General features: G+C 71.5%; 54 protein-coding genes and 1 pseudogene (1 of these 55 only partly in view). 25 read left to right on the forward strand and 30 right to left on the reverse strand.

All coding sequences use genetic code 11. The features are described from left to right. Window positions 1–417, reverse strand: the 5' end (the start) of a protein-coding gene (locus tag ACIBX3_RS19870; protein WP_397118911.1) for an MDR family MFS transporter. 1,158 nt of this gene lie to the left of the window's left edge; the window shows 417 of its 1,575 coding nt (coding positions 1–417); its start codon is at window positions 415–417; the stop codon falls past the left edge of the window. 101 nt (window positions 418–518) lie between these two features. Between ACIBX3_RS19870 and ACIBX3_RS19875 the strand changes: the two genes are divergently transcribed. Both ACIBX3_RS19875 and ACIBX3_RS19880 read left to right on the forward strand, forming a co-directional pair. Further along, window positions 519–1,064 carry a TetR/AcrR family transcriptional regulator gene (locus ACIBX3_RS19875; RefSeq protein WP_397118913.1) on the forward strand — a complete coding sequence of 182 codons (546 nt, stop codon included), beginning with the start codon at window positions 519–521 and terminating at the stop codon, window positions 1,062–1,064. An 89-nt stretch (window positions 1,065–1,153) separates the two neighbouring features. Continuing rightward, the gene (locus ACIBX3_RS19880) at window positions 1,154–1,585 is read left to right on the forward strand and encodes an ATP-binding protein (RefSeq protein ID WP_397118915.1); all 432 of its coding nucleotides are present in this window, start codon (window positions 1,154–1,156) and stop codon (window positions 1,583–1,585) included. A 3-nt stretch (window positions 1,586–1,588) separates the two neighbouring features. On the opposite strand, the gene ACIBX3_RS19885 is transcribed toward ACIBX3_RS19880, so the two are convergent. The 7 genes from ACIBX3_RS19885 to ACIBX3_RS19915 form a co-directional block, all read right to left on the reverse strand. Beyond that, window positions 1,589–1,951 (reverse strand): hypothetical protein, encoded by a 363-nt coding sequence (locus tag ACIBX3_RS19885; protein ID WP_397118917.1) that lies wholly within the window; start codon window positions 1,949–1,951, stop codon window positions 1,589–1,591. A 58-nt stretch (window positions 1,952–2,009) separates the two neighbouring features. Then, window positions 2,010–2,987, reverse strand: a complete 978-nt coding sequence (locus ACIBX3_RS19890; RefSeq protein WP_397118919.1) for a Ppx/GppA family phosphatase — start codon at window positions 2,985–2,987, stop codon at window positions 2,010–2,012. Window positions 2,988–3,077: 90 nt separating this feature from the next. Then, a complete protein-coding gene (locus ACIBX3_RS19895; protein ID WP_397118921.1) occupies window positions 3,078–4,391 on the reverse strand; it encodes an AAA family ATPase in 1,314 nt (437 codons plus the stop codon). After that, window positions 4,388–5,815, reverse strand: a complete 1,428-nt coding sequence (locus ACIBX3_RS19900) for a hypothetical protein (protein ID WP_397118923.1) — start codon at window positions 5,813–5,815, stop codon at window positions 4,388–4,390. The genes ACIBX3_RS19895 and ACIBX3_RS19900 overlap by 4 nt, the downstream gene beginning before the upstream one ends. Then, the gene (locus ACIBX3_RS19905) at window positions 5,812–7,056 is read right to left on the reverse strand and encodes a hypothetical protein (RefSeq protein ID WP_397118925.1); all 1,245 of its coding nucleotides are present in this window, start codon (window positions 7,054–7,056) and stop codon (window positions 5,812–5,814) included. The genes ACIBX3_RS19900 and ACIBX3_RS19905 overlap by 4 nt, the downstream gene beginning before the upstream one ends. Then, on the reverse strand, window positions 7,053–7,829 hold the full coding sequence (locus ACIBX3_RS19910; protein ID WP_397118927.1) for a hypothetical protein: 777 nt from the start codon (window positions 7,827–7,829) through the stop codon (window positions 7,053–7,055). Before ACIBX3_RS19910 ends, ACIBX3_RS19905 begins: the two co-directional genes overlap by 4 nt. An 84-nt stretch (window positions 7,830–7,913) precedes the next feature. Further along, window positions 7,914–8,594: a class I SAM-dependent methyltransferase gene (locus tag ACIBX3_RS19915; protein ID WP_397118929.1), complete on the reverse strand. Its 681-nt coding sequence runs from the start codon at window positions 8,592–8,594 to the stop codon at window positions 7,914–7,916. A 158-nt stretch (window positions 8,595–8,752) separates the two neighbouring features. On the opposite strand from ACIBX3_RS19915, the gene ACIBX3_RS19920 reads away from it, so the two are divergent. Together ACIBX3_RS19920 and ACIBX3_RS19925 are read left to right on the forward strand one after the other, a co-directional pair. Further along, window positions 8,753–9,193: a hypothetical protein gene (locus ACIBX3_RS19920; RefSeq protein ID WP_397118931.1), complete on the forward strand. Its 441-nt coding sequence runs from the start codon at window positions 8,753–8,755 to the stop codon at window positions 9,191–9,193. Then, complete coding sequence (locus tag ACIBX3_RS19925) at window positions 9,190–9,846, forward strand: TetR family transcriptional regulator (RefSeq protein ID WP_397118933.1); 657 nt, start codon at window positions 9,190–9,192, stop codon at window positions 9,844–9,846. Before ACIBX3_RS19920 ends, ACIBX3_RS19925 begins: the two co-directional genes overlap by 4 nt. Here ACIBX3_RS19925 and ACIBX3_RS19930 read toward each other — a convergent pair. From ACIBX3_RS19930 to ACIBX3_RS19950, 5 genes are read right to left on the reverse strand one after another with little or no spacing between them, the layout of a single operon-like run. After that, window positions 9,752–10,573 (reverse strand): ABC transporter permease, encoded by an 822-nt coding sequence (locus ACIBX3_RS19930; RefSeq protein ID WP_397118935.1) that lies wholly within the window; start codon window positions 10,571–10,573, stop codon window positions 9,752–9,754. The two genes, ACIBX3_RS19925 and ACIBX3_RS19930, sit on opposite strands and share 95 nt — an antisense overlap. Then, window positions 10,570–11,289 (reverse strand): ABC transporter ATP-binding protein, encoded by a 720-nt coding sequence (locus ACIBX3_RS19935; protein WP_397118937.1) that lies wholly within the window; start codon window positions 11,287–11,289, stop codon window positions 10,570–10,572. The genes ACIBX3_RS19930 and ACIBX3_RS19935 overlap by 4 nt, the downstream gene beginning before the upstream one ends. Before the next feature lie 3 nt (window positions 11,290–11,292). Next, window positions 11,293–12,267, reverse strand: a complete 975-nt coding sequence (locus ACIBX3_RS19940) for a phosphotransferase family protein (protein ID WP_397118939.1) — start codon at window positions 12,265–12,267, stop codon at window positions 11,293–11,295. Beyond that, window positions 12,264–13,454 (reverse strand): acyl-CoA dehydrogenase family protein, encoded by a 1,191-nt coding sequence (locus tag ACIBX3_RS19945; protein WP_397118941.1) that lies wholly within the window; start codon window positions 13,452–13,454, stop codon window positions 12,264–12,266. Before ACIBX3_RS19945 ends, ACIBX3_RS19940 begins: the two co-directional genes overlap by 4 nt. Before the next feature lie 40 nt (window positions 13,455–13,494). Then, entirely contained in the window at window positions 13,495–14,277 is a 783-nt protein-coding gene (locus ACIBX3_RS19950) for a CPBP family intramembrane glutamic endopeptidase (protein ID WP_397118943.1), read from the reverse strand. Window positions 14,278–14,460: 183 nt separating this feature from the next. On the opposite strand from ACIBX3_RS19950, the gene ACIBX3_RS19955 reads away from it, so the two are divergent. Further along, window positions 14,461–14,817 carry a DUF6285 domain-containing protein gene (locus ACIBX3_RS19955; protein WP_397118945.1) on the forward strand — a complete coding sequence of 119 codons (357 nt, stop codon included), beginning with the start codon at window positions 14,461–14,463 and terminating at the stop codon, window positions 14,815–14,817. A gap of 83 nt (window positions 14,818–14,900) precedes the next feature. Here the strand turns inward: ACIBX3_RS19955 and ACIBX3_RS19960 are convergent, their stop codons facing one another. Next, window positions 14,901–16,070, reverse strand: coding sequence for an MFS transporter (locus ACIBX3_RS19960; RefSeq protein WP_397118947.1), 1,170 nt, complete (start codon window positions 16,068–16,070; stop codon window positions 14,901–14,903). A gap of 93 nt (window positions 16,071–16,163) precedes the next feature. Here ACIBX3_RS19960 and ACIBX3_RS19965 point away from each other — a divergent pair, with 93 nt between their 5' ends. Next, a complete protein-coding gene (locus ACIBX3_RS19965; RefSeq protein WP_397118949.1) occupies window positions 16,164–18,959 on the forward strand; it encodes an AAA family ATPase in 2,796 nt (931 codons plus the stop codon). Window positions 18,960–19,076: 117 nt separating this feature from the next. Here ACIBX3_RS19965 and mctP read toward each other — a convergent pair whose 3' ends face one another. The 3 genes from mctP to ACIBX3_RS19980 form a co-directional block, all read right to left on the reverse strand. Then, complete coding sequence (gene mctP / locus ACIBX3_RS19970; protein WP_397118951.1) at window positions 19,077–20,690, reverse strand: monocarboxylate uptake permease MctP; 1,614 nt, start codon at window positions 20,688–20,690, stop codon at window positions 19,077–19,079. Next, window positions 20,687–20,896: a DUF3311 domain-containing protein gene (locus tag ACIBX3_RS19975; protein WP_397118952.1), complete on the reverse strand. Its 210-nt coding sequence runs from the start codon at window positions 20,894–20,896 to the stop codon at window positions 20,687–20,689. The genes mctP and ACIBX3_RS19975 overlap by 4 nt, the downstream gene beginning before the upstream one ends. Before the next feature lie 223 nt (window positions 20,897–21,119). Further along, window positions 21,120–21,671, reverse strand: a complete 552-nt coding sequence (locus ACIBX3_RS19980; RefSeq protein ID WP_397118954.1) for a VOC family protein — start codon at window positions 21,669–21,671, stop codon at window positions 21,120–21,122. A 78-nt stretch (window positions 21,672–21,749) separates the two neighbouring features. On the opposite strand from ACIBX3_RS19980, the gene ACIBX3_RS19985 reads away from it, so the two are divergent. Then, window positions 21,750–22,643, forward strand: a complete 894-nt coding sequence (locus ACIBX3_RS19985) for an SDR family oxidoreductase (protein WP_397118956.1) — start codon at window positions 21,750–21,752, stop codon at window positions 22,641–22,643. On the opposite strand, the gene ACIBX3_RS19990 is transcribed toward ACIBX3_RS19985, so the two are convergent. The 6 genes from ACIBX3_RS19990 to ACIBX3_RS20015 form a co-directional block, all read right to left on the reverse strand. Then, complete coding sequence (locus tag ACIBX3_RS19990; protein ID WP_397118958.1) at window positions 22,634–23,584, reverse strand: helix-turn-helix transcriptional regulator; 951 nt, start codon at window positions 23,582–23,584, stop codon at window positions 22,634–22,636. The two genes, ACIBX3_RS19985 and ACIBX3_RS19990, sit on opposite strands and share 10 nt — an antisense overlap. Next, window positions 23,566–25,140 (reverse strand): CocE/NonD family hydrolase, encoded by a 1,575-nt coding sequence (locus ACIBX3_RS19995; protein ID WP_397118959.1) that lies wholly within the window; start codon window positions 25,138–25,140, stop codon window positions 23,566–23,568. The genes ACIBX3_RS19990 and ACIBX3_RS19995 overlap by 19 nt, the downstream gene beginning before the upstream one ends. Before the next feature lie 83 nt (window positions 25,141–25,223). Next, on the reverse strand, window positions 25,224–26,129 hold the full coding sequence (locus tag ACIBX3_RS20000; protein ID WP_397118961.1) for a DUF4394 domain-containing protein: 906 nt from the start codon (window positions 26,127–26,129) through the stop codon (window positions 25,224–25,226). A gap of 105 nt (window positions 26,130–26,234) precedes the next feature. Further along, a complete protein-coding gene (locus tag ACIBX3_RS20005; protein WP_397118963.1) occupies window positions 26,235–29,729 on the reverse strand; it encodes a S8 family serine peptidase in 3,495 nt (1,164 codons plus the stop codon). 109 nt (window positions 29,730–29,838) lie between these two features. Then, window positions 29,839–30,441: a TetR/AcrR family transcriptional regulator gene (locus tag ACIBX3_RS20010; protein WP_397118965.1), complete on the reverse strand. Its 603-nt coding sequence runs from the start codon at window positions 30,439–30,441 to the stop codon at window positions 29,839–29,841. A gap of 84 nt (window positions 30,442–30,525) precedes the next feature. After that, window positions 30,526–31,728: a cytochrome P450 gene (locus tag ACIBX3_RS20015; protein WP_397118966.1), complete on the reverse strand. Its 1,203-nt coding sequence runs from the start codon at window positions 31,726–31,728 to the stop codon at window positions 30,526–30,528. 261 nt (window positions 31,729–31,989) lie between these two features. Between ACIBX3_RS20015 and ACIBX3_RS20020 the strand changes: the two genes are divergently transcribed. From ACIBX3_RS20020 to ACIBX3_RS20035, 4 genes and pseudogenes are all read left to right on the forward strand, one after another. Next, window positions 31,990–34,119 carry an anthranilate synthase component I gene (locus tag ACIBX3_RS20020; protein ID WP_397118968.1) on the forward strand — a complete coding sequence of 710 codons (2,130 nt, stop codon included), beginning with the start codon at window positions 31,990–31,992 and terminating at the stop codon, window positions 34,117–34,119. A 41-nt stretch (window positions 34,120–34,160) separates the two neighbouring features. After that, window positions 34,161–35,333 carry an amidohydrolase family protein gene (locus ACIBX3_RS20025; RefSeq protein ID WP_397118970.1) on the forward strand — a complete coding sequence of 391 codons (1,173 nt, stop codon included), beginning with the start codon at window positions 34,161–34,163 and terminating at the stop codon, window positions 35,331–35,333. Window positions 35,334–35,389: 56 nt separating this feature from the next. Then, window positions 35,390–35,821 (forward strand): annotated as a pseudogene (locus tag ACIBX3_RS20030) (ATP-binding cassette domain-containing protein); the annotation flags it as partial. A 76-nt stretch (window positions 35,822–35,897) separates the two neighbouring features. Beyond that, window positions 35,898–36,023 (forward strand): hypothetical protein, encoded by a 126-nt coding sequence (locus ACIBX3_RS20035; RefSeq protein ID WP_397118972.1) that lies wholly within the window; start codon window positions 35,898–35,900, stop codon window positions 36,021–36,023. 28 nt (window positions 36,024–36,051) lie between these two features. Here the strand turns inward: ACIBX3_RS20035 and ACIBX3_RS20040 are convergent, their stop codons facing one another. Both ACIBX3_RS20040 and ACIBX3_RS20045 read right to left on the reverse strand, forming a co-directional pair. Next, window positions 36,052–36,510, reverse strand: a complete 459-nt coding sequence (locus tag ACIBX3_RS20040) for a MarR family winged helix-turn-helix transcriptional regulator (RefSeq protein ID WP_397118973.1) — start codon at window positions 36,508–36,510, stop codon at window positions 36,052–36,054. 13 nt (window positions 36,511–36,523) lie between these two features. Beyond that, a complete protein-coding gene (locus ACIBX3_RS20045; protein WP_397118975.1) occupies window positions 36,524–36,874 on the reverse strand; it encodes a DoxX family protein in 351 nt (116 codons plus the stop codon). A 249-nt stretch (window positions 36,875–37,123) separates the two neighbouring features. Between ACIBX3_RS20045 and thyX the strand changes: the two genes are divergently transcribed. Next, complete coding sequence (gene thyX, locus ACIBX3_RS20050) at window positions 37,124–37,852, forward strand: FAD-dependent thymidylate synthase (protein ID WP_397118977.1); 729 nt, start codon at window positions 37,124–37,126, stop codon at window positions 37,850–37,852. Between the two features lie 76 nt (window positions 37,853–37,928). On the opposite strand, the gene ACIBX3_RS20055 is transcribed toward thyX, so the two are convergent. After that, complete coding sequence (locus ACIBX3_RS20055; protein WP_397118979.1) at window positions 37,929–38,237, reverse strand: hypothetical protein; 309 nt, start codon at window positions 38,235–38,237, stop codon at window positions 37,929–37,931. A gap of 2 nt (window positions 38,238–38,239) precedes the next feature. Beyond that, on the reverse strand, window positions 38,240–39,319 hold the full coding sequence (locus tag ACIBX3_RS20060) for a WD40/YVTN/BNR-like repeat-containing protein (protein WP_397118981.1): 1,080 nt from the start codon (window positions 39,317–39,319) through the stop codon (window positions 38,240–38,242). 198 nt (window positions 39,320–39,517) lie between these two features. Here ACIBX3_RS20060 and ACIBX3_RS20065 point away from each other — a divergent pair, with 198 nt between their 5' ends. After that, window positions 39,518–40,309, forward strand: coding sequence for a helix-turn-helix domain-containing protein (locus ACIBX3_RS20065; protein ID WP_397118983.1), 792 nt, complete (start codon window positions 39,518–39,520; stop codon window positions 40,307–40,309). Here the strand turns inward: ACIBX3_RS20065 and ACIBX3_RS20070 are convergent, their stop codons facing one another. Together ACIBX3_RS20070 and ACIBX3_RS20075 are read right to left on the reverse strand one after the other, a co-directional pair. Then, window positions 40,310–41,707, reverse strand: coding sequence for a sialidase family protein (locus tag ACIBX3_RS20070; RefSeq protein WP_397118985.1), 1,398 nt, complete (start codon window positions 41,705–41,707; stop codon window positions 40,310–40,312). A gap of 558 nt (window positions 41,708–42,265) precedes the next feature. Further along, window positions 42,266–43,384 (reverse strand): globin domain-containing protein, encoded by a 1,119-nt coding sequence (locus ACIBX3_RS20075; RefSeq protein ID WP_397118987.1) that lies wholly within the window; start codon window positions 43,382–43,384, stop codon window positions 42,266–42,268. A gap of 374 nt (window positions 43,385–43,758) precedes the next feature. On the opposite strand from ACIBX3_RS20075, the gene ACIBX3_RS20080 reads away from it, so the two are divergent. From ACIBX3_RS20080 to ACIBX3_RS20100, 5 genes are all read left to right on the forward strand, one after another. After that, on the forward strand, window positions 43,759–44,055 hold the full coding sequence (locus ACIBX3_RS20080) for a hypothetical protein (RefSeq protein WP_397118989.1): 297 nt from the start codon (window positions 43,759–43,761) through the stop codon (window positions 44,053–44,055). Window positions 44,056–44,264: 209 nt separating this feature from the next. Further along, window positions 44,265–44,951, forward strand: coding sequence for a gamma-glutamyl-gamma-aminobutyrate hydrolase family protein (locus ACIBX3_RS20085; RefSeq protein WP_397118991.1), 687 nt, complete (start codon window positions 44,265–44,267; stop codon window positions 44,949–44,951). A gap of 9 nt (window positions 44,952–44,960) precedes the next feature. After that, the gene (locus ACIBX3_RS20090) at window positions 44,961–45,878 is read left to right on the forward strand and encodes an alpha/beta hydrolase (RefSeq protein ID WP_397118993.1); all 918 of its coding nucleotides are present in this window, start codon (window positions 44,961–44,963) and stop codon (window positions 45,876–45,878) included. After that, window positions 45,875–46,654 (forward strand): enoyl-CoA hydratase/isomerase family protein, encoded by a 780-nt coding sequence (locus ACIBX3_RS20095; RefSeq protein ID WP_397118995.1) that lies wholly within the window; start codon window positions 45,875–45,877, stop codon window positions 46,652–46,654. Before ACIBX3_RS20090 ends, ACIBX3_RS20095 begins: the two co-directional genes overlap by 4 nt. Window positions 46,655–46,687: 33 nt before the next feature. Beyond that, complete coding sequence (locus ACIBX3_RS20100) at window positions 46,688–47,242, forward strand: hemerythrin domain-containing protein (RefSeq protein WP_397118997.1); 555 nt, start codon at window positions 46,688–46,690, stop codon at window positions 47,240–47,242. Between the two features lie 81 nt (window positions 47,243–47,323). Here the strand turns inward: ACIBX3_RS20100 and ACIBX3_RS20105 are convergent, their stop codons facing one another. Further along, window positions 47,324–47,914 carry a class I SAM-dependent methyltransferase gene (locus ACIBX3_RS20105; RefSeq protein ID WP_397118999.1) on the reverse strand — a complete coding sequence of 197 codons (591 nt, stop codon included), beginning with the start codon at window positions 47,912–47,914 and terminating at the stop codon, window positions 47,324–47,326. A 176-nt stretch (window positions 47,915–48,090) separates the two neighbouring features. Here ACIBX3_RS20105 and ACIBX3_RS20110 point away from each other — a divergent pair, with 176 nt between their 5' ends. From ACIBX3_RS20110 to ACIBX3_RS20140, 7 genes are all read left to right on the forward strand, one after another. Continuing rightward, window positions 48,091–49,635, forward strand: coding sequence for a histidine kinase (locus tag ACIBX3_RS20110; protein ID WP_397119001.1), 1,545 nt, complete (start codon window positions 48,091–48,093; stop codon window positions 49,633–49,635). Then, window positions 49,632–50,306: a response regulator gene (locus tag ACIBX3_RS20115; RefSeq protein ID WP_397119003.1), complete on the forward strand. Its 675-nt coding sequence runs from the start codon at window positions 49,632–49,634 to the stop codon at window positions 50,304–50,306. The genes ACIBX3_RS20110 and ACIBX3_RS20115 overlap by 4 nt, the downstream gene beginning before the upstream one ends. 54 nt (window positions 50,307–50,360) lie before the next feature. Next, the gene (locus ACIBX3_RS20120; RefSeq protein WP_397119005.1) at window positions 50,361–50,948 is read left to right on the forward strand and encodes a phosphoribosylanthranilate isomerase; all 588 of its coding nucleotides are present in this window, start codon (window positions 50,361–50,363) and stop codon (window positions 50,946–50,948) included. 348 nt (window positions 50,949–51,296) lie between these two features. Then, on the forward strand, window positions 51,297–51,878 hold the full coding sequence (locus ACIBX3_RS20125; protein ID WP_397119007.1) for a CDP-alcohol phosphatidyltransferase family protein: 582 nt from the start codon (window positions 51,297–51,299) through the stop codon (window positions 51,876–51,878). A gap of 4 nt (window positions 51,879–51,882) precedes the next feature. Beyond that, entirely contained in the window at window positions 51,883–54,387 is a 2,505-nt protein-coding gene (locus tag ACIBX3_RS20130) for a sugar phosphate nucleotidyltransferase (RefSeq protein WP_397119009.1), read from the forward strand. 270 nt (window positions 54,388–54,657) lie between these two features. Then, a complete protein-coding gene (locus ACIBX3_RS20135; RefSeq protein ID WP_397119011.1) occupies window positions 54,658–55,170 on the forward strand; it encodes an FHA domain-containing protein in 513 nt (170 codons plus the stop codon). Window positions 55,171–55,370: 200 nt separating this feature from the next. Further along, entirely contained in the window at window positions 55,371–56,024 is a 654-nt protein-coding gene (locus ACIBX3_RS20140) for a MerR family transcriptional regulator (RefSeq protein WP_397119013.1), read from the forward strand. The last annotated feature ends 68 nt before the right edge of the window (window positions 56,025–56,092 follow it).

Below are 56,092 nucleotides of genomic sequence, written 5' to 3' on the forward strand. Positions count from 1 at the left end.
CGGCACCAGGTCGCCGATGATCGCCATGACGTTCACGATCAGGCCGCCCGCGCCGAGCCCCTGTATCGCGCGGAACGCGATCAGCTGGGCCATGCCGCCGTCCGGCCCGCCGAGCAGCGACGACCCGGCCATGCCGCACAGCGCGGAGCCGATCATGAAGAGGACGATCGAGATCAAGAAGATGGTCTTGCGCCCGTACAGGTCGCCGATCTTGCCCCAGATGGGGGTCGAGACGGTGGTGCCCAGCACGTACGCCGTCACGACCCAGGACAGATGCGACAGACCCCCGAGCTCTCCCACGATCCGCGGCATGGCCGTGCCCACGATCATGTTGTCCAGCATCGCCAGCACCATCGCCAGCATCAGCCCCGGCAACACGACCATGACCTCTTTGCGTCGTCCGACTGCCTCCGCCACCGCACACCCCCCAGCTTCGAGATCTTGCTTACTTGCCGACCGGCAAGCATAGAATAAGGTAAATACTTACCTGTCGGCCGTCAAGTTGAAATAGGTGCAAAGTGCGGGAAGACACACGGACGCGAATTCAGGAGGTCGCGCTGCGGCTCTTCACCGAGCAGGGGTACGAGGCGACCTCGCTGCGGGAGATCGCCGAGGAGCTCGGTGTGACCAAGGCCGCCCTCTACTACCACTTCAAGACCAAGGACGACATCGTGGCGAGCCTGGTCGATCTCCGCATCGCCGAGATCGAGGACCTGCTCGCCTGGGCCAAATCCCAGCCGAAGACCCTGGAGATGCGGCGCGAGCTGCTGGAGCGCTACGCCGAGAACCTCAAACTGCCCCGCACCCTCCAGGTCGCGAGATTCCTGGAGCGCAACCAGACGGCGATGCGCGACCATCCGAAGATCGCGAAGATGCGCGAGACGATGCTGGCGCTGACGGCGGAGATGAGCGAGCCGGGCGACCCCGCCGTGGACCGGATCAGCCGGGCGCTCGCGCTGTTCGCGCTGCACGCGGGCAAGTGGCTGACGCTGCAGGACGATCTCACCGAGGACGAGGTCGACAAGGCCTGCAGAGAAGTGGCCAGGCGACTGCTGGAGATATGACTTTTCCGGACTTTTAACCCCGAATGGGACGATTGGCGAACTGGATCGGGGGCAGGAGGCACGGACGCATCCAGACGGGAGGAGGCTCAGTGGAGGCCACGATAGCGCTCCGACTGCCCAGGGATGCGGCGAGCGTCCCGCTGATCAGGCAGATGCTGGACGGCACGCTGCGGTCGCTCGGCGTCGAGCCGCAGATCCGCGACGACATCGAACTCATGCTCACCGAGGCCTGCGCCAACGTGGTCAGGCATGCCGCGCCCAGCGACGAATACACCGTCAGCGCGGCCGTCCACGATCACCTGTGCGTCATCAGGGTCGTGGACACGGGGAACGGCTTCGACCCGCGCAAGATCGTCGATCCGGAGCCGGGGGCCGAGCACGGACGTGGCCTGCAGATCATGCGCGCGCTCGCCGACGACATCCGCTTCGCCAACAGACGCGATAACGGGGCCATGGTGTGCCTGGAGAAACGGCTGCGGTACGCGCCGGGCTCGGCGGGCCCGCACCTCATGACCAAGTGACCCCTACAGCCGCTCCATCGGCCGGCGGCCGCGGCGCCCGGAGCGGCGCGGGGCCCCGCCGAGGCGCCGGCGCTCCGGGGCCTCGTCTTCAGGCGCCGGGCCGCCGAGCCGGAAGCGCCGCCGCAGCCGCGGCGTCGCGCCGCTGAGCTCCGCCCGCCGCCGTTCGGGCACCGTGCTCCCGCTGAGCTTCAAGGTCAGCCCTGCCTCCCTGCGGGTCAGCCGCCGCCAGAGCCCGCGCCAGTCGGTCATCGACCCCGCCAAGGCCGCGAGCGCGACCAGGGCGACCACCGAGATGATGAGGACGGACAGGACGATCAGCAGGAGGACGACCAGCAGCGATCCGATGGTGCCCAGCACTTCCACCATTTGGCGGAAATTGCCCGCCGTTCGGCGGTCTATGCCGATATTTGGGGCTATATCGCCCTTACTTGGACGCGACGGTCGAGCCGGTCGAGGCGGTGGACTGGTCATGACGTCCGGGCAGGAGATCCAGCCGGCGCAGTATCACGCCCTCGCGCAACGCCCACGGGCACACCTCGAGCCGATCCACCTCGAACAGGTCCATGGCCGCGTCGGCCACCAGCGCCCCGGCCGCCAGCTGCGCCGCCCTTCCCTCGGACACGCCGGCGAGCTCCGCCCGCTCGCTCGCCGTCATGGTGGTGAGCTTGACCGCCCAGTCGGCCATGTTCTCCCTGGACAGCGAGCGCGGCACGTACGGGCCGTCGCTGGAGGGCGCCGCCCCGGCGATCCTGGCCAGCTGCTTGAAGGTCTTGGAGGTGGCCACCGCGCGGTCGGGCTCGCCGAACCGGGCGACGTCGCCGACGGTGCGGGCGATCTCGGTGCGTACGTGCTTGCGCAGCTTGCGCACCTCGTCGGCGGACGGCGGGTCGGCGGTGAACCAGTCGCGGGTCAGCCGCCCCGCGCCCAGCGGCAGCGACACGGCCACGTCGGGCTCCTCGTCCACCCCGGCGGCGATCTCCAGCGAGCCGCCCCCGATGTCGAAGGCCAGCAGCCGTCCCGACGACCAGCCGAACCACCGGCGCACGGCCAGGAACGTCAGGCGGGCCTCGTCGCGCCCGGACAGCACCTCGATGTGCACGCCGCAGCCGTCCTCGACGCGCGCCAGCACCTCCTCGCCGTTGACCGCCTCGCGCACGGCCGAGGTGGCGAAGGCCAGCAGGTCCTCCACCCCCTTGTCCTCGGCCATGCGCACGGCCTCCTCGACGAAGGCGCACAACCGCTCGACGCCCTTGTCCTGCAGCCGGTTGTCCTTCCCCAGGTACTCCGTCAGGCGGAGCCCCTCCTTGTGGGAGTAGGCGGGCATCGGCCGGGCGCCCCGATGGGCGTCGACGACGAGTAGGTGGACGGTGTTCGAGCCGATGTCCAGCACGCCGAGTCGCATGGACAAACGCTACCGTTCCACCGCATTCGCGGCGAAGAGGAGGGCGAAGGAGTCGAAGGTGGCGGGCAGAGGATCCTCCAGCGTACGGCCTCAACGTGGAGCCTCCATCGGAGGCTTGGGCAGATGCTCAATGCGATGCCGGGACAGGTGCTCCAGGACCGACTGGTTGGCCTCCCAGCCGTCCGGGAACTTCACCGGCACGCCCAGCTGCACCGGCTCCGCCGACGGATGCGCGTCCAGCAGCTCCGCGATCCCGGCCCTGGCCACCACCACGCACGCGTGCCGGTGGCGGGACGCGAGCACGCACAGCCGCCCCGACTCCAGGTGGAACGCCGTCGCGTCCCGCCGCCCTGACAGCGGGTGCAGGACGATCGTCACGTCGTACTCGCGCCCCTGGAGCCGGTTCGCCGTGTCCACGGTGATCTCGGGCGGCAAGCCGGCGGCGCGGATGGCCGCCACCTGGTCGCGGTGGGCGGCCCCCACGGCGATCCGGTCCGCCGTCACCGGGCGCTCGCCCTGCTCCGAGCTCGCCACCGCGCCTCGCTGCAGCAGCCGCGCCGCCAGCAGCGCGACCGCCTGCACGGCCTCCCCGTCGGTACGCACGGTGTGCCGGTTCGGCAGCTCCAGCAACGCCCACCCCGACCGGGCCGCCTCCTCCAGCGCCCGGTCGTGCACGGTCCCCATGCCGCCCGTGGCCAGCTCCAGCCGCCGATCCCCGTGCCCGGTCCCCGACCGGAACCCGGTGAACGGGTAGAACGCCCGCGACACCACGGGCGCCGCCGACGCCGGCAGCCGCCACGACACCGGCAGCCGGTGCACGGGCAGGTCCGGGTTGTGCCGCAGCAGCACCGACACCGCGCTCTGCAGCGGGTCCCACGACAGCCCCGACCACCGGTCGCCGTCCACGATCGAGAACGGGTCCAGCTGCCCCGGATCGCCCACGAACAGCGCCCGCTCGAACAGCGCGGCGATCCGCAGCAGCTTGTCCGAGCGCATCTGGTACGCCTCGTCCACGATCGCCCACGGCCACACCCGGTCGCCGACCCACGCCCACTTGTCGGCCGTGGCGATGACGATGTCCGGGTCGCCGAGGTCCTGGACCCGGGTGCCGAACCGGACGCCGGGCAGCTCCAGCATCCGCAGCGGCGGCACGTACCCGCTCGCCGACAGCCGTCCCACGGTCAGCCGCGGGTGCTTGCCGGTGATCCTGACCACCAGGTCGTCGACCTGCTCGTTCGTCTGGGCGACGATCATCAGCGGCTCGCCGGTGGCCGCGATGTGCGCGGCGGCGCGTACGACGAGGGTGGACTTGCCCGCACCCGGCGGCGAGTCGACGACGACGCCCCGGTGCCGGGGCAGGTCCGCCAGCACGTCCGCGATGACCTGCTCCGGGCTGCCGGTCACGACCACTCCTCCTGGGCGTCCTCGTCGTCGGGCACGTACTGCTGCGGCGGCCCGCCGTGCGTCCACGGCGTGGCCTCGGCGTCGGGCAGCGCGGCCGAGCCCTGGAAGTCGTCGGTGAGCGAGGTGTAGCAGACCCGCTCGCCGATCTCCGGCACCGCCCCGGGCGCGGCCGTCTTGCCCCGGCCCATGCCTTTGGTGATCTTCACGGTGACCAGTCCCTCGTCCGCGGACACGAGCTCGGCGCCCTGGGCGCGGCGCTGCGGGGTGCCGAGCGAGGTGCCGGGCGCGAGGCGTACCGGGTCGTCGGTTTTGATCACCACCAGGGGGCGGAGCTTGCGGGAGCGGCCCTCGCCCTCGACGTTGTCGGGGACGGTGTCGATGACCTCGCCGGCGAACGCCTCCCCGGTGAGGCGGTACTCGGCCATGATCAGGGGGTCGTCGTAGGCGCGCTGCACGTCGTACGCGGCCTGGGCGCGCTCCATGCGGGCCAGCTTGGCGGCCGCGGCGACCGCGCCGTCGCGGCGGGGCTGCGGCGGCGAGCCCTCGGCGATGCTCGTCGCCATGCCGCTGAAGGAGCCCCGGTCCTGCTCCCACCGCTGCGCCACGCTCGCGCCCGCCTCCAGCCCGGCCAGCAGGTCGATCGCCTGCCACATGAGCCGCCAGGTGGGCTCCAGCTGGCTGCGCAGCGCCTCGGTGATGCGCTCGGGCGACCCGCTCTCGATGGCCGGCGCGAGCACCTCCGCGTCGAACCCCGGGTCGGTCGCGGGCCCGGCCGGCGGCCAGATCAGCGGATCCTCGGCGTCGTCGCCCGGCCCGTCGGTGATCCAGCCGAGCAGCGCGGCCAGGTTCGCGTCCTCCAGCGAGCTCTGCCCGCTGGCCCAGTGCCGGCCCAGCTCCTCGGTCGCGGCCAGCATGAGCGACGAGCCGGGGTACGCGGCCCGCTCCGCGAAGTACGTCAGCCACCGCCCCAGCAGCGGCAGCTCGGCGGGCACGGGGTAGGGCCCGTCGGCGCGGCGGAAGCGGGTGGAGCGGCCGAGGAGCCTGGTGAACGCCACGCCGGCGGCGTTCGGCACGACGAGCTGCGGCGCGTCCAGGGCCCGCTCGTAGGGGTCCGCGTTGCGCCGCTCGACGGTCTCGGTGTCGTGCAGGAAGCCCTCGACGTACGGCAGCAGCACCCCGGCCAGCTCAGCCGCCCAGGCGAAGCGCAGGTCGCGGTTGCGCGGCTGGGTCACCACGAGCAGGCGCGGCCGGTCGCGGTCGGCGCCGAGCATGGCGGCCAGCGGGGCGGCGGCCTCGCCCGACAGCTTCAGCGGGACGAACACCATCGGCCGCTCCGACAGATGGCAGTGCCGGACGGTCGCGATAGGCTGCGCGATGCCCTCGTCCAGGGCCCGGAGCCGGGCGAGCGAGGTCAGCAGGCTCACGTCAGGCACTCCCTGCGCAGACGTTCGGCGTTGCGGAGCAGCCGGGCGATCTCCTCCTGGCCCTCGGCCGGATCGCGTACCCCGTCGGCCAGCCCGAGCGCCTCGGCCACCGAGGCGACGCCGCCCAGCTCGTCGCGCACCTGCCGGCCGAGCAGGTCGGACGCGCCCTCCTGGCGGGCCTCGTCGCGGCAGAAGAAGCACAGGTCGCAGGTGGACAGGCAGTCGGGCGCGTATCGTGCGGTGGTCCGGCGCAGCGCGTCGGCCAGCTCGGCGACCGGCCTGGCGGGCCGGCCGTCCTCGTCGGGCCGCAGGTCGAACGTGAGATCGTCGGGCAGCCCCGCCAGCAGCCGGTCGAGCGTGGTCATCCTGGTGAGCTGGCGCCGCAGCACGGCCAGCTGCCTGCGCACGTCGACCAAGGTGGCGACGGGGCGGTTGGCGAAGTTCTCCGGGCAGATCAGGACCACGTCGTGGGAGACCTTCAGCGGGTCATGGCCGAGGTCCTCCAGGAGGGTGCGCAGCGCCAGGACGTACACGGCCGCCTGCCGCGCCGCCGCGGCCACCGCCGACGGGTCGGCCTGCCCGTCGACCACCGCGAACGACTTGATCTCCACGATGTGGAAGCGGCCGCCGAGCTGGAAGGCCACCACGTCGGGCTCCAGGTAGGCGGTGTGGCCGGCGATCTGGAGGGTGAGCAGCGGGTGGTCGTAGAGCGTGCCCGCGTCCTGCTCGTCGCGCGCCGCGCGGTCGATGAGGGCGCGGGTGTGGGCGTGACGCAGGTGGGCGCCGACGTTCTCGACGTCGTGGTAGGCCACCTCGGAGATCGGCAGGCCGAGCAGCTCGCGCAGCATCCGCAGCAGCTCCGCGCACCCGTCGGCCTTGACCAGCGACTCGAACACGTTGCCGCGCGTGATCGCGAACGGTGACTGCCCGAACGGCGCGGGGAAGCCCAGGTGCCGGGCCGTGGCGTCCTTGTCGACCCCGGCGCCGTCCATGAGGGCGCGGCGGCTGCAGCCGGGGTTGGCGGCCAGGGCCGCGATGGCGCGGGCGTCGTGCGGCCGCGGCGGCGTCGTCCCCCGCAGCGCGTCGAGCCGATGCTGCGCGTTCATGGCCTCACTCCGTGAGGCGGGCTCGGTCGCCACATGCCGCCGCTTTCCCCCGTCGCTCTGGTCGCTCCGCTCCCGCCGCTCCTCCTCCAGCGACGGCACTCCCTCGCGGTCGCCTTCGCGCTTCAAGCCGCTCAACTGACGTACTCCTTCTTGATCGTGCTCAGCGTAGCGGCGCCGAACAGGCCGGCGACGTCATCCAGCTGCTCAGCGGCGCGTCGTGCCAGCTCGGCGCGGTCGCGCGTGTCGCGCTCGGCGTGTACGGCGAGCTCGGCGCGGGCCGCGTCGGCCACCCGCCCCGGGTCCGGCGGGCCCAGCGCGCCGGAGCCCGCGGTGGCTCCGGGGATGTTCCTGGCCATGCGGAGGAGTAACCGGGTCGCCCGCTCGTCCTCGGTCTCGTGCGAGGCCACCGCGATGGCACAGGTCAGGAAGTCGACGCGGGGGCTGAGCGGGCCGACGACGCGCCGCTCCAGCGGCCAGGTGCTGAGCGTGAGCAGGCCGCGGGCGGGGGAGAGGCGATCGGTCAGCGCCGCGCACAGGTAGTACGGCCGGCCGTACGGCGCGGACCGGAACGAGCGCTCCTCGTCCCTGCGCAGGCTGGTGAGCTGGTTGCTGCGGATCGTGCCGCCGAGGAACGCCTCGCTGACGGCCACGATCAGCCTCGGCTGGGCAGCCGCCCCGAGCAGCCGCAGCCCCTGGTGGACCTGCTCGCGCACGGTGGCCAGCCGGGGCGGCTCGGCCGCGGCCTTCGGCTGCTCGCCGCTGACCAGGGCGTCCCAGGCGCGCTCGGCGGTACGGAGCTCGGCCCGCAGCACACGGGCCGTGGCGCCGTCCTTGGACCGCATGGCCGTGCGTACGCCGGCCCGCAGCTCGTCGATCCGGCGCTCGAGATCGTCCAGCCGGTCACTCATGCGCGCGACTGTATCAACAGTCCCAGTATTTTCCAGTAATTTCGCGACATCGTCGCGAGGCTGTGATCTACGACGTAAAGGCGGCTAGGACGCAGGCGTCGCGAGCACCCACGTCCGGTCCTCGGTGAGGAACCGGTCGAGCCGGAGCCCGGCGGCCGTGAGGTCGGCCGCCAGGTCGTCGTCGGTGAGCCGCCTGGAGGAGAACGACTGGGTCCACACCTTGTCGTCCCCGTACGTGTACCGCATGGTCGCGTGGAAGATCCCGGGGGAGACCTGCTCCACGGCCGCCAGCCTGATCGTGACGTCCCCGTCGACCCGTCCCATGCCGGCCCGCCACTGGTCGTGCCGCTCGGCGGGCATCCACTGGATGAGCACCGCCCCGCCCGGCTCGGCGTGCCGCGCGCAGGTGTCGAGCAGCGCGCTCCGGACCGCGTCGTCGGTGGTGTTGACCAGCTGGGAGGCCAGCATGACCGTGTCGAAGCGCCGGTCGAGCCGCAGGTCCTCGACCCTCGCGAGCACGGCCTCGGCGCCGCGTACGCGGGCCAGCATCTCGGGGGATTCGTCGACGGCGACCACGTGGAAGCCGCGCTCGACGAGCGGGTGCGTCACCCGGCCCACGCCCGCGCCCAGCTCCAGCACGGAGCCGCCGGGCGGGGTCACCCGGGCGACGATCCCGGGCTCGCCGCCGGGCTTGAGGTGGCTGTAGAACTCGACTGGGGATCCGTCGGGGGTGATGGGCCCGGGGCCCGTGCCGGTGTTCGTCATGATCCGACGCTAACCCGCCGCCATCCGGAGACGGGACACCTCCGCGGCGGCGTTCGGGGCCCGCGGACGGGGTGCCCGCCTGGACGGTCGCGCCCGCCTGGACGGTCGCGTCCGCCGTCACATGCGTAATCAGCGGGGAAGGAGGGGACGAAGCCGGTGTGACCCGGGAGAGTCGTCATCTGATGGGAGCCGCCGCGGGTGTGGCCGCCCTCGTGCCGGTCTACTACCTGACCGAGGCGGGCGCCAAAGCCCTGCGCACGGGCGCGGCCGAGGCCGGTGCGTCGCCCGCCGGGCTGGGGTGCCTGGCGGCCGTGGCGCTGATCGTCGCCGTCCTGGCCGTGTGGCCGGCGGCGGCGCTGGCGTGCGGGGTGCCGCTGGTGTCGGCGGGCGCGCTGTTCGCCCTCGACGCCGAGGCCGCGCTGGGCGTGGCGGCCACCCTCCCCTGGCAGGGCCTGCCGTGGGACGGCCTGCCGCAGGTGGAGCTGGCCGAGCCGCCCGGCACGCTGGCCGGCTTGACCGGCCTGTACACGCTCATCGGCGCCCTGCTGGTGCTCTCGGCGCTGCTGCCCGCCCGTTTGCGATCTATCCTGAGCGCGTGAGCGGACGGGACCCGGATCGGCGCAGGGCGCTGCTGGACGCGGCCGACCGGGTCATCTCCAGCGAGGGCCCGGAGGTGTCGATGGCCGCCATCGCCGCCGCCGCGGGCGTCACCAAGCCCATTCTCTACCGCCACTTCGGCGACAAGAGCGGCCTGTACGAGGCACTCGCCGACCGGCACGTGCGCACGGTGATCGCGCAGCTGAGCCCGCGGTTCGCCGAGGCCGGGTCGGACCTGCGTGGCCGGGCCAGGGCCACGATCGGCGCCTACCTGGATCTGATCGCGGCCAACCTCAACCTCTACCGGTTCCTGTTCCACCGGGCCAGCGCCGAGGACTCCAGGATCCGCTCCCACATGACCTCCCTGGTGCGGGGCCTGGGCGAGGAGCTCGGCGGCGTGCTGGCGGCCGAGCGGGTGGTGGCGGACCCGGTGCGGGCGCAGGTGCTCGGGCACGCGTTCGTCGGCATGGTGCAGACGACCGGCGACTGGTGGCTGGAGCATCCCGAGGTGGATCGGGACCAGGTGGTGGAGGGGCTGGTGGACGTGATCGCGGCGGCGCTCAGTCCCCGAACCGGGAGAGCTTCCCGTGCCGCCGGGCGTACCCGAGGGCCCACGCGAACAGCCCCAGCGTCGCCGCCAGGTACGCCACGTTGAGCCCGGCGGCCCAGGCCAGCCGGTCCCACGGCACCGCGCCGCCCTCCAGGACCGTGCGCATGCCCTCGAAGACGTGGGAGGCGGGCAGGAACCACGCCACGGTCTGCAGCGGCGCGGGCAGCACGGAGACCGGGTAGAAGATCCCCGCCAGCGGCTGCACCACGAACACCAGCGACCAGGCGATGACCTGCGCGTTCTCGCCGAAGCGAAGCACCGCCGCGATGCCGACGAGGCCGAGCGACCAGCCGAGCACGAGCAACACGCCCATGAACGGCACCAGCCCCACGCCGAGGCTCGTCATCCCGAACCCGTAGAGGCCGAGCGCGAGCCCCGCCATCACCGCGACGGCGAAGGCCACCTTGCCCAGAGAGAACAGCACGAGCCCGACCAGGTATTCGACGCTGGACAGCGGGCTGACCTGCACGTTGAGCAGGTTGCGCGACCAGATGTCCTCGAGGAACGCGATCGAGATCTCGTTGCTGGCCTTCTGCAGCACCTGCCACAGCAGCACCGCGCCGAGCAGGAACGACACCACGAACGGCACCTTCTGCGCCTGCAGGAACAGCGTGACGAAACCCCACAGCACCAACTCGACGGTCGGCCAGAACAGGATCTCGAACATGCGGATCGGGCTGCGCCGCAGCGCCGCGAAGTCGCGCCGGACCACGCCCAGGACGCGCATGCGACGGGCGGCGAAGCCGAGCGGGGGCAGTGTGAGGGTCGTCATCCGCGTGCCACCTTCAAGAACACCTCTTCCAGGTCCTCGGCCCCGTAGTGGCCGGCCAGCTCCGCGGCGCTGCCGGCCGCCACGATGAGCCCGTCCGACATGAAGTGGATGCGGTCGCACATGCGCTCCACCTCCCGCATGTTGTGCGAGGTGATCAGCATGGCGCTGCCGTTCTCCTTGGCCAGGGCCGACAGCAGGCCGCGGATGCGGTCGCCGGCGTCGGGGTCGAGGTTGGCCGTGGGCTCGTCGAGCACCAGCAGCCGGGGCGCGTTGAGCAGCGCCTTGGCGAGCTGGACGCGGGTGCGCTGCCCGGACGACAGCGCCATGACCTGCCGCTTGCGGATGGGGCCCAGCTCGAACAGCTCGATCACCTCGTCCACGCGCTGCCGCGGGCGGCGTACGGCGTAGAGGCGGGCGAACGCGTCGAGCACCTCGCTCACCCGCAGCACGCCGGGCAGGTCGACGTAGCTGGCGGCGAAGTTGACCTGGCTGAGCGCCTCGGTCCGGTGCTGGGCCAGCTCCATCCCGAACAGCCTGATGCTGCCCGCGTCCGGGGTGATCAGGCCGAGCAGCATGTGCAGGGTGGTCGACTTGCCGGCGCCGTTGGGGCCGAGCAGCCCGACGACCTCGCCTTCGCCGACGGTGAGGCTCAGGTCGCGGACGGCCGTGACCGATCCGAACCGTTTGAGCAGATGGGACGCTTCCAGGATGGCCACCTGTCAAGCCTGCGTTTTGCGGCCCTCCCGGGGCAACGCATTTTCCGGCAGCATCCGCAGCAGGTCCCACTCGTTCTCGCAGACGCGGCGGCCGATCGCCGCCAGCTCCACCGAGCGGGCGCCGCCGCGCAGGTGCCGCATGGTCTGCATGACGCAGATGACTCCCCACTTGAGCACGCCGAAGATCTCCCACCAGAGCAGTGCGTCCCGGTCCACCGGCTCTCCGCCGGCCTGCTCGTACGCGTCGATCAGGTCGTCGTACGCGCCGAACCCGCCGACAGGCAGTGGCGAGCCGAACCGCCACGCCTTCACGCACAGCCACCCGAGGTCCTCCAGGGGGTCGCCGGCGTGGGCCAGTTCCCAGTCGAGCACCGCTCTGACGCCCTCGGGCCCGACGATGAGGTTGCCGTTGCGGAAGTCGCCGTGCACCACCGTGCGCCGCCCGGCGCGCGGCCGGGTGGCCGCCAGCCGGCGCAACGCCAGCTCGAACACCGGGTGCGGCTCGCCCAGCAGGTCCAGCACGTCGCGCCAGCGCCGCAGCGGGTCCTCCCCGTCGTCCGCCGGCACGCAGGACAGCGGCATCCGGTGGATGGCCGCCAGGGCCCGCCCGCACTGCGCCGCGAGCCGCGGCCGGGCGTAGGCGTAGGCGTCGTCGCGCAGGATCTTGCGCGGGATCGTCTCGCCGGGCACGCGGGTCATGAGGATGTACGACTCGCCGCTGGAGATGATGCGGGGCACCGGCACCCCGGCCGCGAACGCGGCCCGCATGAGCACCGCCTCCGCCGCCAGCGTGGCTCCCGCCTCCGGGGCGGCGCCGGGGGAGTCGAGCCGCAGGACCAGCTCGTGCCGCGTCCCGTCGGCCGCGGCGACGTCCAGCGCCCACGTCTCCCTGGAGGCCCCGCCGGGCAATCGGACGCGGTACGGGATCGCCGCCCCGGCTCCGAACACCGCGCCGACGATCTCCTCGACTCCGCTCATCTCAGGCCGAACTCCCAGTTGCCGCCAGCCGCGTACTCGCCCAGGATGCGCCGCCCCACCGAGTCGATGTGCACCTCGTCGGGCCCGTCGTAGATGCGCCCGGCCCGCGCGTGCCGGTACATGCGCTCCAGCGGCGTGTCGGGGGTGAGCCCCGCGGCGCCGTACACCTGGATGGCCCGGTCGATCACGTGGTGCAGCATGCGCGCCCCCACGACCTTGATCGCCCCGATCTCGACCCGCGCCTCCGATCCGGCGTCGACGGCCTCGGCGGCGTTGAGCGTGAGCAGCCGGGCGGACTGGATCTCGGCGTAGGAGTCGAAGACGTGCTGGCGCATGAGCTGCTTCCTGGCCAGGGGCTCGCCGAAGGCGGTGCGTTCGTGCAGCCGGCGGCACATGAGGTCGAAGGCCCGCTGCGCCTGCCCCAGCCAGCGCATGCAGTGGAAGATCCGGCCGGGCCCCAGGCGTTGCTGCGCGATGACGAACCCCTGCCCGCGCGGGCCGAGCAGGTTCGCGGCGGGCACGCGCACGTTCTCGTAGCGCACCTCGCAGTGCGCCCCGTCGAGCCCCAGCACGGGCGTCTCGCGGACGATCGTGTAGCCGGGCGTGCCGGTCGGCACCAGGATCATGGAGAAGCCCAGGTGTGGTGGAGCGTCCCGCTCGGTGCGGCACATCACGGTCGTGTACGCCGCCCGCGACGCCCCGGTCGTGAACCACTTGTGCCCGTTGATCACCCATTCGTCCCCGTCGAGCACGGCGGCCGTCTGGATCTGGGTGGGGTCGGAGCTGGAGATGGACGGCTCGGTCATGGCGAAGCTGGGCCAGATGTCGCCGCGCACCAGCGGCTCCAGGTAGCGTTCGCGCTGCTCGGGCGAGGCGTGCTCGTGCAGCATGAGCGAGTCCTGGAGCGTGAACGTGCCCAGCGCCAGCTGCCCGTACTCGCTGCGCCCCTGGACCTCGTTGACGTAGACGTAGTCGAGGAACGGCAGCCCGCCGCCGCCCAGCTCGCGCGGGTGGCCGAGTGCCCACAGGCCTTCCTTCTTGGCCTCGGCGCGCAGCTCGTCGAGGGCGGCCGCGGCGGCGGGGCCGCCCGCGTGCAGCACCGGCTCGGCCGGCTCGACCCGCTCGGTCATGAACGCGTGGACGGCGTCGCGAATCGGCCGGACACCGGCGGGCACGGCGAAGCTCATGAAATGATCTCAGCCGACAACCGTTGCCGCGTCAACGGCTTCAGGGCAGCCAGCTGACCTTGCCGCGCAGGAAGGCGTACCCGACGAAGGCCACGGTGTCGATGAGCGTGTGCGCCACCACCAGCGGCATCGCGCGCCCCCACCGCTGGTACAGCCGCCCGAACACCACGCCCATCACCACGTTCCCGACGAACCCGCCGAACCCCTGATACAGGTGGTACGACCCCCGCAAGAGCGATGACACCGCCACGGCCTTCCACGGTCCCCACCCGGCCTGCCCGAGGCGGTGAAGGAGATATCCGGCGACCAGCACCTCCTCCAGCACCCCGTTCTGCGCCGCCGCCAGCACCAGCACGGGCACCTGCCACCAGACCTCCGGCAGCGCCCCGGGAACGACCGTCAGGTTCACCCCCGACGCCCAGACCACGAGGTAGAAGGCCAACCCGCTGCCGCCGATCGCGGCCGCCAGCAGCGCCCCGCGCAGCGCGTCGCGGCGCGGCTCGCGCAGGTCGGCGCCGATCGTCCGCAGCGACTCCCCAGAGCGCACCAGCAGGTACGCCACCAGCCCGACCGGCGCGACGCTGATCGCGATCTGGACGAGCTGCAGTGTCAGGTCCAGCCACGGCCGCCCGGGAGCCATCGAGCCGACGAGCACGGCCTGCTGGCTCTTGAGCTCCTTCGGTGCGGTGAGCGCCCCGATCAGCCGCACGAACGCCACGAGGGCGCTGGCGCCGAGCGAGACCGACATCACGACGAAGATCTCGGTCCGGATGAGCCGGGGCCCGAGCACCGGAGCCAGGGCGGTGGGAGACTGTGCGCTCATGAGGCGCAGATTAGCCGCTATGCGATCGGACCCTGATAAAGCCCCCCAATCCCACGGACTCGGATAAGCCCTTATCCCACGGACCCGGACAAGCCCCCTGGCTCACCCCGGTCCTCTGGGCGGGGCCGGCCTCTGATGGCGGAGGCTTGTGGCGGGACGGGGCTCCTCTGCTAGAGAGGTCTTGTGACGCGAACAGAGCATTCCCCGCACGATGTGCCCACGGCGGCGCAGCTCGTGGCCGCCGTACGCGACTTCCTCCAGACCGACGTGCTGCCGGCCGTCGAGGGCCGGGTGCGCTTCCACACCCGGGTCGCGATCAACGTGCTCGGCATGGTCGAGCGCGAGATCGAGCTGGGCCCCGCCCAGGCGGAGGAGCACGCCGCGCGGTTGGCCGCCCTGGGCGTGGCCGACGACGCGGAGCTGGCCGCCGCCGTCCGCGAGGGCCGCGTCGCGGACGACCACGCGCTGGTCACCGCTCTGGAGCAGGCGGTACGCGCGAAGCTGGAGGTGGCCAACCCCGCCTACCTCGCGGGGGAGTGACCGGCGCGGCGTGCCGCGTCGAAGGACGGCCCTCGAGGTCGGCTCTCACACCTGGCAGCACCTTCCGCACGGCGCGCCGCAGGTCATCGTCCACTGATGGTCTTCCTTTCCGATCGTGTGTCGAGCCAGGAGGGGAGGAGGGCGAGGGCCAGCACGGCACCGACCAGCGCGAACCCCGCCGGATACCCGGCGGGTCCGGCCACGAGCCCGAACCCGGCGGCGCCGATCCCCATGCCGCCGTCGTAGGCGAGGTTCCACAGCGCGCTCACCCGGCCGAAGTCGGATGGGGAGGAGCGCGCGAACATCAGCGCCAGGGTCACGTTCTGGGCGGCGCCGAAGCCGGCGCCGAAGAGCGCCGCCCCCACGATCACCGCGTACGGGTTGCCGAGCCAGACGAGCGCGGCCATCCCGGCGACCGCGGCGAGCACCGCCGGCACCAGCAGGACGGACTGGCCGTGGCGGTCGCCGTAGCGGCCGGCCGCCCACCGTGCGAGCGGCATCGCACAGGAGTGTGCGAGCAGCGCCGTCGCGGCCGTCCCCGGTGAGCCGGTGGGGACGGCCAGCGGCAGGAACGTCAGCAGCACACCGGCCGCCAGCGTGACCGTCGCGAAGACGGTGACGGGCCGGGCGAGACCGGCGTGGCGCAGAGCGTGGAGGACGCCCCCATGCTGCTCGACCGGCGCCGCCTCTGCGGGAAGCCAGGGAATCCCGATCAGTGCGAGCAGCGCCAGCCCCGTCCCCGCGAGGAAGACCGGTCCGTAGCCGATGAGCGGCACCAGCCACAAGCCGATCGGCAGGCCGAGGATCGCGGGGATCCCGACGGCCACGCCGTACACGCCCAGCGCCTCGCCCCGGCGCTCGGCCGGAGCCAGCTCGGCCACCATGGCGGGTCCCGCCACGACCACGATGGCCAGGCCGGCCCCGCGCGCCAGGCTCGTGGCCAGCACCATCGGCAACGCGGACGACAGGACCAGCAGGACCGAGGGAACGCCGAGCAGGAGGACGCCCAGCGTCATGCCGGCGCGGTAGCCGTACCGGCCCAGCAACGCCGGCATGACCAGTTCCATGAGCACTGTCGCCAGCATGGTGACGCCGGTGGACAGCCCAGCGCCCATTTCCCCCGAACCGCCTGATGCCGTGTACAGCGGAACGATGGGAAGAAGCAGGTAGAAGCTCGTCATCGAGGCGAGCGAGGTCATCCCCAGGAAGACCATCGGACGGCTGAGCAGCGGTTGCGCTCCGGTTGGGATCACCGGGTCAGTCTCGTCAGAATGGCGGCCGGACGGATCGGGCGAATGCCCTATCCGGCATCCCTGGTTTTCATCCGGATCTGGGAGCCTGTGTCCATGGTCTTCGTAGGCAGGGACGCGGAGCTGGCCGCTCTGGGCGAGGCCTGCGCACGTGCCCGAGGAGGCTCGCCCGCCACCGTGCTGCTCGGCGGCGAAGCCGGGGTGGGCAAGACCCGGCTGATCGCCGAGTTCGCGGCGCCGCTGACCGGGCAGGCGCGGCTGCTCTCGGGCGACTGCCCCCAGATGGGCGAGAACGGCCTGGTGTTCGCGCCGTTCACCACCATGCTGCGTCATCTGCTGCGCGAGATCGGCGCGGACGGCTTCCTCCGCCTCCTGCCCCGTGGCGAGCCCGGTGAGCTGGGCAGGCTGCTGCCCCTCCTGGGCCGGCCCCCGGGCGACGGCGATCCGGCACTGACGCAGACGCGGCTCTTCGAAGAGATCCTCACTCTCTTCGAGAACCTCGCCGAGGACCGGCCCTTGGTGATCGTCGCCGAGGACGTGCACTGGAGCGATCGGTCCAGCCGGGAACTGCTCGACTTCCTCATCAGGAACCAGCAGGCGGCCGCGGCCTTCCTCCTGGTCGTGACCTACCGGAGCGACCAGCTGCACCGGAGGCATCCGCTCCGCCCGGTGCTGGCCGAATGGGATCGCAGGCCGTGGACGACCCGGATGGAGCTCGGCCGGCTCGGCAAGGGCGAGGTGGTCCGGCAGCTTCGCGGCCTGCTCGGTGGCGAGCCGGCCCCCGCGGTCGTCGAGGACGTCTTCCGGCGCAGCGAGGGCAACCCGCTGTTCGTCGAGGTGCTGTCGGCCCGGGAGGGCGCGCCGGTGCCCGTGTCCATCCGCGACCTGCTGATCACGCCGCTCGACAGGCTGCCGCCGGAGACCCGGCGGGTGGTTCAGGCCGCGGCCGTCGGCGGGGCCCGGGTCGGCCACGCGCTGCTGCGCACCGTCACCGGGCTGGACGACGCCGGCCTCACCGAAGCGCTGCGCCCAGCGGTGAGCGCGAACCTGCTCCTGATCGAGGAGGAGGGGTACGCGTTCCGTCATGCGCTGATCCAGGAGGTGCTCTACGACGACGTGCTTCCCGGAGAACTGGGGCACCTTCACGTACGCTATGCCGAAGCCCTGGAGCGGGACCCGGAGCTCGCCCCGCTGGGCCGGGCGGCGTACGAGTCGGCCCTGCACTGGCACGCCGCCAAGCACCGGCCGTCCAAGACACTGGCGGCCGCCCGCCGCGCCGCCGCCGAGGCCGCGGCGTCACTGGCGCACGCGGAACACCTGCACATGCTGCTTCGCGTACTGGAGCTGTGGGAGCAGGCGCCCGATCCGGCCACGTCCAGGGCCGAGGTGCTCGACGAGGCGATACGCGCCGCCATGGCCGCAGGCGAGAACGCGACCGCCCTCCACCTGGTCGAGACGGCGCTCGCGGCCGATGCCGATCCTGCGCGCGCCGGCTGGCTGATCGCCCACCGCGGCGAGCTACGCCACCTCCTCGGCATGCCGGGCGACCTGGACGATCTACGCGAAGCCGCTCGTCTGACACCGCGCGGGCATCCGGCACGCGCGACCGTACTCAATCTGCTCGCCCATCGCCTCCTCACGGTCCCCCACGAAGCCGAAGGCCGCGTCGCCGCCCGCGAGGCGCTGGAAGCGGCGCGGGCCGCGGGCGATGCCAAGGCCGAGGTCATCGCCACCGTCAACCTGACGTACGCGCGGGCACGCGCCGGCGACCTCGACGCGCAGCTGCCCCACCTGATCGACGCCCAGGCGACCGCCCGCCGCATGGGCGACCAGGGCGCGCTCCTGCACGCCCATCGTTGTGAGGCGGACGTCCTGCAGGGCGCCGGCAGATACGACGAGGCGGCCGAGGCGGCCCGCCAGGGACTCGCCGCCGCCACGCGGTCGGGCCTCGCCCGTACGGCGGGCCCGACCCACGCGGGGAACCTCGCGGAGGCGCTGATCGCGCTGGGCCGGTGGGACGAGGCCGCCGAGATCGTCGAGCACGCTCTGCGTCTCAGCCCGACACCCAGCCTCGGCGCGTACCTGATGGTGCTGGCCGGCACGATCGCGCTGGCCAGAGGCGACCTCGGAGCCGCCGAGGACGCCGCGGCCCACGCCTGCGCAGTCTTCACCGCAGGCACGTCCTATGCCCAGGACCACCTCTTGCTGGTGCGTCTGGAGGTGGATCTCCGCAAAGCGCAGGGGCGCACGGCCGACGCCGCGCGACTGGTGGAGGAGGCGCTGAGCAGCGGGAAGACCAGCCCGCGTTACCTGTGGCCCGTGATCGAAGCGGGCGCGTCCCTGTCCGTGCCCGGCCTGCCCGAGACCGCGGCCGCGCTGCCGGCCATCGGGCCCGTCCAAGAAGCCCACCGCCTGGCCTGCACCGCCGAAGCCGGACGGCCGGACCTGTGGCAATGCGTCGCGGCCGCGTGGACGGATCTTCGTCAGCCATACCCTCAGGCCCTGGCCTTGCTGCGAGCCGCGGAACGCGCCGCGGAAGCGGGAGACCGCTCCGCGGCCTCCTCCCATCTGGCCGACGCCGCCCGGGAGGCGGACCGCCTGCGAGCAGAGCCCCTGCGTGCCCGGATCGAACGGCTGGCGCGGCTGGCTCGGATCCCCCTCGTCGCGCAGGGCGAGACCGGCCCGGCCGAGGAGCGCGGCTTCGGCCTCACACCGCGCGAGCGGGAGGTGCTGCGGCTGCTCGCCGACGGCCGCACCAACCGGCAGATCGCCGAGGAGCTGTTCATCTCGGTCAAGACGGCGGGTGCGCACGTGAGCAACATCCTGGCCAAGCTGGGCGTACGCGGCCGGGTCCAGGCCGCCACGGCCGCCCATCGGCACGAGTTGATCTAGTTGGCCCGTCCTCGCCGGGGCCGGGCGTGTGCTCTCACGTTTGTCGACGGCACCCCGCCTCGCGGGGGAGTGACCCGGCGGCCCGCCCCCCGGGGGACGGGGGCGGACCGCCGGGGGTCAGTGCGAGCCGGCCAGATCCAGGTCGTCCTTGACCTTGGGATCGCCCTCGTCGAGGAAGTAGTCGTCGCGCGAGGTCGCGTCCGGCCCGTCGGCCACCTTGAGCGCCCGGAACAGCAGCGTGCCGAGCGCCGCCACCACCAGGTTGACGATCACTGCCACGAACCCGACGTAGATCGTCATCTTGGTGTCGAACCCGAAGTTGGCCAGCGGGAAGGCCGAGCCGCCGAAGTGGGCCTTGCCGGTGGCCGGGTTCGGGATGAGGTACAGCATCCACATGCCCGCCGCCAGGCCGGCCGCCCAGCCCGCCATCAGGCCGCCCTTGTGGAACCAGCGCGTGTAGAGGCCGAGCGCCACCGACGGCAGCGTCTGCAGGATGATCACGCCGCCGATGAGCTGCAGGTCGATGGAGAACTGCGGGTCCAGCACCAGGATGCACAGCACCGCGCCGACCTTGACCACGAGCGAGACCAGCTTGGAGACCTTGGCCTCCTGGGCGTCCGTGGCGTCCTTGTTGAGGTACTCGCGGTAGATGTTGCGGGTGAACAGGTTGGCCGCCGCGATCGACATGATCGCCGCCGGGACCAGCGCGCCGATGCCGATCGCCGCGTAGGCCACGCCCGCGAACCAGTCGGGGAACATCTGGTCGAACAGCTGCGGCACGATCGTGTTGGCGTCCGGCTTGCCGTTGGCGTTCATGACCGGCTTGGTGCCGGCCGCGATCGCCATGTAGCCGAGCAGCGCGATCAGGCCGAGCAGGAGGCTGTAGGCGGGCAGCGCCGACATGTTCCGCTTGATCACATTGCGGTTCTTGGAGGCCAGCACGCCGGTGAGGCTGTGCGGGTACAGGAACAGCGCCAGCGCCGAGCCGAAGGCCAGGGTGATGTACTGCAGCTGGTTGGCGGCGTTGAGGGTGATCCCGTCGCCTTGCGCGGGGGAGGCGTCGAACTTGGCCTTCGCCGCGTCGAAGATCGACCCCCAGCCGCCGAGCTTGGCCGGGATGTAGATGACCGCCGCCAGGATCACGATGTAGATCAGCGTGTCCTTGACGAAGGCGATCAGGGCGGGGGCGCGCAGGCCCGACTGGTAGGTGTAGGCCGCCAGGATCGCGAAGGCGATGATGATCGGCAGATGCCCGGTGACGCCCATCGACTTCAGCACGGCCTCGATGCCGACGAGCTGCAGCGCGATGTACGGCATGGTCGCCACGAGCCCGGTGATCGCCACCAGCAGCGCCAGCGTCGGCGACCCGAAGCGGGCGCGTACGAAGTCGGCCGGCGTGACGAACCCGTGCACGTGCGACACCGACCACATCCTGATCAGGACCAGGAACACCAGCGGGTAGATGATCACGGTGTACGGCACGGCGAAGAAGCCCATGGCCCCCGCGCCGAACACCAGCGCGGGCACCGCCACGAACGTGTAGGCGGTGTACAGGTCGCCGCCCACCAGGAACCAGGTGATCCAGGAGCCGAAGTTCCGGCCCCCCAGGCCCCACTCGTTCAGGCTCTCGATGGTCTCGGGCCGCCGCCAGCGGGCCGCGACGAACCCCATGCCGCTGACGACCAGGAACAGCAGGGCGAAGACGACCAGCTCGGTCGTGTGCCCGCTCATTTGGTCATCCTGTAGACGATGGTCGTCGAGACGACGCCGGCTCCGATGAAGGCGAGCTGCAGCCAGTAGAACAGCGGGAAGCCGAACAGGCGGGGCTCGTCGGCGTTGAACAGGAACGTCAGCAGCGGCAGCACGATCGGCACGACCAGCAGCCAGTTCCAGGGGCTGCGGTCGGTGCGCGGCTGTCCGGGGTCCCCGGTGGTCATCGACCCTCCGATGCATGGGCGGATAGGCAACGGAGGGAGCGTAACTTTACGGTGGCATTAAACCCAATGACCGTAATGTTACGGTTTGGCCTAAATGTCGGGATGGCGTCTCGAGCCGTGAGACACAGGCATGACTGCGCGGACCCCGCCCTCGCACATTAGTTACGGACAGGACGCCCGCTGTTCATCGATCGCCGAATGGTCGGTTACTCGCGCCGAACGGTCAGCCCGCGGTCCGGTCGGCGGCCGTCTTCGGCTCGTGCCGCACGTCGCCGGGCTGCCCGACCTGACGCGTCCACGCGGCGAACTCGACCAGGATGCCGTCGGGGTCCTTGAAGTAGATCGACCGGACGAAGACCCCGTCGTGCATCTCGGCCGCCACGCCGAACTCGCTGTCGTCGTGGTTGAGCAGCACGCCCACGTCGACGCCTTTGGCGACGAGCCGGTCGCGGTACTCCTCGATCTTCTCCGGCGGCACGTCGAACGCGATGTGGTTCATCGAGCCGACCGCCGACAGCAGCTCACCCCGGTCGGGCAGGTTGCGCGGCGCCGACACGCCCGGAACGCCGTCGGGCGCGTCCGGGAACCAGAAGAACGCCAGCGCGTTCCCGCCGCCGCAGTCGAAGAAGAAATGCTGGCCCCAGCCCATGGGCAGCTCGATCGTCTTGATCAACGGCATGCCCAGCACGCCGGAGTAGAAGCCGACCGTCTGCTTCATGTCGGAGCAGACCAGCGCGACGTGGTTGACCCCGCGGAGCTCGAATTCGCTGTTCATAGTAACTCCGTGCTTATCACAGCGTTCCAGATGAAAACATGACATGAGGTGTCCTCTTTTCGCGGAACGATCGGTCGCATGATTGCTTTGGTGGCGGGGGCGACCCGCGGCACGGGACGGGGAATAGCGGTCGCGCTGGGCGCGGCCGGCGCGACGGTCTACTGCACGGGCAGGAGCACCCGGGAGGGGCGCTCGGAGATGAACCGGCCGGAGACCATCGAGGAGACGGCGGAGCTGGTCACGGCGGCCGGCGGCACGGGCATCGCGGTCCGGGTCGACCACCTGGACCCGCACCAGGTCCAGGCGCTGGCCGGGCGCGTGGACGAGGAGCAGGGACGGCTCGACGTGCTGGTCAACGACGTGTGGGGCGGCGACCACCTGTGGGAGTGGTCCACTCCGGTGTGGAAGCACGACATGGACAAGGGGTTCCGGCTGCTCCGGCTGGCGATCGACACCCACGTCATCAGCAGCCGCTTCCTGCTCCCGCTGCTGATCAGGAACGCCGGCGGGCTGGTCGTGGAGGTCACCGACGGCACCTGGGCGTTCAACGAGACCCGCTACCGGGAGAACGTCTACTACGACCTGGCCAAGATGTCGGTGAACCGGCTGGCGTTCGCCTGGTCCAACGAGCTGCGCCCGCACGGCGGGACGGCGGTGGCGATCACGCCCGGGTTCCTGCGCTCGGAGGCCATGCTGGAGAACTTCGGCGTCACCGAGGACAACTGGCGCGAGGCGAAGGGCGTGGACAGCGCCTGGCAGGTCTCCGAGACGCCCGCCTACGTCGGCCGCGGCGTCGCCGCGATCGCCGCGGACCCGGACAAACAGCGCTGGTCGGGCAAGTCTGTGGACAGCGGGCAGGTGGCCGAGGCGTACGGCCTCACGGACGTGGACGGCAGCCGCCCGCAGGTGTGGCGCTACATCACCGAGGTGGTCGAGACCGGCAAGAAAGCCGACCCGGCCGACTACCGCTGATCACGGTAGAGCGCGGCGGTGCGGGCGGCGGCCTCGGCGACCATCGCCCGCAGCTCCGGCGGATCCAGCACCTCCGCCTCCGGCCCGAACCGCAGCACCTGCGAGTACGCCACCTCAACCGACTCCACGGCCAGCCGCACGGTCCCGTCCGGCCGCAGCGAGGCGAGCGCGTCGGCCAGCGCGGCCGGGTCGGCGATGTGCCGCAGCATCCGCCGCCCCCGCTCGCTGAGCCGCAGCGTGACCACCTCGCGCAGCAGCGAGCGGGTGAACTCCGCCGACCGCTCCGCCCAGAAGCCGGCCAGGTCGAACTCCGGGTCCCGGTCGAAGGACTCGGGAAGCACGGTGATCCCGCCGAACCGGTCCACCCGGAACGTCAGGAACCGCCTCCCCAGCCGGGCGGCCAGGTACCAGACGCCCGCCTTCAGCACCAGCCCGTACGGCTCCAGCGTGCGCTCGGTGCCCCGGTACGCGGCGCTCACCCGGCGGTCGTTCCACACCGCCCTGGCCAGCGGCGCGAGCGCGGACGGCGGCGGGTCGTCGCCGGCGAACCAGCCCGGCGCGTCCAGGTGGAAACGTTGCGCCGCGGTCGCCGGGGCGTCGCGCAGGGCCGGGGACAGGGCGGCGGCCGCCTTCAGCCGGGCGGTCGCCGCCACGTCCTGCAGCCCCATCTCGCGCATCGCGGCCGGGACGCCCGACAGGAACAACGCCTCGGCCTCGGCCCGGTCCAGCCCGGTCAGCCGGGTGCGGTACCCGTCGAGCAGCCGGTAGCCGCCGCCCCGGCCGCGGTCGGCGTACACCGGCACGCCGGCCGCCGACAGCGCCAGCACGTCGCGGTGCACGGTCCGTTCGGAGACCTCCAGCTCCTTGGCCAGCTCGGCCGCCGTCATCCCGCCCCGGCCCTGCAGCAGCAGGACCAGCGACATCAGCCGCGAGGCGCGCACAGCGGGAACACCACGGCGGAGGGGAGGTCAGGGGAGTGGAAGACCTCGACGTCGTTGGGCACCATCGGCCCGCCCGCGCCGAGCGGGTCGCCGGTGCCGGGATTGCGGGCGATCGTCGGGTACGCCCCGGCCGCCACGTGCACCCGGATCCGGTGGCCGCGCCGGAACCGATGCGCGATCGGCCACAGGTCCAGCTCCACCCGCCGCACGTCATCGGCGGACGGGCCCAGGCGGCGCACGCCCTCGCACACGTTGAACGAGCGCCCGTCCGGCCACACGTCGCACACCCGCACCACCACGTCCACGTACGGGGTGCTGGAGCGGACGAACATCTCCGCGCGCACCGGCCCGATCATCTCCACGTCGGACGCGAGCGCGGGAGAGCTGTAGACCAGCACGTCGCGGCGCTGCTCCAGCCGCCGCTGGTCACGCGGCCGGGAGTCGCTCAGCAGCGTCGGCCCGCCGATGATCGGCGTCGGATGGCCGGGGTGGTAGCGGAATCGGTCAGGCCCGGCCTCGCGCGGGCCCTCCACGCCGAGGCCGAACCCGTGCTGCAGGTGCCAGCGCCGCTCGCGCACGCCCGGCACCGGCCAGTCGGGGTAGTCGCGCCACTCCTCGGCTCCCGTCACGTAGAGCCGCACCGGGTCGGGACGCAGCCGCGACGGGTCGCCCAGCAGGTGCGCGCGGAACCACGCCGACGCCTCCACCATGGTGGGCCAGGCGTGGCGCCGGTCGATGTGGTACCAGGGGCCGATCGTCAGATACGGCCGCCGGCCCGCCGCCCGCATGGCCGCGTAGTCCTTGAGCTGCCATGGCAGGAACACGTCGTACCAGCCGCCCAGCATGGTGACGGCCGCGTCCACCTCGCCGACCTTCGGGGAGAAGTCGCGCCGGCTCCAGTACGGCCCCGCCGGGTCCGCGTGGTGCGTCACCAGGTCCTGGAAGAACCGCAGCGGCCGGCCCGCCGAGACCAGGTCCAGCTCGGCCACCGGGCGGCCGGTCAGCACGGCCTTGCGGGTGAGCCGGGGCGCGGTCCACATCGCGGTCCCGCCGAAGCGGCGCAGCATGCCGTCGGTGAGCGTGGTCCAGCTCAGCGCCGACTCCAGCGCGAACGCGCCGCCCACGTAGGCGGCGTCCCTGAACTGGGACGCGGTGATCTGCGTGGCCATGGCCTTCAGATCGGGCCCGGCGTAGGGGGCGATCGCCCACTGCGTGTAGCCGAGGTAGGAGGGGCCGAACATGGCGAACGAGCCGCCGTACCAGGGCTGCCGGCGCAGCCACTCGACGGTGGCCAGGCCGTCGTCGTGCTCGTCGCCGAGTGGGTCGAGCAGGCCGCCCGAGCCGAAGCCGCCCCGGCAGCTCTGGATCACGGCGTGCATGCCCTGCCGGGCGAAGCCGCGGGCGAACAGCCCGAACAGGCCGCGCCTGCCGTAGGGGGAGCGCATCAGGACGACAGGGGCCGGCCGGCCGCCGGCGGGGGCGTAGTGGTCGGCCAGCAGGCTCACGCCGTCGGCCATCGGCACCGGAAGATCACGCTCGAGCCGCACGCGTCTCATGTACTAACCAGTAACAGATGCCGCCCGGTCTGCGGTAGCCCGGGCGCATCCATGACTATCTGTCCAGGACTACCTGTCCGTGACTACCTGTCCAGCTGGACGGCGATGTCACTCACCTGCCGCCCGGCGGGGAACGTTCCGACCAGGTGGGCCATGCCGGTCAGCGCGTTGACCGTGTAGAAGCGGTAGGCGCCCCTGACCTTGATCGTGGCGTACGGGGTGTTCGACACCGTCACGCCGTTCCGCAGCATGCTGTAGATGTCGAAGCCGGCGTCGGTGGCGGCGTCCACGCCCAGCTTGCCGGTGGGCGCCAGGTTGCCCGCGTTGGCGGGGGACTGCGCGGACACCTGGTCGCCCATGGTGTCCAGGTCGAACAGGGTGGTCGCGGTGGCCGCGTTCAGGTCGTTGTTGGTGTACGCGGCGGCGGTCACGCCGGTCGCGGTCGCCCCGGTCGTGGCAGGCGGCACGGGCGGGTTGGTGAGCGTGCCGTCGGCGGCGGTCTTGCCCCTGGCGGGCGCGCCGTTCGGGTCGTCCAGGTTGTGGCGCAGGTTCTGTCCGGTGTCGCTGATCACGCGCAGCCGGTTGGCGGCCGGGTTGAAGTCGACCCCGAACGTCTTGCCCTTGAGCGCCACGGTCAGCTGCGACACCTTGGTCGCCCTGGCCCGGCTGTCCAGCGTGTAGACGCCGCCCTTGTCGCCGACCGCGTACAGCTTGCCGTTCTGAACCCGGTAGTCGATGCCGACGGCCTTCCTGTCGCCCTTGAGGCCGCTGATCCTGCCGGCCCGGTTCACGTCGCCCGGCCGGTCGGCCCGGAAGACCACCAGATCGCCGGTGGTCGTGAGGCCGGCCACGAGCGGGGCGGCGGTCGTGACGTCGGCCGCGAGCGGGGCGGCGCTCCGGGCCTGAGCCTGCGCGGGCCCAGCCCAGGAAGCGGCCAGAACCGCGCCCCCGCCGAGGACCGCCACGGCGAGCGCAACGTGCTTACGCATCCAGAACTCCTTATGTGAGAGGTGCCTTGCCCCTTTCTTCGCGGCTCCGGGCGTTCTGGATGAGAGCCCGCCCCGGTTTTCGATCAGGGCGGGCTCACGGACGCGCTACGGGGTCGTCCGGTCGGACCGCTCGGAGATCCGGATCGCGTTGACGATCGTCGAGCCCTGGCGGGTGGCGAAGCGCACGTTGAGCTGGCCGTCGGTGACCTTCACCGTGTACTGCCGGGCCACGGCCGTGTACGTGCCCGCCTCCAGCGCCAGGTCGAGCGCCGGGATCGCGAGCTGCCCCTCGACCAGCACGTCGAACACGCGCTTACCCATCTGCGTGTTCCTGATCTCCGCGAAGTCCAGCTCGACGGTGTACGTGCCGGCGGGCACGCCGTCGAAGCGGTACTCCAGCATGCCCTCGCGGGCGGTCCTGAACAGGGCCTGCTCATCGGTCCCCGCGATGGTCCTGGACGTGCTCTGCGTCCGGTTCTGGGTGGCGACGTAGCCGTGGGAGCCCTGGACGTACTTCCTGTCGGCCGTCCAGGCGTCGCCGGCGCCGTCGGTCAGCCCCTTGTTCGCGCCCACGTCGATCGCCACCTGGTGCTTGGGCACCACGACCGTCACCTTGATCTCGATGGCCGGCTGCCGGCCGCTGGCCGACTTGACGATCAGCTTGCCCGCGCGCAGCGCGCCGGGCGCGACGCCGGCGCTGGAGACCGTGACCCGCAGCGTCACCGCCTGTCCCTTGGCCAGCTCGCCCGCCGTCGGGGTCACGCTCGCCCAGGGCTCCCCGGTCACCGTGTACGCGGTCGGCGAGCCGAGGTTCGTCAGCTGCAGCGTCCGCGTACGCGTGGACTCGCCCGGCATGACCACGGTCAGCTCCGCCGCCGACGCGCTCACCCGGCCGGTGACCAGCGCCGTGTCGATCCGCGTCACCGTGCCCGGCGCGACCGTGACGGCCTTCGTGAAGGTGCCGTAGTGCTCCTTGGACACCACGATCTCGTAGTCGCCGGAGGGCACCTGCCCGTAGAACGCGCCGTCCGCGCCGGTCGTGAACGTCGCCACGTCCCCGATCTCGACCGTCGCGCCCGCCAGCGGCTCGCCGTCGTTGGCGTCGGTGACCGCGCCGGTGACCAGGCCGTGCCTGCTGGCCGTGAACGCGATGCCCTGCCCGCCGGACAGCGCGGCCTCCTCGTAGGAGTACAGCAGCGCGTCCGTCCCGGCGGCGTTCTCGATGCCGACCGTGGCGCTCGTGCCCTGCTCGCGCTCGCTCTCGACGTCCTTGTACCGGAACCCGATCGAGCCGTCCTCGCCCAGCAGCGCCGCGAACGAGATCCGCTGCGCGGTGTCGCTGTAGAAGTTGACGTTGCGCCACTCCACCACGAACACCCGGTGCGGCGCCGTCCCCGTCACCGCCGTGTAGACCCCGGCCTGCGCGTCCACGGTCAGGTCGTCCCAGTACGGGTAGACCGCGTTGTTCGGCGTGCCCGTGGTGGGCAGCCGGCCGTTGCTCGCGGTGGTGACCCGGTCCGCGGCGAACGTGAGGTACCCGTTCGTGGCGATCCACGCCTTGCTCTGGCCCGCGCCGTAGAACGGGACCGGGAACGGCAGCGTCACCTGGACCGCCTCGTCGTCGCCGGTCAGCGCCAGCTTCTCGGTGCCCGCCACGTACGCCTCGGCCCCGCTGCGGCACGTGTAGCCGAAGCCGTCGCCGCGCAGCGGCAGCTCGACGTCCTTGACCACGTCACCGGCGACGGTCACGGCCGCGGTCGTGCCGCTGGAGCAGCGGGAGACGGGCGTGATCGTCAGGTCGTACGTCCCGTGGGGCAGCGTCATGCTGTAGCGGCCGTTCGCGTCGGTGACCGCGCTGACCGGCGTGCCCTCGGCCAGCACCGTGGCGCCGCGCTCGGGCGTGCCCGCCGTGGTGACCGCCCCGGACACCACGCCCGCCGGCTTCCGCGTCATCGGCACGTCCGCGGTCGCGGCCTGCGCGGCGGTGATCGTCACGGTGGCGGTGGCGGTGTCGTAGCCGAACTTCGCCGCGCTGACCTCATAGGAGCCGGTCAGCAGGCGCGGGATGGCGTACGTGCCGTCCGCGCCGGTGGTGACCGTGCGGCTCATCGGGCCCGACACCGTGACCGTGACCCCGGCCAGCGGCGCGCCCTCCACGGTGACGGTGCCGCTCAGGTCGCCGACCTCGCCCGCGGGGGCGGAGCGGACGGCGGCGTACGTGTCGAGCCGGCCCTCGCCCCAGATGTTGTTGTCGGCCGCGGTGCCGCCGCAAGCGGTGTCGGCGACGTCCACGGCGCTGCCGTCGAGCAGCGGCCGGGTGGCGGCGATGTCGCCCTGCAGCCCGGGCGCGGCCGACCAGATCAGCGCCACCGTGGCCGCCACGTGCGGCGAGGCCATGGACGTGCCCGTGTAGGTGTCATAGGTGTTGCCCGGGGTGGAGGAGCGCACGTTGACGGCGGGCGCGGCGATGTTCGGCTTGATCTCGCCGCCCTCGCCCTCGCCCTTGCTCGACCGGTTGTACAGGGCGTTGTTCACGTCGAAGCCGCCCGCGCTGTAGCTGATCGCGTACTGGCCGGGCGAGCCGGAGGTGTCGCAGCCCGGCCCCTCGTTGCCGTTGGCGAACGCCGGGAAGATCCCGGCCGCGATCCACGCCTCGACCGTCTCCTTGTACCAGGGGTCGAAGCCCTCGCCGCCCCAGGAGTTGTTGACGATGTCGGGCGCCAGGTCCGGGCGCGGGTTGCGGCCGGACAGGTCGGTGGGCGCCAGGATCCACTGGCCGGCCGCGAGCAGGGACGCGTCGGTGCAGGTGTTGAGCTCGCAGCCCTTGGCGGCGATCCACTTCGCGCCCGGCGCGACGCCGATGCCGCCGGCGCCGGCCAGGGTGCCCGTGACGTGCGTGCCGTGGCCGTTGTTGTCGCACGGCGCGGAGGTCGGGCAGACGCGCGCCGGGTCGAACCAGTTGTAGTCGTGCGTCACCGAGCCGTCCGGGTTTTTGCCCCGGTAGCTCGCGGCCAGCTCGGGGTGGTCGAACTGGACGCCGGAGTCGATGGTGGCGAGCACGATGCCCTCGCCCCGGTTGCCCGTCTCGGACCACACGCGCGGGGCGCCGACCCGGTCGATGTTCCACTCGATCGCGTCCACCTTGGCCTCGGCCTTGCCGGGCACGGGCTTGGGCAGGGCGACCGTGCGGACCGGGTCGATGCGCTCCACCTCGGGCAGCTTGGCGATCTCGCCGGCCAGCTTCTCGTCGGCGGTCACGCGTACGGCGTTGACGATCCAGTAGGAGGTGTAGTCGGCGGCACGGGCGTCCAGCAGTTTGCGCAGGCCCTCCTGGGAGGACTCGGCGCGCTCGGTCTTGGCCTCGAAGACCAGCTCGGCCTTGGCCTGTTTGGTGGCGGCCCGGCGGGCGCCGCTCAGGTCGGCGGCCCCCTTCATCCGGACCCAGAAGGTGGCCTTGCCGTCCTGGTCCAGCGTGGACTGGACGACCGTGTCGATCTTGCCTGGATCCGGGGCCGCGTGGACCGCGGCCTGCGGGACGAATAAACCGGCGAGGGTGATGATCCCGGCCAGGATCGCACGCCGGCTAAGGGTGGTGGGCACGCGCTCTCCTTCACGACATTGGGGGAGAGGTGATCTTTACGCCTCTGTCGAGAAGAGTGAAGCGATCTTGTCGGGAAAGCAAGAACTTGTCGTGAACCGTAACGTTCGACTAGCTTCCCGCCGCCGCCGGGCGGTAGCCCACCTGCTTCATGATCGCCATGAAGTACGCCTTGATCTCGCCGGGACGCTCGTCGTCCGGGTGGCTCACGAGGTGGCTGACCACCGCGGCGCTGAGCATCTCCTGCACCACGTCCACGTCCAGGCCGGCCGGCAGGTGCCCGAGGCCGCGCGTGCGGGCCAGCATCTCGCGCACCACCGCCCTGCGCCGCCCCCCGTTGACCTTGTGGTAGGTCGTCATCAGCTCCGGATAGTCGTCCACGGTGCTGAAGACCCGCCGCAGCAGGCGGCGGTTACGCGGCACGGCCAGATGGACCCCCCAGTCGTCGAACATGTGCTCCAGGTCGCGCCAGCCGGTGAAGGCGGGGTCGTCGTCGTGCAGCGCCCACTGCAGGGTGCGAAGCAGCAGCGCCGTCTTGTCGGGGTAGCGGCGGTAGACCGTCGCCCGCGTCACCCCCGCCCGCCGCGCGACCTGCTCGATGCTGGTCTGTTCGGCGCCGACCTCGATCAGCAGATCGAGCGCCGCGGCCAGGATGGCCGTGTCGGCCTCCTGGCTGCGCGGCCTGCCCGCTGATCGAGGTGCGCTCGTCGTCATGCCTGTCTGGTCACCATCTCGTCGAGGAGCCGGTCGGGCAGGATTCTATTGAGCCGCGGCGAGGGCTTGGCCCCGGTGCTCATGTCAACGCTTCCCGTCCCACGTCACCGGCAGGCTGTGCACGCCGTGGATCAGCATGTCGGCGTCGCGCACCGGCACCTTCTCCGGCGCGACGGCCAGGCGGAGCGAGGGGAACCTGGCGAACAGCGCGGGGAAGGCCGCGTGCGTCTCGACGCGCGCGAGCTGCTGGCCGAGGCATTGGTGGAGGCCGTGGCCGAAGCCGACGTGGCCCGCGGTGGACCGGCTCAGGTCCAGGGCGTCGGGGTCGGGGAAGCGGCCGGGGTCGCGGTTGGCGGCCGCGATCGAGATGGTGACGGTCTCGCCGGCCCGTACCTTCTCGCCGGCCAGCTCCAGGTCCTCCAGCGCGGTCCGTACGAGGAACGGGGTGATGCTGAGGTAGCGCAGCAGCTCCTCGACGCCCCGCTCGGGCGCGGCACGCAGCACGGCGATCTGCTCGGGATGGCGCAGCAGCGCGAACGTGCCCAGGGCCAGCACGTTGGCGGTGGTGTCGAGCCCTGCCCCCAGCAGCATGAACCCGATGTTGGTCAGCTCCTCGTCGGTCAGGTCGCTCCTGGTGAGCCCGCTGAGCACGTCGTCGGTGGGCCGGCTCCGCTTGGCCTGGATCAGCTCCCGCATGTGGGCCAGCATCGCCGTGTAGGCGTTGAGGACCTGCTCCCGCGGGATGTCGGTGCGGACCAGTGTGACGCCCTGCTCCTGGAACCGTTCCCGATCATCCTCCGGCACGCCCAGCAGCTCGCAGATCACCACCGCGGGGATGGGCGCGGCGAACGCCTTCACCAGATCCGCCGGCGGGCCCTGCCGCTCCATCTCGTCCAGGCATGCCTCGGTGACCTTCTGGATGTGCTCGGTCAGCAGGCGCATCCTGCGCACGGTGAACTCGCCGGTGAGCAGTCGCCGGTATCGGCTGTGCTCCGGCGGGTCCATCCCGATGAACATCCCGGGCGGCGCCGGTGGCAGGGTGCCCTCCCCGGGCCGCGCGATGGGCATGTGCCGCAGCTCGGGCCGCACGCTGAAGCGCCGGTCGGCCAGCACCTCCCGGACCAGCGCGTGGCTGGTCACCAGCCAGCCCCGGTGCCCGTCGGGATAGGACAGCGGGGCGATGGGCCGCTCGTCGCGCAGCTCGGCCAGGCCGGTGGGCAGGTCGAACGGCGTCGGCCGCTCGATGGGCAGCATGACGGCCGCAGCGTCGGTCTCTGGCTCGGTCATCTCGGTTCTCCTTCGTCCGGCCGATGACTACAACAATACAATACAGCTCTGTATTGAAATGTGTGCCGCCGCGGGTCGCGTTGCGCGATCTTGAATGGCCGGTTACCCTGTCGGCATGCGAAACCACGCCCAGCTCCAGTGGTGGCGCCGCTCCTAGGCGGCGCGAGTTTTCGCATTCCTCAACGGATGGCCGCCCCGGATGGCGGCCGTTCTCGTGTCCGCCCCCGGGGCTCGATCATGTGACGTGGTAAGGGGCAGCAAGTGGAGACGAGCGGATATACCACCGCCGGGGGCATCGGCGTCGAGCGCGAGGCTCGCGAGGTTGACGAGGCGGCGCTCGAAGAGATCGTGACCGCCCTCGGCGAGCGGCGCGGGGGTGCTTTCTCCTCGGGCATGGACTATCCGGGCCGCTACAGCCGATGGGCGTTCGGCTATGTCGACCCGTGCGTGGAGCTGGTCGCCAAGGGCCGGACCATCTCGGCGACCGCGCTCAACGAGCGCGGCAGGGTCGTGCTGCCCGCCGTGGCCTCCTGCCTGCTGGCCGCGGGCAAGCCGGTCACCGAGCCCACCGCCGACCGCGTGGAGGCGCACGTCCCCGACTCGGAGGACCTGCTGCCGGAGGAGATGCGCAGCCGCAGGCCCACCGTGTTCACCGCGATCCGCGAGGTCATCGCCGCCTTCCGCGGCGACGATCCGCACCTGGGCCTCTACGGCGCCTTCGGCTACGACCTGGCCTTCCAGTTCGAGCCCATCAGGCAGGAGCTCCTGCGCCCCGACGACCAGCGCGACCTCGTCCTCCACCTGCCCGACCGCCTCGTCGTGATCGACCGGCAGCGCGAGACGAGCGTCGAATACCGCTACGAGTTCACCGTCGACGGCGCCACCACCCGCGGCCTGGAGCGCACCGGCTCCGCCCGGCCCCTCGAGGCCCCCGGCGAGCTGCCGGACAACCCCGAGAGGGGCGAATACGCCAAGGTCGTCGCCGCCGCCAAGGAGAAGTTCAAGCGCGGCGACCTGTTCGAGGTCGTGCCCGGGCAGGTCTTCCACGCCGCCTGCACCGACCCGGCGGCCTTCTACCGCGGCCTGCGCCACAGCAACCCGGCCCCGTACGAGTTCATCATCAGCCTCGGCGACGGCGAGCACCTGGTCGGCGCCTCGCCCGAGATGTACGTCCGGGTGAGCGGCGACCGCGTCGAGACCTGCCCCATCTCCGGCACGATCGCCCGCGGCAGCAACCCGGTCGAGGACGCCGAGGCCATCCGCACCCTCCTGTCGAGCGTCAAGGAGGAGTCGGAGCTGACCATGTGCACCGACGTCGACCGCAACGACAAGTCCCGCATCTGCGTGCCGGGCACGGTCAAGGTCATCGGCCGCCGTCAGATCGAGCTCTATTCCCGCCTGATCCACACCGTCGACCACATCGAGGGCCGGCTGCGCCCCGAGTTCGACGCCCTCGACGCCTTCCTCACCCACATGTGGGCCGTCACCGTCACCGGCGCGCCCAAGACCTGGGCCATGCAGTTCATCGAGGACCACGAGGCCACCACCCGCCGCTGGTACGGCGGCGCCATCGGCTTCATCGGCTTCGACGGCTCCATGAACACCGGCCTGACCCTGCGCACCGCCCAGATCAAGAACGGCGTGGCGACCGTCAGGGCCGGGGCCACGCTGCTGTTCGACTCCGACCCCGAGTCCGAGGAGCGCGAGACCGAGCTCAAGGCCAGCGCCCTGCTCGGCGCCCTGGCCACGGTCAACCAGCCGGGCGCCGTCCCGGTCGCCGAGCCCAGGCCGCAGCCGGGCAAGGGCATGAAGGTGCTGCTCGTCGACCACGAGGACTCCTTCGTCAACACCCTGGCCGACTACTTCCGCCAGGAGGGCGCCGACGTGGTGACGCTGCGCCACGGCTTCCCGGCCCACATGATCGACGAGATCGGGCCCGACCTGGTGGTGCTCTCGCCGGGGCCCGGCTGGCCGACCGACTTCGGCATGGCGGCGCTGATCGACGAGATCTACGCCCGCGACCTGCCGGTCTTCGGCGTCTGCCTGGGCCTGCAGGCCATGGTCGAGCAGGCCGGCGGCACGCTGGAGCTGCTCGACCACCCCCAACACGGCAAGCGCGGCCAGGTCGGGCGCCTGGGCGACAGCGCGCTGCTCGAAGGGCTGCCCGAGCAGTTCACCGCCGCCCGTTACCACTCGCTGCACGCCAAGCGGCCGGGCGTCGTCGGCTTCACCCCGACCGCGCTCACGCCGGACGGCAACGTCATGGCCATCGAGGACGTAGAGCGGCGGCGCTTCGCCGTGCAGTTCCACCCGGAGTCGATCCTGACCCAGGAGGGCGGCGCCGGCGCGAAGATCATCGCGAACGTGCTGCGCCTCTGCCGCCGTTCGTAAAACGTCCGCGCGGGCATGCGGAGCTCCCTTAGAGTCTCCGCATGCTGCTCTCCGTCGATCTGCCCGGCACGGTGCGTGACGCGCTGCTCGCCCCGCTCGTCGACCACCACTGTCACGGAGTCCGGCGAGACGACCTGACCAGGGCGCAGTTCGAGCTGCTCGTCAACGAGGGCGGCGGCGCGTCGCCGCCCGGCACCACCCACTTCGACACGCCGTTCGGGCTGGCGCTGCGCCGCTGGTGCGCGCCCCTGCTCGACCTGGAGCCGCACGCGCCGCCCGCCGTCTACCTGGCCCGCCGGGCCGAGCTGGGCGCCGCCGAGGTCAACAGGCGGCTGCTGGCCGCGGCCGGAGTGGTGGCGTTCCTGGTCGACACCGCGCCAGTGGACGTCAACGCGGAGGAGACCGATCTGCTGTCGGCCGCCGAGATGGGCCGCCACGGCGGCGCGGCGGCCGACGAACTGGTCAGGATCGAGCGGATCGAGCAGGACGTGGCCGAGCAGGCCCAGGTCGCGGTCGACTACCTCGACAGCCTCGGCGAGGAGCTGACCGCCAGGGCCGCCAGGGCGGTCGGGCTCAAGACCGTCGTCGCCGCCCTGTGCGGCCTCGACTTCGACCCGGCCAGGCCGAGCCGGGGATCGGTGATCGCCGCGGCCAACCGGCGGCTGGCCGCGCCCAAGGAGCCGCTCACGGATCCGGTCCTGCTGCGATACCTGCTCTGGAGCACCATCGACGTGGCCAAGGAGCGCGGGCTGCCCGTGCAGTTCCACACCGGGCTCGGCGGCGGCTGCGGCCCCGGTCTCGACCTGCACCGCACGGACCCGGCCAGGCTGAGCGCCTTCGTGGCCGCGCTGCAGCCGACGGGCGTGCCGGTGATCCTGCTGCACTGCTACCCGTTCCACCGCCAGGCCGCGTACCTGGCCGGCCGCTACCCCCACGTCTACGTCGACGTCGGCCTCGCGCTGCCGCACACCGCCGCCGCCTCGGCCCGGGTCATGGAGGAGTTGCTGGAGCTGGCGCCGTTCCACAAACAACTGTTCAGCTCCGGCTGCCGCGGCGTGGCCGAGAGCTGCCTGCTCGGCGCGCTCTACTACCGGCAGGCGCTCGGGACGGCACTCGCGGCCAGGATCGGCGCGGGGGAATGGAACGCGGCGGACGCGGCCAGGATCACCCACATGATCGGCTCCGGCAACGCCCGCCGGATCTACCGGCTCTGAATTCCTCCTCGCGAAGGAGGTGTGACTTACGTCTCATCGCGGATAATCGGTCCACCATGGCTGCTATCGAGATACGAGACCTTTCCAAGTCGTTCGGTCCGGTACGCGCGGTGGACGGGGTGTCTTTCACGGTCGCGGCCGGCACGATCACGGGCTACTTGGGGCCCAACGGCGCCGGCAAGACCACCACCCTGCGCAGCCTCCTGGGGCTGGTCACCGCGGACTCCGGCAGCGCGCTGGTCAACGGCCGGCGCTACGTCGAGCTCGACCGCCCGCTCAGCGAGGTCGGGGCAGTGCTCGAGGCCACCAACTTCCATCCCGGCCGCAGTGCGTACAACCACCTGCGCGTGCTGTGCGCGGCCGCACGGCTGCCCGCCTCCCGCGCCGAGGAGGCCCTGGCCCGCGTCGGCTTGGCCGACGTGGCGGGCAAGCGGGTACTGGGCTTCTCCATGGGCATGCGCCAGCGGCTGGCGCTGGCCACCGCCATGATCGGCGATCCCGGCGCTGCAGCCGCTGGGCAAATGGACGCCCGGCGGCGCGACCGCGGCCCTGACCGACACCGGGGTGGGCTTCGGCATCGACACGTCCTACCTGCTGCCCGCCTGGGCGGGCGGCCTGGTGCTGCTCGCCTACGCCCTGATCTTCGCGGCCCTCGCCTCCGCCACGACCCTCCGCCGCGACATCACCTGACCACTCACCGCGCGCACACCCGCACAGGTCAGTGGGCGCGGCCGTCGAGGCAGGCGCCCAGCTTGGTGCCGACGACCTGCATGGCGTCGGCCAGGGCGGCCGTCTGCTCCGGTGTCAGATGGTCGAAGAGGATTTCACGCAGCGCCTGGGCGTGCTGCGGGGCGATCGCCGCGATGACCGCGCGCCCCTCGTCGGTGATCTCCGCCACGCTGGCCCGGCCGTCGCTGGCGTCCGGCCGCAGCCGCACGTATCCGCGATCGACGAGCTTGCTGACCCGGTGGCTGAGCCGGCTGATCGACACGTTGCCCACGGTCGCCAGGTCGCTCAGCCGGAGCGGGCGCGTGGCCAGGGCGTTGAGCAGGCCGTACTCGATGTGGACCAGGCCGTGGGCCCGGAAGGTGCGCTCCACCTGCGGGATGCCGACGAGCATGACCGCGAGCAGGCCCTGCCACGCGCGCTGCTCGTCCTCGCCGAGCCCTTCGACCAACGCCCCCCCAGGGTCAGATCCGTCCTACCGCGACGACGACGGCCATCGCCAGCAAGACCAGATTAACCGCGAAGGACTCCTTCCGCCTCCGATGCACCTGAGCCGCGACGATCATCGTGATCCCGAGTCCCGCGGCGGCGATGGGGGTGAGCACGGGGGCGATGCCGGTGGCCCACGGCAGCACCAGGCCCAGCGCGCCGAGCACCTCCAGCGCGCCGATCCCTCTGAGCTGCTGCTGACTGTACTCCTCGACGTACGGCATGCGCGGCTGGAGCTTCTCCTTGGGCTGGGTGAGCTTGCCCGCGCCCGCCGCGACGAACGCGACGGCGAGCAGGATCTGCACGACCCAGAGGAAGACGTTCATAGCTTGACCCTTCAAGTTTTGATGAGGGCCTTGACTGTAGACGCAAAAAGTTGAAGCGACAAGTACTGGTGCGGGGAGCCGGGCCCGCGCGCGGGGCGCACCGTCGAGCACCGCGTCGGTTCGATGCCTGACCTGGTCAGATGCTCGCTGTACTCTTGCTGTGCGCGGTGCGCACGGACTCGCGCCGAGCCCTGCAAGCTGGTTTGCTAGAGCCCGTTACAACGCAGCCGATCCGAGCGGGGGCTCCCTATGGGCACTGTCGAACCTGAGATCAAGTTTCGTGGCGACATGGACGTGGAGCTGATCAAGTCCGCCGCGTCGGATGCCGATGTGCTGTGGGCCGCACGTGTCTCCACGAAGGGCGAGAGCTCTTTGGCTGAGCTCGAAGCCGATCCCCAGCGTTCCAAGGGCCTCATCAACTACCTGATGCGCGACAGGCACGGCACGCCGTTCGAGCATTCGTCCATGACGTTCTACATCAGTGCGCCGATCTTCGTCTTCCGTGAGTTCATGCGGCACCGCACCTTCTCCTACAACGAGGAGTCCGGCAGGTATCGCCAGCTGGTCCCGGTTTTCTATGTGCCAGGCCCTGATCGCAAGCTGGTGCAGGAGGGCAAGCCCGGCAAGTACGTGTTCAAGGACGGCACTCCCGAGCAGCACCAGCTCGTGACCGAGGCGACGCAGGAGAGCTATCGGCAGTCCTACCGGGCCTATGTGGACATGCTCGAGGCCGGTGTCGCCCGGGAGGTCGCCCGGACAGTGCTCCCGGTCGGCCTCTACTCCTCGATGTACGCCACGTGCAACGCCCGCGCACTGATGAACTTCCTCTCGCTCCGGGTCAGGCGCGAGGACTCGGCCTTCCCCTCGTTCCCCCAGCGGGAAATTGAAATGGTCGCCGAGAAGATGGAGGCGCTGTGGGCCGGGCTCATGCCGCTGACACATGAGGCGTTCGAGGCCAATGGGCGCGTTTGCCCCTGAATGAGCGGTGGGCGCCTCGGCATCCGGCAGGTCGCCGCCGCAGGCCTGCGGCGACCTGCCGGTCCAGGGCGGAGATTCAGGCGAGTGCCGGCATCACATAGACCTCGGCCCCCGGCGGCAGAGCGCAGTCCAGGCCGCCGAGGCCCCGGGCGTTCTCCCCGCACACGATCATGCTGATGTGCCGGCGGATGCGGCCGTAGTCGTCACGCAGCCGCTCCTCCAGCAGCGGATGCGTGCGCCGCAGCATGTCGAGGGCCGAGCCCAGGGTGGGCGGCGAGTCGCGGTCGGCGCCGACGGCGAAGACCTTGACCTCCGTGCGCCCGCTCACCCACCGCCGCAGCGCGCTGGGCAGCACGAACACCACCATCGTCACGGGTCCTGCCACGGTCAGAGCACCGCCGCGCGCACGGTGAGCACGTCGGGCAGGTGCCGGGCGACCAGCGACCACGTCTCGCCGTCGTCGCGCGAGCAGTAGACCTCGCCGTCGCGCGTGCCGAAGGACAGCCCCGCCTCCGACATGGTCATCGCGTCCCTCAGCACGGTCGCGTACACGGGCTCCTCGGGCAGGCCCTGGCCGAACGGCTGCCAGGTGGCGCCGGCGTCGTCGCTGCGGAAGATCTGGTAGCGGTGGCCGACGGGCGTGCGGTCCATGTCGGCGTGCAGCGGCAGCACGTAGATCGTGTCCGGGCGCGACGGGTGCACGACGATCGGGAAGCCGAAATCCGACGGGAGCGGGGAGCCGATGTCGTGCCAGACGCCGCCGAAGTCGTCGCTGCGGTAGACGCCGAAGTGGTGCTGCAGGTAGAGCCGGTCGGGGCGGGACGGGTGCATGGTGACCTTGTGCACGCACTGCCCGAACTCCGGATATTGCTGGCCCTCCGGCATGAACGGGGCGCGGATGCCCTGGTTGGCCGCCTCCCACGACAGCCCGCCGTCCCTGGTGCGGTAGAAGCCGCCCGTGGAGATCGCCACAGCCATGATCTTGGGGTCCGTGGGGTGGGGGAGGATCGTGTGCAGGCACAGGCCGCCGCCGCCCGGCTGCCAATGCGGGCGGTGCGGGTGCTCCCACAGCCCCTCGACCAGCTGATAGGTGACGCCGCGGTCCTCCGAGCGGAACAGCGCGCCCGGCTCGACGCCCGCCCACACCACGTCCGGCTCGGACGGGGAGGGCGTCAGCTGCCACACCTTGGACAGGGTCGCCTCGGTCTTCTCCGGAAAGGCGATGGGCGGCTTCTCCGCCTCGTCCCAGGTCTTGCCGAGGTCGTCGGAGTACATGACGGACGGGCCGAAATGCCCGTACTCGATGCCGGCCAGCAGCCGGGGCGTGGTGCCGCGCGTGTCGATCGCCACCGAGGGCACCGCGACCGTGGAAAACTGGATCGGCTCGATCTTGAACGGGCCGCCGTCCGCCGAGCGGGCGAGGAACAGGCCCTTGCGGGTGCCGATCGCGAGCATTGCGTCACTCATCGCGAATCGCTCCTATGTTCGGGTGCCGCTCATTGTCGCTCACGGCACCGACAATCTCCGAGGACTCGAAGATCCCGTCCCAGGAGGTCTGCCACGTCCCAACCATCCCGCTCCACACTGCCGCGGTCCAGTGCCTCAGGCCCCGCTTTACCTGATAGGTAATCGTGACGCTTCCTCGCAACCGATAGATTGCCGGGCATGGGAGCGGTTGCCTTACGAGAAGAGTCCTTCGGCGAGCTGTTGCGGTCGTGGCGGCAGCGGCGGCGGGTGAGCCAGCTCGACCTGGCCATCGAGGCCGACGTCTCGGCCCGCCACGTCAGCTTCCTGGAGACCGGCCGCGCCCGGCCGAGCCGTGAGATGGTGATGAAGCTGGCCGAGGAGCTGGAGGTGCCGCTGCGGCACCGCAACAGGCTGCTGGTGGCGGCGGGGTTCGCGCCGGTCTATCCCGAACGCGAGGTGCGCGCCCCCGAGATGGAGGTCGTCCGGCAGGCTCTGGACAAGATCCTGGCCGGGCACGAGCCCTATCCGGCGGTGGTGGTGGACGCGGCGTGGAATCTGGTGGCGGCCAACTCGGCGGCGGGGATGTTCATGGAGGGCGTGCCGGCCGAGCTGCTGAAGGAGCCGATCAACGTGATGCGGCTGTCGCTGCACCCGGAGGCGATGGGCGGCAGGCTGCTCAACCTGGCGGAGGTGCGCGCGCACCTGCTGCACCAGCTGCGCAGGCAGGCCGAGATGTCGGCCGACGGGCGGCTGGCCGAGCTGCACGACGAACTGGCGTCGTACACCTATCCCGGTGTGGACCTGAACGTGGCGCACGTGCCCGGGCCGGCCGACATCCTGGTGCCGCTGCGGATCGCCGCCGGGGATCGGGTGTTGTCGATGTTCACGACGATCGCGACGTTCGGGACGCCGGTGGACGTGACGGTGTCGGAACTGGCCATCGAGACGTTCTGGCCCAACGACGAGGAGACCGCCGCCGCCTTCCGGTAGTCAGCGGGCCGTGGCCGGAAGGGCGGGTGGCTGTTCGCCGGTCGCGACGGGCCCTTCGATGGAGAGCGGGGCCGGGCCGCCGCCCTTGATCGGCAGGCCGCCTGAAACCGTGTACGTCCGCATGACGAATGCCCCGCCGGCGGGCACGGCCGCGACCGTGAAGGCGGGGAAGGCGTTGCCGCCGGGGACGACCGAGGTGGAGATGTAGTCCCCGGCCATGCGGCCCTGCGCAGTGTTGGCCAGCCAGCCGAGCTCCATCGGCCCGTGCAGCTCTTCGGAGGGGGACCAGCTGCGGCCGCCGTTGGCGGAGGAGGTGTACGCGACGGTGAGCCGGCAGGTGGCCGCGGTGCAGGCGGCGTCCGGGACGCGGTAGTGGGCGAGCGCGAGCCTGGCGGAGCCGCCCGAGGTGGACCGGTCGACGCCGAGGCCGGGGATGACGTGGTCGCCGCCGTCGCTCGTCACCCGTGTGACGTGGTCCCATTCGGTGCCGTCGGCCGAGGTGACCAGCACGATGTCGTTGCCCGCGCAATAGAGCCGGAAGCGGCAGTCGTGCCAGGCGACGTACACGGCGCCGGCCGCGTCCGTCTCGGCCGACGGCAGTGGTAAGGCGCGCAGCCCGCCCGCGGGGGTGTGCCGCTGCACCATGGACACCAGCACGCTGCCGCTCCAGGTCGCACCGCCGTCGCGGGAGCGGAAGGAGCGGATCTCCTCGTCGTTGCTCAGGTACGGCACCACCACGGCGCCGTCCGGCCGCACCACCGGCTGCCCGCCCAGGCCGGCCGCCGAGGTGGCGGTGACGGTCCAGGTGAGGCCGCCGTCGGGCGAGCGGGCCATCTTGATCGCGTTGCCCGCGGCGTTGTCGTCGAACGCGAGGTGGCAGCGGCCGTGGTACGGGCTGTCGCGGGTGTTGTCGCAGGCGATCCAGGGCTTGTCCAGGTCGCCGTCCCCCGCGACGGCGGCCGTGACCGGCGCGTCCCAGGTCCGGCCGCCGTCGGCGGAGCGGCTGACGAGCACGGCCGCCCCGGCGACCCCGTCCGTGTCGGTCATGGCCAGGGAGGCGACGAGCCAGACGTCGTGCCGGGCGTCGTAGGCCACCGACGGGTCGCTGACCCGCTGGTACGGCCCCCCGCCGAACCCGGTGATCCCGGGCAGCACGCCCTTGGCCCACGTGGCGCCGTTGTCGCCGGAGGCCGCGACCGCGACGCCTGACGCACCGCCGTCGAAGAACCTGCCCGCCTGCTGCGCCGTCACGATCGTCGTGCCCCACTGGTAGGTGTCGGCTCCGGCCTGTGTGCCGTGCTGGCTGGTGGCGTTGGCGTACGCGTCGGCGCCGATCTCCGCCAGCGGGACGTCCGCCGCCGCGGGAGCCGGGGCGAGGAACACCGAAGCGACGATCATGGTCGAGAGCGCGCCGATTCCTCGGCGACCGGCGGGGACTGGCACAGGCGACCTCCACGCTCGAACGGTGCGCGTGTCAACTTCCACCTCGCACTGTCCAACCCCCGCTGTCAACCTCCAGCTCCTTGTGTAAGTGCCGGCGTTGACAGATTGACACGCATCTACTGCTTTGCGTAGCGATCTGGACGGCTGGTGCGGCGTCCGCACTCGGGGCCCCGTTCCGCCGGAGCGATGGTCCGGGGACTCCCCGGCTGTCTCCGGCAGCGCTGGCATGACCAGGCCGTCAGGGAGCCCGCCGCGCAGGATCGGATCGCACGCGGGCGTGCGTCGCCGCCCGGGGTTCTATAGAGGGGACCAGTACGCCCAAGACCGTTCGGGGCGTGCCGCTGCGCGGGACTCACCGGTCGGTCAGGGCGTCCATGAGGTATCCGAGGCCAGGCGCTGAGTTTCTTTCCACTCGGCCGTTCCTGTTCGGGGGAAGGACGAGGCTGGACGGTATGCCCGTCTGGCGACGGAGGAAACTCTCGCCGTGACCTTATGCGGACATTTCAGTAAATGTCAGTGTTCTCCCTGGATGATGTCCCGGTGGATGCGTGACAGCGGCACGCCGTCGATCTGGAGGCGGCGCACGGTCTCGTTCACCATGGTGGCCGGGCCGCACACGTACACGTCGTGCTCGGCCCAGGAGTGGAAGCGCTGCGTCACCTCGGGCAGGTGGCCGCGCATCCCGTCGTACGACTGCTGGTCCGAGACCACGGGCAGCACCCGCAGCCAGGGGAACGTCGAGGCCATCTGGATCAGGTCGGGCAGGTCGTACAGCTCCTCGGCCGTGCGGGCGCCGTACAGCAGGTGGATGTTGGGCCGGCGGCCGGAGGCGATGATGGACTCGATGATCGCCTTCAGCGGAGCCAGGCCGGTGCCGCCCGCCACGCACAGCACGTCGCGCATGCTGCGCTCGCGCGGCGCCATCGTGCCCATCGGGGGCCCCAGCATGAGGGTGTCGCCGATGCGGGTGTGCCTGGTCAGCGCGGTGGACACCCAGCCGCCGGGGACCGAGCGCACGTGCAGCCTGATCGTGTTGTCCGGGCGCGGCGCGTTCGCGATGGAGAACGTCCGCCACACGCGCGGCCAGCGCGCGGTCTGCACGTTGACGTACTGGCCCGGCTCGTACGGCAGCCGCTGCGTGGGCCGCAGCGTGATCACCGCGATGTCGCGGTGACGCAGCTCGTGGTCGATCACCTCGGCCAGCCACCACGCGGGGGACACCCCGGAGTCGGATTCCGCCGATTCGATCATGAGATTGGCGGCGGCCGTGTAGGCCGCCACCCAGGCCGCCTCGATCTCGTGGTCCCAGACGTCCGCCGCGAAACGGCGGATCGTGGCGAGCAGGGCGTTGCCGACAGCCGTGTAGTGCTCGGCGATCACGCCGTACTTGCGGTGGTCCCTGCCCAGCTGACCCAGGAACGCGGCCAGGCTGTCCGGGCTGTCCAGGCTCCACACGATCCGGGTCAGCGCGCTGAACAACCGGTCGCGCTGGAGATCCATGGCGGGCGGGAACATGGCACGCAGGTGCGGGTTCTCGGCGAACAGGCGGCCGTAGAAGTAGGCCGTGGCCCGGTCGGCGTGCGGCTCGACGACGGAGAAACTCTCCTTCACCAGGCGCGGATTCAACGACATAGAACGCAACCCCACTTATTGACCGGAATCGCATTCCGGTCTTGTCGTTCCACCTCCCTGACGGCTCCGGGTGATGAGCGTGCGGCGGCCCCGGCACATCCGACGCGCTCAAAAGCGAGTCTTACACCGCAGATGAAACCCCACAACCGTTTCCCCCCAATAAGGTGCGAAGCAGAACTATCTATTTTTCGGACAGTGAATCCGAATAAAAGTCATATTCGTATTTCAGTGGTCGAGTACGGCGGGAAGCCCGAAACGGCGGAACCCATCCGGGTCGAGGAATCCGGCGATCTCCGCAGGCGCTCATGTCACTCCCGCGTTGCCGGTGCGCGCCGAAACTTTCGGTTCCGGGCGGGCGGGCGTACGATCCGGCCATGGCAGTCCTCCATCCCAGGCGGGTGGCCTGGGAAGGCGCCCGGATCTTCGTCTTCGCCGCGAACACGGACGCCTACTGGTGGCTCAGCGACACCGTCGGGCACTATCTCGGGCCGATGTACCAGCTGCAACTGTGCGAGACGCGGCTGCGCCTGCAGGCGGAGGAGGACGCGGTCTACGCCGAGGCCGGGGCGTGGCGGGCGCGCCTGGACGCGCTCCTCGACACCCGCCCTGACACCGCCTCCATCCTCACCCAGATGATCAGCGAGACCTCCGCCCGCCTGCCCTCCCTCTAGCCACAGGAAAAATGCGGGTCCAGCCCCGTCCCGCCGGCGGCGAGAATCCGGACCAAAGGCGGAAAACCGATGCCGAGGGAGGCAAGTGGTAGCAGGGGATCTTTGGGAGGGGTGACATATCGGAAAGGCCGTACGCCATGATGGGGCAAGCGGCCGCCGTCGCCAAGGGCTGGCGGCGGCACGAACTCCACCACGCCCCGGGAGATCGCATGTCCCGACCGCTGATCGGCATCACCGCCTACTTCGAGGCCGCCCGCTGGGGTGACTGGGTGCGGGAGGCCGTGCTGTCGCCTCCCTCCTACGCCAAGGCGGTCGTCCGGGCCGGGGGCGCGCCCGTGGTGCTGCCGCCGCTCGGCCCGCACGCCGTCGAGGACTACGTACGCGGCCTCGACGGGCTGGTGCTGGCCGGCGGCGTCGAAATGGCGGCCGGCGCGTACAACGGCGAGCAGGACGAGCGCGTCCCCGATCCGCAGGTGCACCGCGACCGCTTCGAGCTGGCCCTGACCAGGGCCGCCGTCCGCGCCGACGTCCCGATCCTGGCCATCGCCAGGGGCATGCACGTGCTCAACGTCGCCCAGGGCGGCACGCTGATCCCGTGGCTGCCCGAGGTGCTCGGCAACGACCGGCACGGCGAGCCGGGCGCGGTCCACGCGATCCAGGTCAGCGTCTCCAGCAAGCTCGGCAAGGCCGTCGGCGACCACATCGAGACCGTCGCGCCGCACCAGCAGTCCGTACGCCGGCTCGGCAGCGGCCTGCTGGCGGTGGCCTGGGCCGAGGACCAGATCGTCGAGGGCATCGAGCTGCAGGGGCACCGGTTCGGCGTGGGCGTGCAGTGGCACCCGGAGCGGGGCGGGGACAATCGGCTCTTCGATGCGTTCATGGAGGCGGCCCGCTAGGCTGCGATCATGCCGCTGCACCCCCAGGCGCGGGACTACCTCGCCTCCACCGGGCCGGACGAGGACACCGACTTCGACGCGATCACGCTGGACGACATCCAGCGCACACGCGCGCAGCCCGACCGCGCCGCCCTCCATCGCGGCCCGCTCACGAAGCTGCCCTTCGTCCGCGACGAAGCGGTGGAGAACGTGCCGATCCGGATCTACCGCGCCGATCCGGGGGACGGCCCGCTGCCGGTCGTGGTCTACTTCCACGGCGGCGGCTGGGTCTACGGCAGCGTCAGGCGGGCCGACGCCTTCGGGCGCTTCCTGGCGATCCGCTCCGGGGCGGTGGTGGTGTCGGCCGGCTACCGGCTCGCCCCCGAGCACCCGTTCCCCGCCGCCGCCGACGACGCGTGGACGGTCGTGCGCGACATCTTCGCCAGGCCCGCCTTCTACCAGAGCAACGGCAGCGTGGCGGTGGTCGGCGAGAGCGCGGGCGGCAACCTGGCCGCCGTCGCCGCCTGGCAGGCGCGTGACGCCGGGCTGCGGCTGACGCACCAGGCCCTCGTCTGCCCGGTGCTGGACGCCGCCATGGACACGCCCAGCTTTCAGGAATACGCCAAGGGATACGTGTTGCCGGCGGCGGAGGTGGCGTGGTTCGTCCGTCAGTACGCCGACGGGGTGGATCCCGCCGATCCGCGGCTGTCGCCGCTGCGGCTGCCCGACGTCGCCGGCCTGCCGCCCGCGACCGTGGTCACGGCCGAGTACGACGTGCTGCGCGACGAGGGCGAGGCGTACGCCCGGCGTCTGGCGCAGGCCGGCGTGCCCGCCGAGAGCCGCAGGTACGACGGCGCCCTGCACGGCTTCTTCGCCCTTCCGGGCCTGTTCGACCAGGCCGCCGAAGCCCGCGACTACGTGGCCGGACGCCTGCGGGAATCCTGGTGACGTACGGCAAACTCGCGATCGACACCCCGGCCGACGGCGTCCTCAGGGTCACCATCAGCGAGCCCGGCAGGCTCAACGCCGTCGACATGACCGCGCACCGCGAGCTGGGCGAGATCTGGCGCGACGCCGACCGCGACGACAGCGTGCGGGCCGTCCTGATCAGGGGAGAGGGCCACGCGTTCTCCGCCGGCGGCGACCTGTCCATGATCGAGGAGATGACCCGCGACCACGCCACCAGGCTGCGCGTGTTCGCCGAGGCCCGCGACATCGTCTACAACCTGCTCAACTGCGCCAAGCCTGTCGTCTCCGCCATCGAGGGCCCCGCCGTCGGCGCCGGGCTCGCGGTCGCGCTGCTGGCCGACATCTCGGTCGCCGGCCGCACCGCGCGCATCATCGACGGGCACACCAGGCTCGGCGTCGCGGCCGGCGACCACGCCGCGATCGTCTGGCCGCTGCTGTGCGGGATGGCCAAGGCCAAATACCACCTGCTGCTGTGCGAGCCGGTCACCGGCGCGGAGGCCGAGCGGATGGGACTGGTCAGCCTGTGCGTGGACGACGACCAGGTGCAGGACAAGGCCATGGAGATCGCCGTCCGGCTCGCCGCCGGCGCGCAGGAGGCGATCAAGCTGACCAAATACTCGCTCAACAACTGGCTGCGCCTGGCCGGGCCGTCCTTCGACGCCTCACTGGCCATGGAGTTCCTCGGTTTCACCGGGCCGGACGTGGCTGAGGGCGTGCGCGCTCTGCGGGAGAAACGGCCCCCGTCCTTCTCGTGAATGCTGCTCGCGACCTGGGGTAGGCGCAGGCTCATGAAGGACAACGATGTAGTGGACCTGCTGCTACACCAGCACGAAGAGATCAAGGCCCTGTTCGACGAGGTCGAGAACGCCGCCCCGCCGGACAAAGCAGAGGCCTTCCAGCGGCTGGTGCGGCTCCTGGCCGTCCACGAGACAGCAGAGGAGGAGATCGTCCACCCGTACGCGCGCCGCAAGCTCGACCACGGCGACGAAGTCGTGGACGAGCGCCTGGCCGAGGAGAACTCGGCCAAGGACATGCTCACGCAGATGGAACGGGCAGGCGTCGACGATCCCCAGTTCGCGGTCAACCTCGCCACCCTGCGACAAGCGGTGGTCAAGCACGCCGAGGCCGAGGAACGCGAGGAGTTCCCCAGGTTCCGGCAGGCGACCGGGGACAAGGAACGTCAGGCGATGGCCGTCGGGGTCAAGGCCGCCGAGGCCATGGCGCCCACTCACCCCCACGCGGGGCTTGAGACGGCGACGGAGAACCTGCTCGTCGGCCCGCCGGTCGCGATCATGGACAGGGCCCGGGACGTGATCCGCAAGGCGATGGGCAAGCCGGGCTGAACGGCGCCGGCACCTGGGTCGCGAGGGAGTTGAGCAGGAGCTCCCGCGTCACAGGTGCCGCCATCTAATCCGCCGATCACCTCACGCCCGCGGCCGGCGGGCGTTGAACACGAAGGCCGGGGGAGCGTTGCGCCACACCGTACGCCCCGGCACGACTTCCTCAAAACGCTCGGCCAGCAGCGCACGGAAGCGCCGCGCCGAGCTCAGCGGGATGGCGTGCATGTAAGAGAACGTCGTGAACGCCGCCCCCTGCCCCATCGCGGCCGCCACCGCATCCAGCAGATCGCACTGCAAGTCCTGAGGGAAGGCCGCCCACGGCAGGCCGCTCACCACCACGTCAGCCTGCCGCAACCGCCGCTCTCGCAAGAGCTCCACCAGCCGCGACGCGTCGGCGTGCGCCACGTCCACGGTGGGGAAACGCTCGGCGAGCAGCCGCGCCATCGTCTCGTTGACCTCCACCGCCAGGTGATGGCCCCGACCGGCCAGGCGCTGCTGGATCTCCGACGTGAACGACCCCGTTCCGGGGCCCAGCTCGACCACGGTGGGCTCGCCACGCTCCGGGATCGGCGCGCAGACGGCGGCCGCCAGCCGCCGTGAGCTGGGCGCGACCGCCCCGATCGTGGCAGGTGCGCGGAGGAACTGGCCAAGGAAAAGTGCGGTGTCGTTGGACATGGGTCGAACGTAGGGCCAAGATCGCGCCCGGTCGCTCCACCGTCCGGGCGGAACTGCGGCCAGTAGGAGGAGGTGCGGCAGTCCGCCCGGAGGATCGGCCGCTCACTGCGGGCGGATACCGTGAGCGCATGCGTTGGCGCGGTGTGCCGCTGGATGTGCTCCTTGCGGTTTCAGGTGTGGCACTTGACCTGTTGACCACGGCCCAGGCGGGTGACACGAAATACCTGCCCGCGGAGATGAACATCCCGATGGCGCTGCTGGCGGGCCTGCCCATGGGGCTCGTCCGGCGCTGGCCGGTGCCCGTCACCCTCTACCTGGCCGTCCTCCTGGTCCTCACCGACCAGCTGGGGTCGTTCACGTCCAACACCGTGCAGATCCTCATCTGCGTCGCCGTCGGGGTGTCCGGGTTCAGCCGCGGCATGCGGGCCACGGTGCTGGCCGTGTCGGCCACGATCGCCGCGACCGCCGTCAACATCGCCGACCCCGGCGCCGCGTTCACCGTCAACCAGTGGATGTACGCGTTGCTGCTGCCGGTCTTCCCCGCGGTGCTGGGCGCGTACCTGCGCGGCTCGGCCGGGCGGCTGGAGGAACGCGACGTCACCCCCGACGCGCTGCTGGCGGCCGGCGGGGTGGCGATCACCGTGCTCAGCACGTGGACCACCTGGCACTCGGGCACCCAGCCGGTCTGGGTGGTCGGGCTGCTGGCGGTGGTCGGCGGCCTGTCCCTGGGCATCGCCAGGCGGCTGCCCGGGCTGGTCTTCCTGGTCCAGGGCGTGCTGCTCGTCCAGGCCGACATCTTCCTGAACGAGGCCGTCAACACCTGCGTGATCCTGACGCTCATCGCCATCGGGGTGTTCGCCATGCGGGTGTCCTCCTGGCCGTGGACGGTGGCGGCGTACTTCACCGGCTGCCTGCTGACCGCGATCGCGGTGGTCGGAGACGACACCGACGTCACCGCGTTCCGGGTGGGCGTGCTCATGACGCTGGTCGCCACGCCCATCGCGATCGGCCGTTACCTCGGGATGCGGCAGGCCGCCGTCGCCGCCGAGCGGCTGCGCGCCGAGGAGTCCGCCCGCGCGGCGGTCGCGCACGTGCGGGCCGGCCAGCTGGCCGAGCGCGAGCGCATCGCCCGCGACGTGCACGACATCGTCGCCCATCACGTCGGCGCCATGGTGCTGCGGGCCAGCGCTGCCCGCTACTCTGCCCCCGACGGCCCTGTCGCCGACGCGCTCAACGACATACGAGAGACCGGCCACCAGGTGCTCCAGGATCTGCGCGACCTGCTCGACTTGCTGCGCGAGCCCGAGCGGGAGCCGTACCTGCTGGCCAACCCCGCGGACGTGGTACGCGAGTCGGCCGAGCGCATGGCCGCCGCCGGGCTCGTGGTCGACCTCGACCTCGACCCGGCGACCGACCAGGCCCCGCTGATCGCCCGCACCTCCGCGGCCCGCATCGTCCAGGAAGGACTCACGAACGTGCTCAAACACGCCGGCCCCGGTACTCGGGTCCGCGTCACCGTCGCGCCCCAGGACGAGGGGCTGTCGGTGGAGATCCGCAACGGCCGCCCGCCCACCACCATCGAGCGCCTGCCCTCCTCCGGCCGCGGCCTGGCCGGGATGCGGGAGCGGGTGCGTGCCCTCGGCGGCACGCTCAGCGCCGGCCCCGACGGCGAGGGCGGCTGGATGCTGGCCGCCAGCCTGCCCGCGAGGAACGCCGCATGATCCGCGTACTGGTGGCCGACGACCAGGCGCTCGTCCGCGCGGGCGTGCGCATGCTGCTGCAGGCCACGGGTGACATGGAGGTCGTGGACGAGGCCGTGGACGGCGCGGAGGCCGTGCGCCTGGCCGAGCGCCACCTGCCCGACGTGATCCTCATGGACCTGCGCATGCCCAGGGTCGACGGCCTGGAGGCGATCAAACGGGTGCTCGCCGCCCGTCCGGGGACCAGGATCGTGGTGCTGACCACGTTCGCCGAGGACGCCAACATCTACGCCGCCCTGCGCGCCGGGGCGGTCGGCTTCCTGGTCAAGGACGACGAGCCGGAACGCATGGTGGACGCCGTGCGCCGGGCCGCGGCCGGCGAGCAGCTGCTCGCGCCGTCGGTGCTGCGGCGGGTCGTCGAGCGCTTCCTGGCGGCCGAGGAGCAGGCCGCGGCGCCCCCGCCCGCCGGGCTGACCGAGCGCGAGCTGGAGGTGCTCGCCCTGGTCGGCACCGGCCTGTCCAACGCGGAGATCGCCGAGGAGTTGCACGTCGGCGTCACCACGGTCAAGACCCACATCGCCGCCGCCATGGACAAGCTGGGCCTGCGCAACCGCATCCAGGCCGCGGTCGTCGCCCACCGCACCGGGCTCGTGGACGCCTCCTTCCGCCCGGTGCGCCGCGGCTCCGGCTGAGGTCCGTCCCCGCCTGGTCACCGGCGGCCGCCCGCCGCCGCTAAGGTCGTACATGTGTACGTCAAGATCTGCGGCTTGAGCGAGCCCGAGCACGTGGCCGCCGCCGTCGAGGCGGGCGCCGACGCCATCGGGTTCGTGATGACCCGGAGCCCGCGCCGGATCGCGCCCGAACGGGCGGCCGAGCTGGCCGCACTGGTGCCCGAGCACGTGCTCACCGTCGGGGTGTTCCGCGGCGAGGATCCCGAGACCGTGCGGGCGGCGGCGCTGACCTCCGGGGTGCGGGCCGTCCAGCTCCACGGCCGGCACCCGCACGGCGACTTCACCGCGCTCAAGGACCTCGGCGCCGTCCTGATCAGGGCCGTCGACGCCGAGGCCGACCTGCGGTGCGGCGCCTATGACGAGGACCTCCTGCTCGTGGACGCCCCCCACGCGGGCTCCGGCCTGCCGTGGGACTGGGCGGCGATCCGCGGCCGCCCGTCGGGCCGCTGGCTCCTGGCCGGCGGCCTCGACCCGGCGAACGTGACCGAGGCCGTCGCGGCCGCCGGCCCGTGGGGGGTCGACGTGTCCAGCGGCGTGGAGACGTCGCCCGGGGTGAAGGACTCCGCCCTCATCAAGGCGTTCCTCGGGGCCGTCCGAGGGTGACGGACGACAACAGGCCGATCGTCTGGCGCCGCTGCTGCGGGGCGGACGGCGAGGTCCTCGCCGAGCCACGTGATCGACCAGCTCGCCAGGCGGGTTGAGGTGCGCCTGCCGGGCCGCGTCCACGCCTTCCTGCGCACCTGACCACCCACCGCGGCGATCATGCGCGCAACGGCGCCAGGTCTCCTCGAGTCGCGGGGGAGACGGGAGGGGAAAGAGCCGCCTGGGGGACGCGGCGTGCCGTTGTGGCCGCGGGGGGCCTCGGCGCCGTGAAGGCGGAGGTGAGGCCCGTTTTCAGTCCGGCGCAGGCGGGACCGCTGTGTTGGAGTTCCACGCAGTAGGGTCTGCTGCGTGAGCGAAACTTCCGCCGAGGACCGGATCTGGACGGTTCCCAACCTGCTGAGCTTTCTGCGCCTCCTCGGCGTGCCCGTGTTCCTCTGGCTGGTTCTCGGGCCCAGGGCGGACGGGTGGGCCATCGGGGTCCTCGCGGTGGCCGGGTTCACCGACTGGCTCGACGGAAAGATCGCCCGGGCGTTCAACCAGACCAGCAAGCTGGGCCGGGTCATCGACCCAGCCGCCGACAAGCTGTACGTGTTCGCCACGATCCTGGCCCTGCTCCTGCGCGACGTCATCCCCTGGTGGCTGGTCATCGTCATCCTGGCCCGGGAACTCTTCGTCGCGAGTTGCTTCCCCGTACTCCGCAAGCATGGCTACCGGAAACTTCAGGTGCATTTCCTGGGCAAGGCCGCCATGTTCAACCTCATGTACGCCTTCCCTCTCCTCTTCCTTGCCTCCCACACTGGGTGGTATGCCGATATAGCCCGAATTGCCGGATGGGCGTTCGCGTTCTGGGGAACGGGCCTGTACTGGTGGGCAGGGGTGCTGTACGTGGTGCAGGTGCGCCAGCTCGTGGCCTCGGCCAAAAAGGAGTGATCGGGTGAAGGCGGTTGTGATGGCGGGCGGGGAAGGCACTCGGCTGCGCCCTATGACCGCCAACCAGCCCAAACCCCTACTTCCGGTGGTCAACCGCCCGATCATGGAGCACGTGCTCCGCCTGCTCAAGCGGCACGGCGTCACCGAGACGGTGGTCACGCTCCAGTTCCTGGCCGCCCTCGTGCGCAACTACTTCGGCGACGGCGACGAGCTCGGCATGAGCCTCCAGTACGCCACCGAGGACCTGCCCCTCGGCACCGCGGGCAGCGTCAAGAACGCCGCCGACCGCCTCCGCGACGACCGATTCCTGGTGATCTCCGGCGATGCCCTGACGGATATCGATTTATCCGACATGGTGAGATTTCACCGCGAGAATTCGGCTTTGGTGACGATCGGCCTGAAACGCGTCCCGAATCCGCTCGAGTTCGGGATCATCATCGTCGACGACGAAGGCCGCGTGCAGCGCTTCCTCGAGAAACCCACCTGGGGGCAGGTCTTCTCCGACACCGTCAACACCGGCATCTACGTCATGGAGCCCGAGGTCCTCGGCGCCGTGGCGGCCGGCGAGCCCGTCGACTGGTCGTCCGACGTCTTCCCCGCCCTCCTCGAGCGCGGCGCCGCCATCTACGGGTACGTGGCCGACGGCTACTGGGAGGACGTCGGCAGCCACGACAGCTACCTCAAGGCCCACGCCGACGCCCTGTCCGGCAAGGTCGACCTGGACATCTGCGGCTTCGAGCTCTCACCCGGCGTCTGGGTCGCCGAGTCGGCCTCGGTCGACCCCGACGCCGTGCTCAAGGGCCCGCTGCTCATCGGCGACTACGCCAAGGTCGAGGCGGGGGCCGAGCTGCGCGAGTTCACCGTGCTCGGCAACAACGCCGTCGTGCGCGAGGGCGCCTTCCTGCACCGCGCGATCGTCCACGACAACGTCTACCTCGGCTCCGGCGCCCACCTGCGCGGCTGCGTGATCGGCAAGAGCACCGACGTGATGGCCGGCGCCCGCATCGAGGAGAACGCCATCATCGGTGACGAATGCGTCATCGAGTCCGAGGCGTACGTCTCCAGCGGCGTCCGCGTCTACCCGTTCAAGACCATCGAGGCCGGCGCGGTCGTCAACACCAGCGTCATCTGGGAATCGCGCGGCCAGCGCAACCTGTTCGGCCCGCGGGGCGTCAGCGGCCTGGTCAACGTGGAGATCACCGCCGAGCTGTGCGTCCGCCTGGCCAGCGCGTACGCCACCACCCTGAAGAAGGGCGAGTACGTCGTCACCTCCCGCGACTGCTCGCTGGCCGCCAGGGCGCTCAAGCGGGCCGTCATCGGAGCGCTCACGGCCGGGGCGATCAACGTTCTCGACCTGGAGGCCGCGCCGCTTCCGGTGGCCCGCTTCCACACCGGCCGCGAGTCGGCCGCGGGCGGCATCTCACTGCGCACCACGCCCGGCGACCCGCAGAGCGTGGACATCGTCATCATGGACGGCCGCGGCGCCGATCTGCCCCCGGCCGCCCAGCGCAAGCTGGAGCGGGTCTTCTCCCGCCAGGAGTTCCGCCGCGCCTTCCCCGGCGAGATCGCCGAGCTCGCCTACCCGGCCAGGGCGGTCGAGGACTACACCCACGAGCTGCTGCGCCACGTCGGCGTGGGCGACGTCAGGGACATGAAGGTCGTCGTCGACTGCGCCGGCGGCACCTCCTCGCTGGTGCTGCCGACGCTGCTCGGCCGGGTCGGCGTGGACGTGCTCACCGTGAACGCCCGCCTCGACGAGGTCTCGCCCACCGAGACGCTCGCCGAGCGCCGCCGCGACCTGCAACGCCTGTCGGAGCTGGTCAGCTCGTCCCGTGCGGCGTTCGGCGTCCGGTTCGACCCGGTGGGCGAGCGCATCGCCCTGGTGGACGAGATGGGTCAGCTCATCAACGAGGAACGCGCCCTGCTGGTCGTGCTCGACCTGGTCGCCGCCGAGCGCCGGGGCGGCCAGGTGGCGCTGCCGGTCACCACGACCAGGGTCGCCGAGCAGGTCTGCCGTTTCCACGGCGTGCAGGTGCAGTGGACCTCCACCGCGCTCGACGCCCTCACCTCGGCCGCCGCCGGTCCCGACATGATCTTCGCGGCGGACGGGCGCGGCGGATTCGTCGTGCCCGAGTTCAGCCCCGCCATCGACGGGCTGGCCGCGTTCATGCGCCTGCTGGGCCTGGTCGCCCGCACCCGTCTGTCGCTCAGCCAGATCGACGCCAGGATCCCCGAGGTCAAGCTGCTCAAGCGCACCGTGCCCACGCCGTGGGCGGCCAAGGGAGCGGTCATGCGCTCGGTCATCGAGGCGGCCGAGGCCGAGCCCGAGGGCCACCGCATCGACATCACCGACGGCGTGCGCGTCGCCCGCGACGACGGCAGCTGGGTGCTGGTCCTGCCCGCCGCCACCGAGCCCGTCACCGACCTGTGGGCCGAGGCGTCCGACATGGACGGCGCCCAGGCTCTGATCGAACGCTGGGCGCGCATCGTGGAGCAGGCCGCTTCCTGACCGGGTGATCACAGTGCGTGACGGAAAAGTCTTCATCGGCGACGCGCGCGGAGAGTGCCGCAAGATCGTAATGTAGAAACGCGCGGCGGCATGGACCACGGGGCGGAAGCGGCGGTAACTTTGTCTGCGTCCAAACCACCGTCCAGCGCCCCGAGTTGACCTTTGCCGCTGATCAGCGTAAGTTGCGGCATTCGCAAACTTGAAAAAGCGAAGCGAGGCGCGCCCCGAGCACTGTCGCCGCGTCTTCGCGGTAGGAGGCCGAGCCGATCGATGCCGAGCGTCTACTGCACGCAGTGCGGGCACGCCAACCCCGAGGATGCCCGTTTCTGTTCCCGTTGTGGGTCACCGCTGACCAGACCCGAGGTCTCCGGGGATACCACATCGACGATCTCCGTCGCGGGAATCGAGGCATACGAGGCTGAGACAGGCGACATGCTCCTGGCCGAGCGGGCGCTCGTCGAGCAGCTGCCGCCCGGCGCGGCGTTGCTCACGGTGACCAGGGGCCCCAATCAGGGGAGCCGCTTCCGGCTCGACAAGGACCTGACCACGACGGGCCGTCACCCGGAGAGCGACATCTTCCTCGACGACATCACGGTCTCCCGCCGCCACGTCGAGTTCTACCGCCACCGCGGCGGCCAGTTCTCGGTGCGCGACGTGGGCAGCCTCAACGGCACCTACGTCAACCGCGAGCGGATCGAGGAGGTTCCCCTGCACTCCGGAGACGAGGTGCAGATCGGCAAGTTCCGCCTCGTCTTCCTGATGCGGGGCAGCTCCGGCGTATGAGCGAGCGCAGCGAGCGTCTCATGGACACGGCTTCCCATGGGGAACTCATGCGGCCGGAGGTCGTATGAGCGAGCGCAGCGAGCGTCTCATGGACACAGCTCCCCACTGGGGACTCATGCGGCCGGAGGCCGTATGAGTGAGCGCAGCGAGCGTCTCATGGACACAGCTCCCCACTGGGGACTCATACGGCCGGAGGCCGTATGAGTCCCCAGGCGGCACGCTCGTACATGAGCATCGGGGAGGTGCTCGCGCTCCTGCAGGGTGAGTTCCCCGATGTCACCGTCTCCAAGATCAGGTTCTTGGAGGGCGAAGGGCTGATCGAGCCGGAGCGCAGCCCCTCCGGATACCGGAAGTTCACGCACCTGCACGTCGAGCAGCTGCGTTTCATCCTCACCGAGCAGCGCGACCACTATCTGCCGCTGCGGGTGATCAAGGACAGGATGGCCGAGAGCTTCGGCCGCCCCCGGGCGGTGCAGAAGAAGCAGGAGGTCAAGCTCGACCGCGGCGAGCTGCTCGAGGCCGCGGGGATCGACGAGGAGACGCTCGCCGAGCTCGAGGACTACGGCCTGCTCGCCCCAGTGGCCAGGCGCTACGACGAAGAGGCGCTCATGGTGGCGCGCACGGTCGGCGCGCTGGCCCGCTTCGGCCTGCGCGCGAGGCACCTGCGCGCGGTCAAGGCCGCCGCCGAGCGCGAGTGCGGCCTGGTCGAGCAGACCGTCGCGCCCGTGCTGAAACGCCGCGCCCCCGGGGCCATCGGGGAGGCCGAGGAGACCGCCAGGGAGCTGTCCACGTTGCTGCTGGACCTGCACGCGTCGCTGGTTCGCGCGGGCGTACGCTCGGTGCTGGGGCGTTGAGAGCGAAGCGAGCAGGGAGGCGGCGGCACATTCCAGGCCTCTCGGGTGTTACGTTGAATTGAAGTAGC

The organism is Nonomuraea sp. NPDC049480 (assembly GCF_044465905.1).
GTDB lineage: Bacteria > Actinomycetota > Actinomycetes > Streptosporangiales > Streptosporangiaceae > Nonomuraea.

Excerpts from the sequence above, each read along its gene's own strand:
- ACIBX3_RS19885 (WP_397118917.1), bottom strand. The coding sequence starts at position 1,951 with ATGGTGGAAGTGCTGGGCACCATCGGATCGCTGCTGGTCGTCCTCCTG.
- ACIBX3_RS19890 (WP_397118919.1), bottom strand. The coding sequence starts at position 2,987 with ATGCGACTCGGCGTGCTGGACATCGGCTCGAACACCGTCCACCTACTC.
- ACIBX3_RS19910 (WP_397118927.1), bottom strand. The coding sequence starts at position 7,829 with ATGAGTGACCGGCTGGACGATCTCGAGCGCCGGATCGACGAGCTGCGG.
- ACIBX3_RS19915 (WP_397118929.1), bottom strand. The coding sequence starts at position 8,594 with ATGACGAACACCGGCACGGGCCCCGGGCCCATCACCCCCGACGGATCC.
- ACIBX3_RS19930 (WP_397118935.1), bottom strand. The coding sequence starts at position 10,573 with ATGACGACCCTCACACTGCCCCCGCTCGGCTTCGCCGCCCGTCGCATG.
- ACIBX3_RS19940 (WP_397118939.1), bottom strand. The coding sequence starts at position 12,267 with ATGAGCGGAGTCGAGGAGATCGTCGGCGCGGTGTTCGGAGCCGGGGCG.
- ACIBX3_RS19945 (WP_397118941.1), bottom strand. The coding sequence starts at position 13,454 with ATGAGCTTCGCCGTGCCCGCCGGTGTCCGGCCGATTCGCGACGCCGTC.
- ACIBX3_RS19950 (WP_397118943.1), bottom strand. The coding sequence starts at position 14,277 with ATGAGCGCACAGTCTCCCACCGCCCTGGCTCCGGTGCTCGGGCCCCGG.
- ACIBX3_RS19965 (WP_397118949.1), top strand. The coding sequence starts at position 16,164 with ATGGTCTTCGTAGGCAGGGACGCGGAGCTGGCCGCTCTGGGCGAGGCC.
- mctP (WP_397118951.1), bottom strand. The coding sequence starts at position 20,690 with ATGAGCGGGCACACGACCGAGCTGGTCGTCTTCGCCCTGCTGTTCCTG.
- ACIBX3_RS19975 (WP_397118952.1), bottom strand. The coding sequence starts at position 20,896 with ATGACCACCGGGGACCCCGGACAGCCGCGCACCGACCGCAGCCCCTGG.
- ACIBX3_RS19980 (WP_397118954.1), bottom strand. The coding sequence starts at position 21,671 with ATGAACAGCGAATTCGAGCTCCGCGGGGTCAACCACGTCGCGCTGGTC.
- ACIBX3_RS19985 (WP_397118956.1), top strand. The coding sequence starts at position 21,750 with ATGATTGCTTTGGTGGCGGGGGCGACCCGCGGCACGGGACGGGGAATA.
- ACIBX3_RS19995 (WP_397118959.1), bottom strand. The coding sequence starts at position 25,140 with ATGAGACGCGTGCGGCTCGAGCGTGATCTTCCGGTGCCGATGGCCGAC.
- ACIBX3_RS20000 (WP_397118961.1), bottom strand. The coding sequence starts at position 26,129 with ATGCGTAAGCACGTTGCGCTCGCCGTGGCGGTCCTCGGCGGGGGCGCG.
- ACIBX3_RS20010 (WP_397118965.1), bottom strand. The coding sequence starts at position 30,441 with ATGACGACGAGCGCACCTCGATCAGCGGGCAGGCCGCGCAGCCAGGAG.
- ACIBX3_RS20015 (WP_397118966.1), bottom strand. The coding sequence starts at position 31,728 with ATGACCGAGCCAGAGACCGACGCTGCGGCCGTCATGCTGCCCATCGAG.
- ACIBX3_RS20025 (WP_397118970.1), top strand. The coding sequence starts at position 34,161 with ATGCTGCTCTCCGTCGATCTGCCCGGCACGGTGCGTGACGCGCTGCTC.
- ACIBX3_RS20045 (WP_397118975.1), bottom strand. The coding sequence starts at position 36,874 with ATGAACGTCTTCCTCTGGGTCGTGCAGATCCTGCTCGCCGTCGCGTTC.
- thyX (WP_397118977.1), top strand. The coding sequence starts at position 37,124 with ATGGGCACTGTCGAACCTGAGATCAAGTTTCGTGGCGACATGGACGTG.
- ACIBX3_RS20060 (WP_397118981.1), bottom strand. The coding sequence starts at position 39,319 with ATGAGTGACGCAATGCTCGCGATCGGCACCCGCAAGGGCCTGTTCCTC.
- ACIBX3_RS20065 (WP_397118983.1), top strand. The coding sequence starts at position 39,518 with ATGGGAGCGGTTGCCTTACGAGAAGAGTCCTTCGGCGAGCTGTTGCGG.
- ACIBX3_RS20070 (WP_397118985.1), bottom strand. The coding sequence starts at position 41,707 with ATGATCGTCGCTTCGGTGTTCCTCGCCCCGGCTCCCGCGGCGGCGGAC.
- ACIBX3_RS20075 (WP_397118987.1), bottom strand. The coding sequence starts at position 43,384 with ATGTCGTTGAATCCGCGCCTGGTGAAGGAGAGTTTCTCCGTCGTCGAG.
- ACIBX3_RS20080 (WP_397118989.1), top strand. The coding sequence starts at position 43,759 with ATGGCAGTCCTCCATCCCAGGCGGGTGGCCTGGGAAGGCGCCCGGATC.
- ACIBX3_RS20085 (WP_397118991.1), top strand. The coding sequence starts at position 44,265 with ATGTCCCGACCGCTGATCGGCATCACCGCCTACTTCGAGGCCGCCCGC.
- ACIBX3_RS20090 (WP_397118993.1), top strand. The coding sequence starts at position 44,961 with ATGCCGCTGCACCCCCAGGCGCGGGACTACCTCGCCTCCACCGGGCCG.
- ACIBX3_RS20100 (WP_397118997.1), top strand. The coding sequence starts at position 46,688 with ATGAAGGACAACGATGTAGTGGACCTGCTGCTACACCAGCACGAAGAG.
- ACIBX3_RS20105 (WP_397118999.1), bottom strand. The coding sequence starts at position 47,914 with ATGTCCAACGACACCGCACTTTTCCTTGGCCAGTTCCTCCGCGCACCT.
- ACIBX3_RS20115 (WP_397119003.1), top strand. The coding sequence starts at position 49,632 with ATGATCCGCGTACTGGTGGCCGACGACCAGGCGCTCGTCCGCGCGGGC.
- ACIBX3_RS20135 (WP_397119011.1), top strand. The coding sequence starts at position 54,658 with ATGCCGAGCGTCTACTGCACGCAGTGCGGGCACGCCAACCCCGAGGAT.
- ACIBX3_RS20140 (WP_397119013.1), top strand. The coding sequence starts at position 55,371 with ATGAGTCCCCAGGCGGCACGCTCGTACATGAGCATCGGGGAGGTGCTC.